The sequence below is a fragment of the Syntrophomonas palmitatica JCM 14374 genome, from assembly GCF_001311885.1.
Lineage (GTDB): Bacteria > Bacillota > Syntrophomonadia > Syntrophomonadales > Syntrophomonadaceae > Syntrophomonas_A > Syntrophomonas_A palmitatica.
Map to the genome: position 1 here is coordinate 1 of NZ_BBCE01000010.1, position 57,671 is coordinate 57,671.

The window sequence follows — 57,671 nt, forward strand, 5'->3', positions numbered from 1 at the left end:
TATACCCAGATCAGTCCCTTAACCTTAATATAAATTTTCCCAAATTAAAAAGAAAAGCCAAATCAATATGGGGTAAGATATAAGAAAAGGACAAAAGGGGGATAGTCAACGAGGCTGAAGTTGGGATATGATTCGGGAAATATTTATTTAAGGGGGCGGCTTTTATGAATTACCAACAGATAAAATATGAGGTTGAAGATCGGATATTAACTATCACGCTCAACCGACCTGAGAGATTGAATGCCTATACAGAAATATTGCGGGCAGAAATGATTGATGCTTTAGATCATGCGGATGCTGATGATAATATTAGGGCCATAATCGTCACCGGAGCAGGGCGCGCTTTTTGCGCAGGAATGGATTTGGGTGATGGCGGCGCAACTTTTGATTACTCCGCGGTTACTGAAGATGAACACCGGGATAGCGGAGGACTGCTTGCCCTGCGCATCTATCAACTAAAAAAGCCTATCATAGCGGCTATTAATGGACCGGCAGTTGGCATAGGGCTGACCATGACGTTTCCAATGGATATACGTATCGCCGCTGATAATGCCAAGATGGGTATCGTTTTTGTACGCCGGGGTGTTCTGTTGGATGCTTGCAGTTCATGGATTCTGCCTCGGATAGTGGGAATCAGTCAGGCCCTCGAATGGGCTATGACTGGCAGGGTATTTTCCGCCCAGGAAGCATTTGCCAAAGGATTATTAACTAAAGTGGCGGCGCCGGAAGAAGTACTGCCGGCTGCGCGGGATATTGCCCTGGAGATTGCTCAAAACAGCGCGCCTGTGTCGGTGGCTCTTACCCGGCAGCTGCTGTGGACTATGTTAGGAGCCGATCACCCTATGGCAGCCCACCGCATAGAATCAAAAGGGTTCCACTGGGCCGGTCAGCAGCCGGATGCTCAGGAAGGTATTACCGCTTTTCTGGAAAAAAGGCAGCCAAATTACACTATGAGTCCAAGCACAGGCATGCCCGATTTCTATCCCTGGATAACCGAACCACCTTTTAGAATTAAATAGATCTTGGCATATCCTGGCTATATTTGTGTGAAGAAAACGAGAAGCAAATAGAATTGCGTGATATAGACGCTGGAAATATAGTGATTCTACATAGTTCTGATATTTAGTACCCCGGGGCATACCTCTACCTTCCAGGGAAGAGGGGGCCCTTTTTCTCCGTCTAAATCGGTCCTAGCCTGAGGTTCCAGGCTGAGGTTAAATACCTTGCCCCGGCGGTGAATGACGTTTTTATCTTCCAGGAGCCCTCCGCGCTGGTAATTAATCAGTAAACGCGTTAAACCGGGCATAAGGCCTGGCTTAATGGCCATGAAATCGAGCATCCCATCGCTCATACACCCGCTGGGCAATAATCCCTGAAAACCGCCGGCTGTACCGCCGTTTAATATCAGGAACAGCAGGATTTCTTCTTCATATTTTTCATCATCAACTTCCAGTTTAAGCTGCAGAGGTTTGATTTTAGGCAGTTTCTCCATGGCTTTAATGTAATAAGCCAGGCGGCCCAGAGCATTTTTTAACCGGTAATCCACATCATGAGCGGTTTCGGTGATGAAACCGGCTGAAGCGACATTAATGAAATAATCCTGACCGTTTACCATTCCCAGATCTATGGGGGTAAGCTGACCTTCAGCGATTACGCGACAGGATTCTTCCAGTTTGGCAGGAAGATTAAGGTAGCTGGCCACATCATTGCTGGTACCCTGGGCTAGAATGCATAAAGGCACATTGAACCCGCAGCGCATCATTGCGGCGGCTACCCCGTTAATAGTACCGTCACCGCCTGCAGCTATCAGACTGTGATATTCATGGGCATTAAGTCTGCTCAGATAGTTAGGTATTTCTTCATTGCTGTTAAGACGTATGGGAACGAGCTGTAAACCGCGATTCTGCAGTTTGTGTATAACCGTGTCCAGCTTATATTTGAAACGACCTTGTCCTGCTACCGGGTTGTATAACAGGGCTACCTTGCTGCTCATTAAAATGCCCCCTGGAGAAATCGTTAATTATATTATCAACAAGTCAAATAGATAAAAGCAAATCAAAATTCCCAGGTGCGAAAGGGGTAATAGGTGGTAACAGGGCAACAAGGATATGTCCTTAATTAATATTGAAACTCGGCAGCTTGAGGTCATATTTTTTCAGTACGACACTGATAGATTCACGGGATAAGGCGGTCTTTATTTCAACCTGCCGGGCGCGTTGGGCCAGGTTGTTAAGTTTTTCTATAAAGCGTATGAGTACCTTTTCCGAAGCAAAGCTGACTTCTTCAATGTTAATCAGAAAATTTTGGTACATTCCCGGAACATTGTTATACAGGGTTTTAAAGGTTTCGCCCAGAGAGAAATCATTTAGATACCCCTTTAAATTAAGCACAAAGGTTTCTTCCTGTTGGGATATTTCTATATGAATTAATTTTTCAGTGGCAAAGTATTTCAGTTTTCGCAGCTGAAAGGTTTCAATGCTTTTAGATATGCGGCTTTTCCATCCCAGCGTCTGCACCGGGGCAGACAGTGAATTCAGATAGATATAAAACCACCGGTTATCCCTCAGCCATTTGCGAATCATCCAGAAACCCAATGCCCGGAAGGCCGCTGAACGTATTCCGGTCAGGAAAAGGTTGCCGAATATGTTCGGGAAGGAATAGAATTTTTTAAATGCCTCCATGCTCTTAACCTGCAGTTCATATGCTGACATCAAGCGGGGCTGAAATACTACGTGGTGAGCATCATACAGATTCCAATCCCTGGTTAAGATGCGCCCCTGTTCCTCCAATTCCTTGAAGGTGCGGCTGCCGGGCAAGGGGGTTAAAATCATGAACTGAACGCTGTCAATGCGGTTGCGCAGGGCGAATTCCAGGGTATCATCAATAGTTTCAGCGGTGTCGTCATCCGAGCCGAATACAAACATTCCATGCAGCATAATACCGTATTCATGAAAGCGTTTTATACAGTATTCGATATCTGCGACCCCTTGTTTCTTGTTATAAGTTTTGAGGGTTTGGGGATTAACAGATTCCATACCCACAAATACCGTGCCGCAATTGCTGTCACGCATTAGAGCCAGTAATTCGTCATCGCGGGCCGCATCAGTCCTGACCTGGGCGCACCACCAGGAGGGAAGGGTTTTTCTGGCTATCATTTCTTTTAACAATTCTTTAGTATGGCGGGGGTTAGCGGCAAAATTGTCATCTATAAAAAATACCTGTTTGCCTTTATACTGCTGCAGTTCTTCGAGAATGGATTCTGTTTCCCTGTAACGGTATTTGCGCCCGAACATTGAGGTTACACTGCAGAAAGTGCAATCAAAGGGGCAGCCGCGTGATGTCATAACGGGGTAGGTTGACATCTTCAGGCTGGAAAGCAAAGAAAAGTCCGGAAAAGGCACCTGATTAATATCTACCCAATCAGGACGGGGGTTATGTACTACCCCCTCGGCGGTTTTAAAAGATACTCCTGGTACTGCCCAAGGTAATTCGTCACGTTCAATGCAAGCAACCAGATCAGTAAAGGTCAGGTCAGCCTCACCCCGGCAAACATAATCGCAGTGCTCCAGGGCTTCCTCGGCCATGAAACTGACATGTGCTCCGCCCATGATCACTTTTTTCCCCTGACTGCGGGCAAAATCGGCCAGGTGGTAAGCTTCGATGACGGTTGAAGTGGTAGTGGATATGGCGATCAGATCAGAGCTGCTTATATGCGATAGTTTGATATCACTGCGGGAACCAAGTATAAGATTTACTTCATGTCCTTTTTGTTTTAACAGGGTTCCAGGATGGGAAGCCCCAAACGAGGCATTTTTACAGTACTAAAAACATGTTTTCCCGGAGCTTTGGGTTCAATTAAAGTGATCTTCATGCGGATAATCCCCCTTAAATTACATGGAATTCATTAACAAACTAAACATGTAGTTTTAAAAACTATGTATTATTAAAATAAATACTATTACATGAGTTATTTAATTGCAATACTTAATAATATTTGTTTTAATTTTGATTAGAAAATAGAGAACGAAATAGACCCTGACTTCAAAGACTACTACGATTTGGGGAGGTATTTGAATGTTCAATGAAAAGGAAATTGCCCGTTGTATTGACGAAATATCTTTGTTTGATGAGGTTAAATTGAATGATATACCTGATATAGAGCTTTACGTGGATCAGGTATATGCCTTTATTGATAAAAAACTATCCCATCTTAAAAGGAATGATAAGGATAAGCTGTTGACAAAAACTATGATCAATAATTACACCAAGCGGGTTTATTGATGCCTCCGCTTAAAAAGAAGTATTCCCGCCAGCATATTGCTTTATTGATCCTGGTTTACTACTCAAAACAAATTTTATCCATTAACGATATTTCTATACTTTGCAGTTTCCTTTTGCGTACCAACCCGGAAGAAAAAACGAAATTATGGGGATCGCGATGCTATCATCAATGATTTCTATAACCTGACTCAAGAGATTAATAACAACGATCTTTATGATTTGAAGGCTATTTGTGAAAACCAGGCCGGATTAATCAAGGCGAAAACGTCCGAACTGGATAATGAGGAAAAGGAATCGATGCAGTGGGCTTTACTGGTCATGTTTCTGGTATCACAGGCAGCTATGCAGAAAAGATTGGCCGAAAAGATCATCGACCAGTACCTCAAAAAGGATGCGCCTATTTATAAAGGCAAATAATGTTTATATTCTGTGTTTGAATAATCCTCGTTATCCGCGTCTTTTTTCTTACGAATAAGAAGGAAACTGAAACTCCACTGGCGTATTATTTAAACTAATTGCATCCTGTGGGGAAGAAGATGAGAATAATGGGGGGCTTATTACGAGCAGCAAGCACTGGACCGAATTTACCGAGGATGAAATTCTCCAGGCCAACATAGACAAATATAACCAGGAACATATTATTAATTTCTATCAGGATTTTGAAGAGCCTCGTTACTCATATATTGAATACGAGATCATTTTTAAGGCCGCATTGCGGTATCTACAAGGATTCAGGCCCAGGTTAAAGGCTGTGGATATGTGCGGCGGAGCCGGTAAAGCTGCTTTTGTAATCAAGAGCTGCGATCCTGATTGCCAGGTTACCCTGGTAGACTGTTCGGACAAAATGCTGGATATTGCCCGGCAAAAGGTTCGGAAACAGAATATTCAGGGGCTGGAGGTTGTGCTGGATGACGCCTTCAGTTTTTTGGCCAGGGATGAAAAGTTTGATTTAATTGTATTCTCATCGGCGGTGCATCATTTCAAAGACCCGTTGGCTTTGTTAGAGGCCGCGTCCAAACGACTGAACGATAATGGCTTGATTGTGACTATTGCTGACCCTACCACTCTCACCAAAACCCGTCGCTATAAATTTTTTGAGTTCATGTTGAGTGATAAGGAAACAAAGAAAACTAAGGTGAAGAGCTGGTTTGCTTTTAAAAATAACGGAGAAACTGCCGCCGGCCAGGATTTTGACCTGGCTGAATACCAGACCTATACGGGCATAGATGATAAAAAACTGGCCTATGAACTTACCAAACTAGGTTTGCACCCGATGGTGCATATGCGCTATCCGGCCGGTGAACCCTATTTAACCAAAATTATGCCCTGGTTAGGTTTATGTTGGGCTTTCAGTATGATAATCAGTCCCCATCAGGTTAATGACCATGCTCTCAAGGTTCAGGGGATAAAGGAACAGTTGAAAAGAGAAATGCCCTTCAGGTTCCAGTTTTGCTGAGCCAGGATGATTATTGCAGATTATTTTAATCTATAATTTGAATCATTAAAAAAGCCTTGACAGAAATAGTGGTTAGCATTTAGGCTTATTTTAAGGATATAACTTAATATGATGAGATGAGTTTAGATGAGCGTAGAGGAGAACATGACGAGATGAGCAGGTGCGAGTACAGATCGGCCGCACATTGAGACGTGCCGGTTTTTGTTTTTCTAATAATCCTGGTTTAAAACTTCCATCAGCTATGGCTGAGCTTGTGGCTGCTGTTCGGTGTGCTTATCGTATTACACTTTCAGCTAGTGATAATAACATAATGATTATCTTTTTCCGCAGCGCTTCACCTCATCTAACCGACCATCCCCAATATTTCAGACGATGGCGCTTCCAATAGCTGTTATCTGTAATCTGCCATTCCATACTAACCGCCGGACCAAACGTGAAAATCGCCATAAAGAATTAAACAGAAGAATCTATGAGAATCTGGGCTAATCTGTGGGTAATTTTGTCAAATTTAAAATCTGTGAAGTCTATGCCAATTTGTAATTCTGAGAGGAGAGATTATAATGTTTGACCGCTATTTAAAATGTGTTGTAGGCGGTGAATCTCTGAACCCCGAGGAGGCGTATCTCACAGCCAGGATGCTTCTGCATGATAATATCCCCGAGGTCAAAGCCGCGGCATTTCTGAGTGCTATGAGGACTCGTAAGGAACGAGCTGGTGAATTGGAAGGGTTCGTGCAGGCTTTATATGAGGAAGCTGTGAAAATTGACAGCGATTATGAATTGATCGATACCTGCGGCACCGGCGGCGATGGGCTGAGCACCTTCAATATTTCCACGGCTGCTGCTCTGGTTGTCGCCAGCTGCGGGGTGCGGGTAGCCAAACATGGCAATCGGGCTATGACCAGTAATGTAGGCAGCGCTGATGTTCTGGAAGCTCTGGGGGTTAATATTGAACTCAATCCGGATGAAGCCCGCAAAATGCTGGATGAAGTGGGAATTACCTTTTTATTTGCGCCCCATTATCATCCTATTTTAAAACAGGTCGGCCCTCTGCGCCGTTCATTAGGAGTAGCCACCATTTTTAATTTCCTTGGACCTATGTTGAATCCATGCACACTGACTTATCAAGTGGTAGGCATATATGATGTGAGCCTGCAGGAGGCGATTGGCGACACCCTGGCCAGGAGAGGCCGCAAACGTGCTCTGGTGGTTCATGGCGAAAACGGCATGGATGAGATTAACCCTGCCGGCAAGACTCTGGTTTATCAGGTGGATAACGGACAGGGGCATTTCTATGATTTAGACCCGGTGGATTTGGGTATGGAACACGTTCCTCTGGATAGTATCAGAGGCGCTGACCGGGAAACCAATGCCCGCATTGTGTACGAGGTTGTGGGAGGGAAACCGGGTCCGCATCGCCAAACAGTCTTGCTTAATGCCGCGGCGGCTTTAATGGTTGCGGGGCGCGCGGCTGATTATAAAGAAGGGATGCAGCTGGCTGCCGAGGCTGTAGATTCGGGAAAGTCCATGAGGACCCTGAAAGCATGATCAGCTTCAGCCGGGACAGGGTGGCAGTATGCTAGAAAAGATAGCCAGGGCTAAACGCGAGGAAATACGAATATTGAAAATGACTTATGATACCAGTTCAGTTAAACCCAAGGAAGTACCGGTTGAACCCGGACGGGCATTAAAGACATCTCAGGGGCGAGTGCAGGTAATTGCCGAAGTAAAAAAGGCTTCTCCGCTCAAAGGCCTGTTTATTTCCGAGCTGGATGTTGCGGGGATGGCCCGCGTCTATAAGGATAACGGGGCGGCGGCCATATCTGTAATTACTGATCAGCCTTTTTTCCAGGGCAGCAAAGAATATCTGCGGGAAGTGAAGCAGACAGTAGATGTACCGGTATTACGCAAAGATTTTATACTTGATGAAATTCAGCTTTATGAAAGCCTGGATATAAACGCCGATTTTGTTTTGTTGATAGCCGCTATGCTTAATTACCAGGAACTTTTAAAACTCAGTGAAAAAGCTCAGGAGCTTAAGCTTTGTCCCTTATTGGAGGTTCACGGAAAAGAGGATCTGGAAGCCGCTCTTGACCTGCCTGTGCAGCTGATTGGTATTAACAATCGCCGCCTGAAAACCTTTGAGGTTGATTTGGCTGCCAGTCTGAAATTGGCTGATTTAATCCCGGACAGATTTATTAAAATCAGCGAGAGCGGCATAAAAACGCCTGATGATATGAAGCTGTTAGAAAAAGCTGGGTTTCAGGGAGCCTGGTGGGAGAGTCCCTGGTTACCGCTCCTCATCCGGGTAAAAAACTTCGGGAACTGGTTTGCTATTACGGAGATGAATGAAATGACAAGGGTAAAATTCTGTGGCATAAAAACTCTGGAGGAGGCGCGCTGCGCCGAGCGCCTGCAGGCCTGGGCCATCGGCGAGGTGTTTGCTCCATCATCTCGCCGCCTGGAACCGGATAACGCCGCCAGGATTAACCGGCAGTTAAAAGGAACCGTCAAGAAAGTAGGGGTATTCGTGAACGAAAAATTTGCAGCCCTTTGTGATATCATTGCAGCCTGTCAGCTTGATATGGTGCAGCTGCACGGGGAGGAAAGCCCGGAATATCTGGCTGAATTGCCGGTTCCGGCCATTAAAAGCATATCAATGCGTTCGCCGTTTGACCTAGAGGAGGCAAAACGATGGCGACCCTGGGCTTATCTCTTTGATGCTTATCATCCCAGTTTGCGGGGCGGCAGCGGTCAGGTGTTTGATTGGACCTGGCTGGAGCCTTTGCGAGATCAGGCCCGTTTTATTGTAGCCGGGGGACTGAATCCGGATAATGTGGGAATACCAGTGGAAAAACTCAGGCCCTTCGCAGTAGATGTTTCCAGCGGAGTGGAGATGGCCGGCGGAGGAAAAGATTTTAATAAAATGGCGCGGTTTATGCAGAAGGTAAGGGAGGCAGATAGTAATGTATCCAGATAATAAAGGTTACTACGGCAGGTATGGAGGCAGGTTTGTGCCTGAGACCCTCATACCCGCCCTGGACAGTATAGAAAAAGCCTATAGGGAAATGCAGGCCGATCCGGCTTTTAATAGGGAACTGGACAATTACCTGAAAAACTATGTGGGGCGGGAATCTCCCCTTTATTATTGCCGAGGCCTAAGCAATAAAATAGGCGGCGCCCGGATATACCTTAAACGTGAAGATTTAAACCATACCGGTTCGCATAAAATCAATAACACCATAGGCCAGGCCCTGCTGGCCCGCTATATGGGAAAAAGACGGCTTATCGCTGAAACCGGTGCCGGACAGCATGGAGTAGCTACAGCCACGGCGGCTGCGGTTTTGGGAATGGAATGCACGGTCTACATGGGGGCCAAAGATGTGGAAAGGCAGAGTCTTAATGTCTTTCGCATGCAGATGCTGGGAGCTGAGGTTCGGGAAGTTAAGAAAGGCAGTGAAACCCTTAAGGATGCGACCAATGAGGCTTTCCGTGATTTTATCGCCAGTTTTGAATATTCGCATATGCTTATTGGTTCTGTGGTAGGACCGCACCCCTATCCCATGATCGTCAGGGATTTCCAATCTGTCATAGGCCGGGAATTAAGAGAACAGTTTTTAAGCCAGGAAGGCAGGCTGCCTGATATAGTGGTGGCTTGTGTGGGCGGGGGCAGCAACTCCATGGGGATATTCTATCCCCTGCTCAATGACGAAGTTGAATTAATAGGTGTAGAAGCGGGAGGAATTGAGATAAGGCCCGGTAGACACTGCGCCACCCTGTCAGAGGGCAGCGACGGCATCCTGCACGGCGCCTTCAGCCGTTTGCTCCAGGATGAACACGGGCAGATAGAGGATACCCATTCCATTTCGGCAGGTTTGGATTATCCGGGTGTGGGGCCTGAACATGCTTATCTGCGTGAAAACCAACGGGTGAACTATGTACATGTCAGTGACGAAGAAGCGTTACAGGCGTTTTTCAAGTTGTGTGAATATGAAGGAATAATTCCTGCCCTGGAAAGTGCACACGCTGTGGCCTATGCCTGAAAATAGCCCCGGAAATGTCGCGGGACAAAACCGTGGTGGTCAATCTATCCGGGCGCGGGGATAAGGATGTCCAACAGGTGGCGCGGTATATGCAAAAAAGCAACAGGCACGGATAAGGAGGTTTCATAATGCGGGATTTACGAGATAAATTCAGGACTCTTAAGGACAGAGATGAAATGGCCTTGATCGCTTTTATTATGGCAGCTTTGCCGGACGAGGATTTATGCTTGGATTGCATTAAGGCTTTGGAACAGAGGATGCGATATATTGGAACTGGGAGTGCCCTTTACCGATCCCCTGGCGGATGGTGAAATAATCGAGCGTTTTCATCACCGCGGGGTAGCGCGGGGATTAAATCTTCAGCGGGGTTTGGAATTCGCGGCCCGGGCTGCCAACATTACTGCTATGAACCTGGTGCTCTTTTGTTATTTTAATCCCATTTACCATATGGGGTTGGATGTTTTCGGGCAACAGGCAAGGGAGGCTGGGGTTCAGGGCTTAATTGTACCCGATGTGCCGCTGGATGAGATGGCTGTTTTACGTGAAAGCCGTCTGGACGTTATTCCTATGGTGGCGCCCAGCAGCACTCCGGAACGAATGAAAAAAGCCGGAGAATACGAGCCCAGCTTCATTTACTGCGTGTCAGTGCGTGGAGTCACCGGGGTGCGAGTTTTGCCGGAACAGGAAATTAAGGATTATTTAACCAAGGTTAAAAGCTGCGCCCAGACTCCGCTGGCTCTGGGTTTTGGCATATCCAGCCCCGAACAGGTCAGAACTTTCCACGGTTATGCTGATGGAATTGTAACCGGAAGCTACCTGGCCCGTTTGCTGGAGGAATACGAATCCAAACCCCAACTGCTGCCTGGAGTAATGGAAAAAGCCATGGCTGAATTAAAAAAGGCCGCGGTTAAGGAGTGATAAAATGCCGGGTTATAGACTGGCCGCTCGTTCGGAAGATCATATAGACACGGTAGTAAAAATCCCCATGGCCACAGGGACGCTCTCCATCGGAGAAGGCTGCTGCACTATTATTGCGGGACCCTGTGCTATAGAATCCCGGGATGCTTATCTGGAGATTGCCTTGATGCTTAAAGATATGGGCGTGCATATTTTGCGGGGAGGGGCTTATAAACCCCGTACGTCCCCTTATTCTTTTACCGGATTGGGCGCAGAGGGCCTCGGTATATTGGCCCAAGCCCGTAAAATAACAGGATTGCCGGTTGTCACAGAGGTTCTTGATACCCGCGATGTGGAAAAGGTCGCCGATTACTGCGACATATTGCAGATTGGCAGCCGCAATATGCAGAATTTTTCCTTGCTAAAAGAAGCCGGGCATGCTGATAAGCCAGTTATTCTTAAACGCGGTCTGGCAGCAACCATTCAGGAATGGCTCCTGGCTGCGGAATATATTCTGGATGCCGGTAATGAACAGGTAATACTATGTGAACGCGGCATCCGTACTTTTGAAGATATGACCCGTAATACTGTGGACATCGGGGCGGTAGCCTGGTTAAAGAACTGTCGCATTTGCCGGTTCTGGTAGATCCCAGCCATGCTACGGGGCGCCGTTCGCTGGTTGCCCCGGTAGCAAGGGCAGCCATAGCGGCAGGAGCTGACGGCCTTATGATTGAGGTGCACCAGGAACCTGACAAAGCTTTGTCAGACGGGCCCCAGTCTCTCACCCCGGCAGGCTTTGCGGCTTTGAAACGGGATATAGATATGCTGGCCTCTTTTCAGGGTAAACAATGCGTATAACAGGAGATGAATACATGAGTGCAGATATTAACGCGGTTGATCATTTTTCCTGCTGCAATTATTGCAGCCTGGGTGGTATTGAAATACAACGCAAAGTGGAAGACATCAGTATAAACGGTGCGGTTGACAAGATATTGCAGGATATCGACTACCGTAAAGGCGCTCTGTTTTCCAGCAGCTACGAATATCCCGGGCGTTATACCCAGTGGGACATCGGTTTTGTAGATCCCTGTCTGGAACTAAGAGCTGCAGGGCGGGATTTTAGTATCAAAGCCCTGAATGCTAATGGCGCCAGGCTCTTGCCTCCTATACTGACCAAGCTTCAGGAACTGGCTGAAATTAATAGTATGCAGATTGTCCAATCAGGTATTAACGGTAACATAATGCTGCCGGCTGGTTTTTTCCCGGAAGAGCAGCGCAGCAGGCAGCCTACTATTTTTACGGTTATAAGAGCCATAAAAGATATACTGGCTTGGCCTGATGATCGTTTTCTCGGATTATACGGGGCATTTGGCTATGACCTGGTTTTTCAGTTTGAACCCATTAAACTGCAGCTGCAACGAGACCCCTGGCAGGAAGACCTGGTTTTGTACCTGCCTGATGATTTTGTGGTGGTTGATCACCGCATGGCCAAGGCTTACCATTTCAACTACAGTTTTGCCGGAAATGGACAGGATGGCAGAGAATTTATTTTTGCCGCACCCGCCCCTCAAACTGGTGCGGCCGGAGAGGAAAACGCGCCATTGCCCGCATACCAGGAGGGGCGATATGCCGGGATCGTGAAAGAGGCGCTGGATTACTTCCGGCGCGGGGACCTTTTTGAAGTGGTGCCTTCACAAACCCTTTATAATAAATGCGAATTGGCGCCGTCAGGGTTATTTAACCGATTGCGTGCTATTAATCCCAGTCCTTACGGGTTTGTCATCAATCTGGGCCATGATTTTCTGGTAGGAGCATCACCGGAAATGTACGTAAGAGTAGAAGGGAAAAGGGTAGAGACTTGTCCGATTTCCGGGACCATTAAACGAGGCCGGGATGCGGTGGAAGACGCCAGCCAGATAAGGACCCTGCTTAATTCATATAAAGATGAAGCTGAGCTTACCATGTGCACCGATGTGATCGTAATGACAAATCCCGCATTTGTGAACCAGGGTCGGTAAAGGTTATCGGTCGGCGTCAGATAGAACTCTATTCCCACCTGATTCATACCGTTGACCATGTGGAAGGGGTATTAAGGGAGGAATTTGATTCCCTGGATGCCTTCCTGAGTCATATGTGGGCGGTTACCGTAACCGGCGCACCCAAGCGGGCGGCTATACAATGGCTTGAAAATCACGAAGATTCACCGCGGGGCTGGTACGGCGGAGCAGTAGGTTTTCTCAGCTTCAACGGAGATCTTAATACCGGCTTAACTCTGCGGACTATCCATATCAAAAACGGAATCGCCAGGGTGCGGGTTGGCGCTACCCTCTTATATGATTCGGTACCTGAGCATGAGGAAGAAGAAACCCTGGTTAAAGCGGCCGCCCTGTTAAAATCCCTGAACCCGCGAAACCAGGCGGACAAAGGGGTTGAAAGCATAAACCGCCAGTCTGGCAAAGGCAAAAAGGTGCTGTTAGTGGATCATGAAGATTCTTTTGTGCATACCCTGGCCAATTATATCAGACAAACCGGAGCATCAGTAGAAGTTTTGCGAGCGCCGTTCGCGCGTGAAATACTGCGTGAGGGCTCCAATTATGACCTGGTGGTGCTCTCACCGGGTCCGGGTTCACCGTCTGAATTCGCTTTAAATGCTACGATTGATCTGGCTTTGTCCAGAGGCCTGCCGCTTTTCGGGGTGTGCCTGGGTTTACAGGGTATTGTAGAATACTTTGGCGGTGAACTGGGCCAGCTTGATTATCCCTGGCATGGCAAATCAAGCTTGGTTAATGTCTGTAATGATAATCCGGTTTGGCGGTATCTGCCGCAGCAATTCGCGGTAGGAAGGTATCATTCCTTATTCGCGCAAAAACTTCCGGACTGCCTCCGCAGCACAGCGGTTTCCGAGGATAAAGTGGTAATGGCTGTCGAACATTGTGAATTGCCGGTGGCTGCAGTACAGTTCCACCCGGAATCAATAATGACCGCGCGCAATGATATAGGAATGCAATTAGTGGACAATGTGCTGAGTTATTTGATACGGGAATAGCCACAGATTATAACAGACTCGTTATTTGCTGTACCTAATCCGCCGGTGTTTTTGCCCGTGGTTGCTTGTGCCCCGTGGATGTATCCTCGGGCATATTTGATTAAATTTGCTTTTAAATAGCGGGGTCAGACAATCTCCAGTCTCAAGTGTATATATTCCGGAACAGAAGAATCTTTAATAAATTAGTTTCATAAGTTAATATTAATAAACAGAAGACACCTGGTTTACCAGGTGTTAGTTTTGTGTAAATATAAACGAGGTATTGAAATGTTAGTTGCGACAGGATTTTCTTTTCAATTGTTAACGCCCATGGATAACGCTATTAATAATCTGATTAAGGGATGGCATACTCCCTGGTTGGATAAATTTTTCCAATTTGTAACCAGTCTGGCTGATCCTATGGCTTTTTATATTATCGCACCGTTAGCGGTTTTGGTTTTGTTATGGCGGAAGAAACAAATAGAAGCCATTTTTATAACCGCTTGCCTGCTTACCAGCTGGGGAGTAATGAACCTGTTAAAGCTGATATTTGTCCGTCCCCGCCCGATAGGACCTGCCCTGACAGTAGCTGCAGGTTACAGTTTCCCCAGTGGACATGCTCTGGTTTCAATGGCTTTTTACGGATTTACAGCCTATTTGCTCTTAAAATCATGGAATAATATCCGAGGACGGATGATGGCGTTTATGATTGGTATACTGGTATTGCTGGTGGGAATCAGCAGAGTATACCTTAATGTTCACTATGCCAGTGATGTTATTGCTGGATACCTTATAGGAGCAGTTATTTTAGGAGGATTTATATGGGGATTTAAAGGTCTTAAAGAATAATCTCACGATTAAGGGAGTTAATGCAGCCGTAAGGGGTTTAACTTAACCGCGTGTAATCACAAATAATTCAGCTTATCCGTATCTATTTTTGTACTAGATTTTATAACGCTTGTTTTTGTGTGCATAAGCAGCCTTTTGGGTTTTCCTTTGTTTACGTGCTTCATCTGAATATATCGCCTGGTTTTTGACTTTTTTGTTTGCTGTCACCAATATAATCGGATTCTATTCCCCGAATCAGCACCAATGTTTGCCCGCCGTTATAGGTCAAGGCCACGGGTAAATCTGATTCTCCATAAATAACCCGGTAACCGTGTTCACGCAGCCATGCTGATTCCTGTTTCAACATTTTCCTGACTTCTGTTTTCAGTACGGAAAAATTTCGTTCACTATGATGACCTTTACCGTGATTAATGACTACCAGATCTACTCCATGTTCTATGGCCCATTGTAAATTGCTGTAGGTTTTATGCAGAGCTTCTTGTACATTTAATCCGTGCAGTTCAATTATTTCAGTTTTCACTTTAGGGCAATCCTCACATTTAAACCTGATATTAAATCATACTTTACCATATATTTATAGTAACATTATCAACTAAATAGTCACAACCAAGACCCGAAAAACATAGGACTATAATATGGACCATATGTCATATTTTATTGTAATAAAGCAGGAATAAAGAACAGATTAAGAGAATATCACCTTAAAATGTATTGCATACCATTAGTTACTGTTGGGGAAAGCAGGTGGATAAGTGCCGGATAATAGCGGAATCGGTAGTCATGATTTTTCGCCGTTTGCCAATATGAATGAGCTGCTGAATAATATGAACGAAATGTTTTATACCATTGATACAACAGGACGTTTAACCTATGTCAATCAAAAGTCTCTGGATATGATGGGATATAAACCTGAAGAGGTCATAGGGCATTATTTATGGGATCTGGTTCCGGAAAAAACCCGTGAAAACACTAAAAACGCTGTAATGGATCAGCTGCTAAACGGTAAACGTGAAACTTTCCGGGTTGCGGCCGTGCACAGGGACGGTACCCGGAAGATATTACGTTTGAATATCTCTCCGCTCATAACGGAAGGGGTTGTGTACGGGCAAATGGGCCTGGCTGAAGATGTAACCGACCTGCACTACAGTGAAAAGGCTCTGAAAGAATATAATCGGGAATTGCGAATAATTAAAGATGAACTGATGGCTTCCAACCAGCAGTTGCAGGCTGTGGAGGAGGAACTGCGCCAGCAATTGGATGAGGCCGAAAACAATAAATTGGCTTTGGCAGAAGCCCATCAACAAATTGAAGCCATTTTCAATTTCCTTCCTGATCCTACCTTTGTGCTGGATGCTGAAGGGCGTGTCACCATGTGGAACCAGGCTATTGAAGAATTAACCGGGGTACGGGCGCGGGAAATATTAGGCCGGGGCAACCGTGAATATTCAAGGGTTTTTTACGGATACCGCCGTCCTATGTCTATAGACCAGTCTTTGGGGGGGAGAGAACCCGATGAAGAGGAGGTAATCGTTTTTTCCCACAGCCGGGTAGAACCCGGTCAAAACCAAAAGCACCCGCTTAATAATGAAATCTACCTTTCCGGCAAAAGCTCACCGCTCTACGACAACAACGGCCGCTTGTTAGGGGCGATAGAATCGCTGCGGGACATTACTGAGAATCGCAGAGCTCAGCAGGCCTTGATTGACAGTGAAGAAAAATATCGCAATATTATCGAAAGCATAGAAGACGGTTATTTTGAAGTGGATTATGCGGGCAATTTTACCTTTGTGAATCCGTGGCTATATAAGGTTATCGGCTATGATGAGAAAGACTTGCTGGGCCACAGCTACCGGGCTGTTATGGATGAGGAAAATATTGCCAAAGTATACGAGGCCTTTAACCATGTATATAAAACCGGTCAATCAGTTAAGGAATTCGCTTGGCAGGTTATACGCAAAGACGGGCGGACGCTGTTTGTAGAGACTACTATATTGCCAATCAAAGAAGGAGATGCGGTTATTGGTTTCAGAGGCATAGTACATGACATCAGTGAACGCCAGGCTGCTGAGGAAGCGCTGCGCAAATCCGAGAACCTGTATAGAACGATATTTGAAACTACCGGTACAGCTATGGCTATACTTGAAGAAGATATGACTATGTCGCTGGTTAATCATGAAATGACTAATATTACAGGCATTTCTAAAGAAGATTTTGAAGGAAAGCTGAAATGGACTGAAATAGTGGCGCCGGAGCACCGGGATATGATGCGAAGCTATCACCAGCTTAGAAGAAAAGATCAAACCCAGCTCCGCGCAATTATGAATTTGAACTGCTGGCCAGGGATGGGACAAAACGCGATATATGGTTGACCATAGCCATGATACCCGAAACCAATCAGAGCGTTACTTCCCTGATCGATATAACCGACCGCAAAAAGGCCGAGGAAGCGCTGCAAATAAGTGAAGCCCGTTATCGTGCTATAGTGGAAGATCAAACCGAATTGATCTGCCGCTTTAAACCGGACGGAACCTTAACATTTGTTAATGAAACCTATGCTCGTTACTTTAGCAAAAAACGCGGGGAATTATTAGGGAAGGATTTTACCTTTGCCTTTTACGCTGAAGACCGGGAATCGATTAAGCAGCAGGTGATGGAACTTAATATAGCCAATCCTGTGATTACCATAGAGACTCGGGTTAATGCTCCCGGGGGGGTGGTGCGCTGGCAGCAATGGACGCACCGGGCTGTTTTCAATGACCAGGGGGTTTTGCTGGATTATCAGTCGGTGGGTCGTGATGTAACCGCCCGCCGCGCCGCAGAGGAAAAGCTGCGTTACCTGAGCATTCATGACGCTTTGACCGGGTTATATAACCGCCTGTATTTTGAAGAACAGATGCAGTTGATGGAAACCGGTTCATATGATCCGGTAGGTTTAATAATGTGCGACCTGGATGGCCTGAAAATTGTCAACGATACCCTGGGACACGAAAAGGGAGACCAATATCTCAAAGCCGTCGCAGAAGTACTGGCAGATTCATTCCGGGGAAGCGACATAGTCGCCCGCGTGGGAGGGGATGAATTTTCCATATTAATGCCTTCATCCAGCCGGGAATATGTAGATCAAGCCGTCCAGCGCATTAAAAACAAGATACAAAAATACAACCAGGATAATCCCGAGATGCTGCTGAGCGTATCCATGGGATATGCCGTAAAATATGACGGAAATACCAGTATAGGCAGTGCGTTTGAAGAAGCTGACAATAATATGTACCGCGATAAATTAAACCGAAAGCTCAATACCCGCAGTTCCATAATACAAAATCTTATGAAAGCATTGGAAACACGGGATTTTATCACTGAAGGCCATGGGGATCGCATGCGTGATTATATGCTCAAAATGGCTGACGCTGTGGGTTATCCCCAGGCAATGCGGCATGAGTTAGAGCTGTTCGCGCAGTTCCATGATATTGGCAAGGTGGGGGTGGCTGATTCGGTACTGTTTAAAAACGGGCCGCTTAATGAACAAGAACGCGCTTATATGCAGCGGCATTGTGAAATAGGCAATCGCATCGCTTTTTCCGCCCCTGAACTGGTAGTAATAGCTGATTGGATCCTAAAACATCATGAGTGGTGGAATGGTCAGGGATACCCGCTGGGGATCAAGGGAGAGGAGATTCCTTTGGAATGCAGGATGCTGAATATTGCCGCCGCTTATGACGCCATGACCAGTGAGCGCCCTTATCGCAGGCCTTGTTCGCGGACGCATGCCCTGCAAGAACTGAAGCGCTGTGCCGGCACCCAGTTCGATCCCGTCCTGGTAGAAAAATTTATTAATCAAATAGACGCGGATTTGTCTAAGCCGGGAAGTTAGGACGGGGTCAACGGTTAATAACACCTGTCACGATTCACTTCTGACGTTTCATTTCTGCCGCAGAGATTCTGCGGTATTTTTATTTGTATCATACTTATCATTATTGTGCTGCAACGTTATGATATTATGAGGAGTATAATTGCAAGGCATTTGGTTTTGCAGTTATAAAAAGATGTAATAACAAAGGCAGGTATATATGGATATTATAGAGGGGCTAAATGAACAACAAAGAGAAGCCGTTTTGCATCGGGACGGGCCATGCCTGGTTCTGGCCGGTGCAGGCAGCGGAAAAACCAGGGTATTAACGGGTCGGATCGGACAACTTATTCAAGGCGGAGTTGCTCCCCACCAGATTCTGGCTATTACCTTCACCAATAAAGCAGCCGGGGAAATGCGGGAAAGGGTGCAAAATCTTATACCCGCCTGCAGCGGATACTGGATTCAGACCTTCCATGCCGCGTGTTACCGCATATTGCGTATGGATATAGAAAAACTTGATTATCCCACGAATTTTACCATTATGGATGATGGTGATTCCCGGGCCTTATTAAAATCTATTCTTAAAGAAGAACGCGATTACCATAGCAAGCCCGAAGCGGTATTGTATGGCATTAAACAGGCTAAAAACAGCCTGCAGGATCCGGAAAAATACTTTTCCAGCCAGGCCGGGTCTTATGAGTCAAAGGAAAAGGCCCTGCGGGTATATAAATTGTACAACGCCCGTATGAAGGAATTCAACGCATTGGATTTTGAAGATCTGATTGTGTTGTGCATTAAACTTTTCCGTTCCTGTCCCGAGGTTCTCGACAAGTATCAGCAATGGTTTCGCTACATATCTATTGATGAATACCAGGACACTAATTATGCCCAGTATATCTGGGCACGCCTCTTGGCTTCGGGTCATAACAATATATTTGTGGTGGGCGATCCTGACCAGTCGATATATAGCTGGCGCGGGGCTGAACCTTATAATATCACGCGTTTCCTAAAAGATTACCCGCAGGCCAAAATAGTTAAACTGGAACAGAATTACCGTTCTTCTCAACCGATACTTGATGCGGCCAACGCGCTTATAAATAATAATTTAGAACGTCAGGACAAGAGGCTCTATTCCCAGCGCAGGGAAGGCAAAAAGATTGTGGTATTCTGCGCCTTGAACGGCTGGCAGGAAGGACGCTTTGTGGCTGAACAGATTTCTGAACTGGTTCGCCGGGAAGGCAAACGCTACAGCGACTTTGCGGTGTTTTACCGCACCCATGCTCAATCCAGAGCCCTGGAGGAAGCATTATTGGAAAAGTATATTCCCTATCGTATTATCGGCGCCAGGCGCTTTTTTGAACGCAAGGAAATTAAAGATATTCTGGCCTACCTAAGATTGTCGCGCAACCCCAGTGATTATTTAAGCTTTCGCCGTATTATTAATATTCCCAAACGGGGTATCGGAGAAAAAACCCTGGAGAAAATAGAAGCAAAGGCCAGGGAGAAAGGGATGCCGGTATTAGAGGTCCTGGCTGATCCTGCGGCCGTAGAAGGGGTAAATAAGAAAACTGCTCAGTCTTTGCAGGAGTTCTATGGCATGCTGCAGTATTTTAGTTCTTTGGATGATGGGGGATTGTCTCTGGCAGATATATTGGAGGAGATAATTAATGTTGCCGCTTACCTGCCGGAAATAAAGGAATCAGACCCGGCCAGTTTTGAGGCTCGCCTGGAAAACCTGGAAGAATTAAAATCCCTGGCTGTGGAATTTGAGAAGAACGGAGGCCAGGGAGCAGATGAGTTCCTGGCTCAATTAGCTCTGGTGCAGGAAAATGATGAGACTGAAGATGCTGACGCTGTAACTCTTATGACGTTTCATGGAGCCAAAGGCCTGGAATATCCGGTAGTATTTATGACCGGCCTGGAAGAGGGAGTTTTCCCGTCTTACCGTTGTGAAACCGCGGAGCAGATGGAAGAAGAGAGACGCCTTTGCTATGTTGGCATAACCCGGGCTATGGAAAGCCTTTATCTGAGTCACGCGGTTTTACGGATAATCAATGGTTATGAGCGCAGCAACCCGCCCTCGCGTTTTCTGCAGGAAATTCCCCGGGAACTGATAATAATGCCCGGACAGGAAACCCATGCGGGAAATGATGTGCAGCCGGGGGACCGGGTACGTCATCGTAAATTCGGACCGGGAACGGTAGTGCGGCTAATCGAAGAAGAACAGGTAGCGGTAATTGATTTTGACCAGGCAGGTACCCGCATGCTGCGCACTGACCTGGCTCCGCTGGAGAAAATCGGGTGATTGAAATAGCCGCTTTTGGTATTGGTCACAAATTTGCCTGGCAGCAAAATGTACTGTGCGGTTTTCATTGGAGGGCGCCGATATGGTTTTGGAACGTATAAACGAATTGAGAGAGTTGATCAGAAAACACGAGTATCAATATTACGTACTTGATGAACCTCTTATCAGTGATGCCGAATATGACGTTTTAATGCAGGAATTGATTAAGCTGGAGAATGAACATCCCGAGTTCATTACCCCTGATTCCCCAACCCAGAGGGTAGGCGGCAAAGCATCGGAGAGGTTTGGCGCAATTGTCCACCGTTACCCCCTGTTAAGCCTGGATAACGCCTTTTCACCCGGAGACTTGCTGGATTTTGACCGCCGTGTGTCAAGGGTTGTCAGCCAGCCTTCCTATGTTGCGGAGATGAAAATTGATGGCGTGTCTATCGCTATCGTATATGAGAACGGTCTGCTGCGAACTGCTGCCACCCGCGGCGATGGGCTGGTAGGCGAAGATGTAACCGCCAATATAAAGACAGTTAAGAACGTGCCTTTAAAACTGCAGAGAAATCTGCCCCGCCTGGAGGTGCGCGGTGAAATATATATGCCCAAGTCTGAGTTCCTGCGCCTGAATCAGGAAAAGGAGGAGAGAGGGGAGAAGATCTTTGCCAATCCCCGCAATGCCGCCGCCGGTTCCCTGCGTCAGCTCGACCCCGGTATAACCGCCAGCAGGGCTCTCGCTGCATTTATTTATGATATTACTTACATTGAAGGGGAAGAGATTTCAAGCCAGCAAGAGATGCTGGAGTTTTTACGGGAAACGGGCTTGCCGGTAAACAACGAAGCGCGTTTTTGTAATGATATAGAACAGATAATAGATTATTGTGATGAGTATGTGAAAAAACGACATGAACTTCCTTACGAGATAGATGGAGTGGTGGTTAAGCTTAATCCGATAGCTCCTCGTGCACAACTGGGTCAAACCGCCAAAAGTCCCCGCTGGGCTGTCGCGTATAAATTTCCGCCCGAAGAAAAAGAAACGAGACTATTGGATGTGGAAATAAACGTAGGACGTACTGGAATTATAGCGCCTACAGCTATTATGGAACCGGTTTTTCTGGCTGGGACCACGGTCAGCCGCGCCAGCCTGCATAACTTTGATCTGGTTAGAGAAAAGGACATACGTAAAGGCGACCTGGTTTTGCTGCACAAGGCCGGCGATATAATTCCGGAAATTATAAAGCCTATTGCAGAGAAGCGCACTGGTGAGGAAGAGATAATCAATCCCCCGCAAAATTGTCCTGCTTGCGGCAGCGAAGCGGTGCGCCTTGATTCCGAAGTTGCCTACCGCTGCGAGAACATCAATTGCCCGGCGCGTTTAAAGGAAAGCCTGATATTTTTTGCTTCGCGTGAAGCTATGGACATAGACGGGATGGGACCCGCGGTAATTGAGCAGCTGGTAGAACGGGGCCTGGTTCATGAAATTGATGACTTGTATACGCTTTCCGTTGAACAATTGCAAACCTTGGAACGTATGGGGGCTAAATCAGCGGCAAATCTTATAGAGAGCATAGAAAGAAGCAAAAAACAACCTTTATACCGTCTCATTACTGCACTCGGAATTCGCTATATCGGCAGTAAAACCGCCCGAAGCCTGACCCAATATTATCATGATATAGATGACTTTCTCAATTTGCAGCGGGAAGACTTGCTGCGAGTACCGGATGTGGGTTTGCGCATGGCGGAAAGCATTGTGCGTTTCTTTGCCGAACCGCGCAACCAGGAGACGATTGAAAGGCTTAAAGCTGCTGGTGTCAACACTCGCGATGAAGACTTGAACACAATTCCGCCAACTCTGAGCGGGAAAACATTTGTGCTTACCGGAACTCTGCCTAACCTTACGCGTGACGAAGCGTCGGAGATGATCATAGCCCGGGGGGGCAAGGTCAGTTCCAGTGTCAGTAAAAAAACCAGCTATGTGGTGGTGGGTGAGGACCCGGGCAGCAAATACGGCAGAGCTGTGCAGCTGGGCATTGAAATACTAGATGAAGCATCCTTTTTACAGATAATAAATCAGTAACAAAATATAGTATACGCGGTAAAGTGATGCTATATAAAGGCAATCATAACGCTTTATCCCGCCGTCAGCCGGTCTCAAGCAAACCATGAGACCATAACAATATTAAAACCAAATTGCAGCGTATTAATAACATTACGGGTTGAGCCCGCCTTACCTTCCTGGCTTGGACAAAGCGTCATGCTTGCCTCAAGTTTAATCAGCAACACAGCTTTGCCGTTGACAGTTAAATAAAATTGGCGATAAGGCCTTTTTTTTTGTTATAATACTAAGATAGTGTTCAGGAAAACCGGAGGGAGGCATATAAATGGCTCTTAGTATAAAAGAGGTGGAACATGTGGCCATCTTGCTAGGTTGAGCCTTAATGAAGAGGAAAAGCAGCTCTTTGCCGGGCAGTTGAGTTCCATTCTGGAGTATGCGCAGATATTAAACCAGCTTGATACCAGCGAGGTGGAGCCGCTTGATCATATTCTGCCCGTATACAACGTTTTTCGCGATGATGAGGCCAAGACCGGCACTCCTCGGGATGAAATTCTTGCCAACGGTCCGCTGGTTGAAGATGGCCAGTATAAAGTACCGAAAATTATATAGAAAGGCGGGCAGGGTATGGAGTTATACGAACTGACCCTGCATGAGCTGCAGGACTTGTTAGCCAGCGGTGAGACTTCACCGGCAGAGATTATGGCATCAGTTCTGGGCCGTATCGAAGCGGTAGAGGACCGGGTAAAGGCGTATATCACTTTGAACCTTGATGAGGCCAGAAAAAAGGCGGACAATTTCAAAACTTATAGCAAAAGCCTGGATGGCATCCCCTTTGCTTTAAAGGATATCATCTGCACGCGGGGGACCAGGACCACTTGCGCTTCAAAAATACTGGAGAATTTTGTCCCGGTTTATGATGCTACCGTAACCCGGCGGCTGAATGATGCCGGGGGCATACTTATCGGCAAACTGAATATGGACGAATTTGCGATGGGTTCATCAACTGAACATTCAGCATTTTTCCCTACCCGCAATCCCTGGGATTTGGAACGGGTGCCGGGCGGATCATCCGGCGGTTCGGCGGCGGCAGTGGCGGCTGGTGAAGCTCCTTTTGCCCTGGGAACCGACACCGGCGGTTCCATCAGGCAGCCGGCCTCTTTTTGCGGAGTAGTGGGCTTAAGACCGACTTACGGGCGGGTTTCCCGCTGGGGTGTAATAGCCTACGCTTCGTCCCTGGATCAGGTGGGGGTTTTAAGCAAAGATGTGGAAGACTGCGCTCTGGTGATGAACCAGATAGCCGGGTATGACCCGCTGGATTCGACCAGTGTTAATATTGAAGTGCCTGATTATACATCCTTTTTAAACCAGGATATCAAAGGCATGAAAATAGCCTACCCTCGGGAGTATTTCGGGAAAGGTGTGGACCCGCAAATTACTGAAAGGGTTAAAACCGCCCTGAAAAAATTCGAAGAATTGGGAGCCGTAGTTGAGGAGGTATCCCTGCCCCACAGCGAATACGCCCTGCCGGCCTATTATCTGGTGGCCACCGCTGAAGCCAGTGCCAACCTGGCCCGCTTTGACGGGGTAAGATACGGTTTGCGCGATTTTGAAGCTGATAATGTGGTGGATATGTTTTCCCTTTCAAGGGCCAGGGGATTTGGCTCTGAAGTAAAACGCCGCATTATGCTGGGTACTTACGCTTTAAGTTCCGGTTATTATGATGCTTACTACCTGAAGGCTTTAAAGGTCAGACGCTTGATAAACAACGATTTCCAAAAGGTATTTGAAAATTATGATATTATAGTATGTCCCATCACTCCGACCACCGCCTTTAAAATAGGGGAGCAAAGCGGTGATCCTTTAACTCTGTATATGAATGATATATTGACTGTGCCTGTTAACATGGCTGGTTTGCCTGGTATTTCCGTTCCCTGCGGGCTGGCAGATGGCCTGCCCGTGGGTATGCAGATTATAGGCCGTCCCTTTGACGAAGGGACCATGCTGCGGGCCGCTCACGTTTATGAACAAAACAGTGGATATCATTGCATGAAACCAGCGGGGGTGAGATAGATGAGCCAGGAATATGAAGTTATTATTGGCCTCGAAGTTCACGCTGAATTAAAAACAGACAGCAAAATATTCTGTTCCTGTTCCAATACCTTCGGAGCAGAGCCGAATACCAATGTTTGTCCGGTATGCTCAGGGTTTCCCGGCATGCTGCCGGTCTTAAACCGCAAGGTAGTAGAACTGGCGGTAAAAACTGGGCTGGCCCTGAATTGCGAGATTGCTGATTATTGCAAATTTGACCGTAAAAACTACTTTTATCCCGATTTGCCCAAAGCCTATCAGATTTCACAATTTGATCTGCCCATTTGTAAGAGGGGTTATTTAGACATAGATATAAACGGAGAGAAAAAACGTATCGGCATTACCCGCGCGCATATGGAGGAGGATGCAGGTAAACTGGTGCACCAGGGCAGCATCACCAGTACTCCTTTTTCCCTGGTTGATCTCAATCGTTCCGGGGTGCCCTTGCTGGAAATAGTTTCGGAGCCCGATATGCGCAGTGCCGGCGAAGCCAGGGCTTATATGGAAAAATTGCGGTCTATTCTGCTTTTTGCCGGTGTATCTGATTGCAAGATGCAGGAAGGATCGCTGCGCTGTGATGCCAATGTTTCCATACGTCCCTGGGGTCAACAGGAACTGGGCACGCGTGCGGAAATTAAGAACCTGAATTCCTTCCGCGCTCTGGAGCGGGCCATAGAATATGAGGCCCGACGACAAATGGAGGCTCTGGAAGATGGCGAGGAAATCATTCAGGAAACCCGCACCTGGGATGAAGAGAAACAGGTTACGCGTTCTATGCGTTCCAAGGAAGAAGCTCATGATTATCGCTATTTTCCAGAGCCTGATTTGCCGCCTTTACGTATCAGCCGGGAGTATGTGGAAGAGATGCGTAAGCTTTGCCCGAACTGCCTGATGAGGCGCAAAAACGGTTGCAGGATCTTTACGGCCTGCCTGCTTATGATGCCGCTTTGCTGACATTAACTCCTGAGAGTCTGCGGTTTTTTGACAGTTGCGTATCGTTGTACGCACAGCCTAAAACAGTATCCAACTGGATGATGAGTGAACTGAGCCGCTTGCTGAACCTTAATAATATGGAAATAGGTGAATGCAGATTTGGCCCGGAGGAATTGGCCAGATGCTGAAACTCATAGATGACGGCACGATCAGCGGCAAAATGGCCAAGAGCATATTTGAGGAGATGTTTAATACTGGTAAAAAGCCGGGTGACATCATCAAAGAAAAAGGAATGACCCAGATATCAGATGAAGGCGCTCTGGTAAAAATGATCGATGAAGCCGTGCGAAACAATCCCAAAGTCGTGGAAGATTATAAGAATGGCAAAGAAAAAGCTTTTGGTTTCTTTATCGGGCAAATCATGAAGCCAGTAAAGGCCAGGCTAATCCAGCCATAGTCAACCGCTTGTTGAAAGAACGTTTAAGCAGAGAGTGAGGAGATTTTTATGAGGATAACAGGAAGAGCTAATAAAGACTGGTTTTTGGAAGATGATGCCCGTATCTATATTGTTGATACCACTTTGCGGGATGGTGAACAAACCGCCGGGGTGGTTTTTACCAATGAAGAAAAGATACAGATTGCTCGTTATCTGGATCAAATAGGGGTGGACCAAATTGAAGCCGGGATACCCGTAATGGGCGGTTTTGAGAAGGATTGTATTAAAAGCATTGTAAATCTGGGATTAAAAGCCAGTATTATGGCCTGGAACCGGGCAGTTATAGCTGACATCAAAGAATCTTTGGAATGCGGCGTAGACGCGGTAGCTATATCCATATCCACTTCGGATATTCATATTGAACACAAGCTGCAGACTACACGCGAAGATGTTCTGAAACGCATGTCGGACGCGGTTAAATTCGCCAAGGACAACAGCCTTTACGTGTCGGTAAATGCCGAAGACGCATCGCGAACCGATATTGAGTACCTGACCGAGTTTGCGTTGGTGGCCAAACATGCCGGAGCTGACCGTTTGCGTTTCTGTGATACCGTAGGCACTCTGGATCCATTAACCACTTTCCGCTATATCCGCACGCTTACCGATGCGGTAGGAATTGATATAGAAATGCACACCCACAATGATTTTGGCATGGCTACCGCTAATTCCTGGCGGGTGTTTATGCCGGGGCCAATCATGTAGGGGTAACGGTAAATGCTTTGGGGGAAAGGGCTGGAAATTCATGTTTGCAGGAAGTTATTATGGGTTTGAAATATCTGATGAAAATAAACGTACCCTATAATACCACCCTGTTCCGTGAGGTGGCGGAATACGTGGCTGAGGCTTCGGGTCGTCCTGTTCCGGTCAGCAAGCCCATTGTAGGTACTAATATATTTGCACATGAATCTGGTATCCATGGTGACGGGGTGTTAAAGAATCCCTTGACCTATGAGGTTTTCTCGCCTGAAGAGGTGGGCTTGCAGCGTCAGATCGTGCTGGGAAAGCATTCGGGCTCGGCTGCGGTGAAAGCTAAGTTTAGTGAGTACCTGATTGAGCTGACCGAGGATGAAGCCAGGGATATGCTGGCCCGGGTGCGTCAGGCTTCAATTGATTTGAAAAGGTCGCTTTTTGACAAAGAGCTTATTCTATTATATGAAGAATACCAAAAAGAGAGAAGGTAAGGGCGCCTGGCACGGGGAGTCATTTTTGACAGGAAGTCTACAGATTTACAGCGATATAATTTAGTTTAAGTTTGTACTCAATAAACGGACGGCCCTTGTATCAGTCTGCCAGACAGCAAAAGGGACCGTCCTTTATTAAGGGGAAATAGATTTTTGAAATTGTGTCCGGGTTAATAATTGCATCTGGGTTAATCTGTGTTTGGTTAATTTCTAGGAAATAGCCAGGCCGATTGTGCCCGGGCCGACATGGGAGCCGATTACCGGTCCGGCTTCACTCATAATGATGGGGAAATCAAAACGTGCCTCCAATTCTGCTTTAAAAGCCTGGGCTGAATCAAGAGCCTGGACATGAATCACCCCCAGCTTATCTATCCGGTTTCTATTTTTTTCTACTTCATCAATCATCAGCCGTAAGGCCTTATGCGAACTTCTGACCTTGGTATACAGTTCAACTTTTCCTTCCTTTACATGCAGAATGGGCTTAACTTGCAAGAGATTGCCCAGTAAACCGCTTGTCTTGCTTAAACGCCCGCCTTTAACCAGATACTCCAAATCATCGACAATAAAATGAATCGCCTGCCGGTTCTGCATATTTTGCAGTTCGGCAATTATTTCCGGGCTTGAGCGAGCATCATTAATCATTTCTGCGGCCCTAATTACCTGAAATGCCAAAGCGGCCGCAGAGAACCTGGAATCTATAATATGGACCTTTTCCTGCACCGGCGGGGGAAGCATAATCCGGGCCGCGGATGCTGATTGCACCGTTCCTGAAAGGTCCGAAGATATCAATATAACAAAGGCTTCATCCTGGCTGCTCATTTCAGAGAGCACCTGATAGAATTCTCCGCTGGAGGGTTGTGAAGTGCGGGGAAACTGCTGGCAGTTCTGAAAAATACGGTAGTAATCATCATTCGAAATATCCAGACCTTCTCTATATGTGTTATTTTCGAGGTGTACATTTAAAGGAACTACTTTTATATTATATTGATTAATAATATCCTGGGTTAAATAGGAAGTACTATCTGTTATAAGCAAACGGGCCATGGCCAGACTCCCTTGTATTTCAAAATATTTTGAAAATTAAAGTTATTTTATCAGGGCATAAGGGGGGTGTCAATCGGCCTGTACACCGGCTTAAATAAAGCGTTATGCTTAAGGTATAATCGCTGAAGCTGAGAATCTTCTTTGAAGGGGAAGTGCAAAGATGCAGGCAGTAAAAGTAATAAGGGTTCCTTTGCGTTTGGCTAACAGCTATTTGGTTCAAGGAGAAAAAACAGTAATTGTAGATGCGGGTGATCCTGGCTTCAGCCGCGATATACTAAAAGCCATGCGCAAAAACGGAATTAGAAAATCCCAAATAAGCCTGATATTTATTACCCACGGTCATATCGATCATTATGGAAGCGTATTTGAACTCAAACGTCATATAGATGCTCCGGTGGCCATCCAGGCGATAGATCAAACATATCTGGAAAGCGGAACCCAGGCTCCGCTTTTTCCGCTTAACCGGGCGGCAGCTTTTTTAAAAGCGGTGGGGCAGGACATGAAGGTCAGAAAACGCTATGGTTTAAAAGCAGATGTGGTTATTAATGAAAGACTAAATTTAGAATCTTTTGGGGTTGCCGGTGAAATTATTCATACCCCAGGTCACACCATGGGTTCATCATCGTTGTGTTTGATAAATGACACGGCCATAACCGGTGATTTAATAATAAGACGCTATTTATTTAGGGGACCGGCGGAAAGGGTGGCTTTTTTACACAATCAAGAAGCGTTCCTGCAAAGCGTACGTACTCTGCGGGAACGCAATATAAAACTCCTATATCCCGGACATGGATCCCCCATCAGAATGGACCGGGTCAGAATCCCCAATAGACCACAGACCACAACCGCCGATAGAAAATAATCTTCATGGGGCAAATAATAATTTCTATAAATGTGTGTGGATAAATCACAGTTTATATGGCGTTTATCTGCGTTAAAACAATCAATGGCAGCCAAGGGGCATTGATTGTTTTATCCTATTTGCCCTGGAAAACCGGCGTCCGTTTTTCTATGAAAGCGCTTATTCCCTCCCGGAAATCCTGAGAATTCCAGCACATAACCTGGCTCCGGATTCCATCGCTGCGATAGTATCCAGGCCATTATCAGTACAGGCCCTCAATATCTGTTTCATATATTTCAGGGTGATTGGGGGACCAGCAGCTATCTGCGCCGCCAGCGCGTAGACTTCTTCGTACAAGGCATCATGCGGTACCACCCGGTTGAAAACACCTGCCTGCAAGCATTCGGCCGCACTGAGTATTTTGCCGGTGTAGAGGATTTCTGCGGCATAATGCGGCCCTAGCTTTTTGAACAGGAACCAGGAACTTCCCCCATCGGGAACAAAAGCGATATTTACAAAATTAGCCGCCAGTTTGGCTTTTTCCGAGGCTATCAGTATATCGCAGCCCAGAGCCAATCCGGTAGCGGCCCCTGCAGCTACCCCGTTAACAGCAGCTATGGATGGTTTGGGGAATTCATACATTGTTTTTAGAAGCAGCGCGGAACGTTCAAAAATGTAGCGGGCGTCAAAACTGGTTTGCATTCCAGCCAGCATAGCTGCGTCACCACCAGCCGAAAAAGCTTTGCCTGCTCCGGTTAAAACCAGAGCTTTGACCTGGTCATTACGGGCGGCTAAATCTAGAGCGGCCAGTACATCGCTGATGTGAGGGTCGTTAAAAGAATTGAATGAGTTCGGACGGTTCAAAGTTATGGTGCTACTCCGTTTTCTTTTTCCTCATAGAGAATGTTTGCAAAATCCATCAACTATTACCCCCATTTACTAAATAACGTATTATCTATATATAAAATAATTATACTGAAAAGGTCCGCTCTTGTAAAATGGCTTGGTTAAGGAGATATAAACGGATTATAATGCTATCTCAGCATCATCGAAGTCTTTTATTAATCTCTCAATAAGTGCTGGCAGGTCAGTATATGCTTCGGATCTAGCGAGTTCTTCTATCAAAGATGCGGTTTTGGAAAGTTCCATAAAACCATAAATACCTGCGCTGCCCTTAAGGTCATGACTAATACTCTTTATTCTTTCAAAGTTGCGGAATTCAACAGCTGCTGCCAAATCACTTATCAATTCTAACAGATTAGACTTCAACTCCGGAAGCAATTGGCTGATAAGCTGTTGAGAAGACTGTGATGGTTTGGATAATGATGAGGACGTTTCAAGATGTTTTCTGATTTCTTCTACTAGTTCATCAGCTTTAAATGGCTTGGCTAAATATGAGGTACAACCGCAGGCCAGGCATTTTTCGCGATCGCCGGACATGGCGTGCGCGGTCATCGCTATTACGGGAATATTTTTCAGTTCCGGATCCTGGCGAATAAGTGCGGTGGTTTCATATCCATCCATGATCGGCATCTGCATATCCATTAAAACCAAATCAAAGTGATAATCTTGCAGTATCCGCAAACATTCCAGACCGTTGGCGCAGGCTTGGACTTCAAATCCGAAGTTCTCAAGAATTTGCGCTACAATTTTTTGGTTAAGTTCATTATCTTCAACAATTAATATCTGTACGGGTTTGAAATCAATAACATTGTTGCTATAGTTTTTACTTGAATTCTGTGAAACTTCGTCTCTGCATTCTTGCTTATTTGAATCTAGCCCGACCGGAATATAAAAACTGAAAACCGCCCCTTCTTTTTGCTCATTGCTATTATGCCATATTCGGCCGCCCATAGATTCCACCAGTTTTTTGCATAGATATAAACCCAGGCCTGTCCCCCCGAATTTGCGGGAAAAAGTATTATCAACCTGATTAAAGGGTTCAAAGATCCTTTCAATTTGATCCGGAGGAATTCCCATGCCCGTATCGCTGACTGATACTTGTAAGCAAGGGGAGGTTGTATCGTTGTCGAAATCAACCAACACCTGTATTTTTCCATAGCGTGTAAATTTAATGGCATTATGCAGCAGATTGAGCAGAACTTGACGCATGCGAATGGAATCCAGCAGCAATCGATTAGGGACACAGCCTGTAATGTTTAATTTCAATTCCAGGCCCTTAATTTTTGCCAGGGGTTCGATTATGTTAAGGGTGTGACAAATTAATTCCGGTATATTGCAGGGTTCAGGGTTTAGTGATATCATACCCAATTCGATTTTTGACACATCAAGTATTTCATTGATTATTTTCAATAACTGTTCAGCACAATCCTTAATAATATTTATTTTTTGACTCTGTTCGAGTTCCAGACGACTCTGTTCCAAGAGTTCCACCGCTCCAAGTATTCCGATCATGGGGGTTCTTAATTCATGCTCATATTGGCCAGGAATTGATTTTTGGCCATATTGCAATCTCGGCTTTTTCCTGGGCATTTAATAATTCGGTTATATCATCGGATATTATCAAAAACAAATTAAATGTTTCGCCATCCTGGCGAGGATATATACGATGCCGGAAATAACGCTGCTGTCCATCGACTTGTATCGGCAGGTCTCCCTGCCAAATCTGCCCGGATCGAATGTGGTTAATCGCTTCAGAATACTTGTTTTTTTCCAAAGGGAGCCATTCTTTGAATAAAGGAATTACTGCGCCCGGAAGGGTATTTATGGGGAGAAGGGGTTCAGCTTGTTTATTGGCCAAAACCAGTTTGAATTCAGAATCCAGCATAATTATGCTTTCTTGAATATCATCCAGCAACTCAGGTTCTATGTAGAGTTTGTGGTTCTGGGAATCATGTTTGTTTAATTTGCCGAACCGTGATGACCTGCCTGTTTGGTTGGTTATACTTTTCTCCTTCATTTCTCACTCCCCCCTAAAATCAACCATAAATTGACTAATAACCAGGTAACAACAGGATACACCATTGCATATAAAAACTTTGTCTGCTTCTGTTTGCGGCTGCCAAAAAAATTTTGAATTATACTGCCGAAATAACCGTTATTCATGGGTTTATTTTTTTTAAATGTTGGAATATCATGGGTTGGTAAGAACTTTTCGCAAAATATAGTCATATAATAGAGGAATTGCCCGGTAAGACAGGGAATATTTAATATTGAAATGGCTGCGGATTTATACGGATTATTAAATCTGGGGCAGGATACAATTTTCAAGCTTATAACCAGATATCCTGCATCTAAAAATACTCAGAACATTTTCATAAGCAGCTGCGGCCTATAGGTATTGAGGGTTCGAATAATAAAATGCTTTCAGTTAATGGGGATTGCTGCATTGAGGGATTCAAAGGATTTACTGTGCAGTCACAGGAGATGAGGAGGTTCGTTTATGAAACGCACGTGGTTTTTTACCGTAACGGCAAGCTTGATTATGTGGATGATATTAGTGCCTGTGCAATCGGGTGCGGCTGCCGCACCTGTACAGATAATTATTAATGGCGCCAGGGTTGCGTCAGATGTTGAACCTATAATAGTAAAGGAAAGAACTATGGTGCCGGTCAGGGTTGTTGCCGAGTACCTGGAAAAACGAGTCGACTGGGATGTAAAAACGCAAACGGTAATAATCAATTCTGACCCGGCGGCTTCGAACATAATACCTGTCAGACCAGAGCCGTTTACATACATAGCTCTGCTTGTGGATGGCCGGTTGGTGGAATCTGAACCGCATCCCTATATAAAAAATAACCGCACTATGGTGCCGCTGGCAATAATCAGCGCAGAGTTCGGCATGGATGTCAATTGGGACGAACAGCAGCGTTTGGTAACTATCAACGAAAAAAAGGCGCTTCCAGTTGACACGACTCCGGCGCAAAACCCCGTATCCGATTATCCATCGACGGTCGTCAACGAATCAACTCCGCTGGCCTTGGTTGATCCGGAAACAATGATATTAGGTGAATCCAAGGTAAATGCTGAATCCTTAAAGAAATTGCTGCGGCAGAATAATCCCCTGGCAGATCCTGAACTGGTCGATTTATATCTGGAAATAGGAAAACAATATGGTATCAGGGGAGATATTGCTTTTTGTCAGGCGGCCAAAGAAACAGGATGGTGGAAGTTCGGAGGACTGGTAAAACCTTATCAGAATAATTTCTGCGGACTATCGGCTACAGGGGCGGCAGCAACCGGAGAAGAGGATTTAAACGGTGCTGATCCCGGCCGGGTAAAGTATGAAAAAGATGTACATGGCGCTGTATTTGATACTCCGGCAACAGGAGTGGAAGCGCATATTCAACATCTTTATGCCTATGCATGTAAAGACCCGCTGCCTGCAGGCAGGACCTGCTCGATCCTCGTTTCATTAAACCGGCCCGCGGTTGTGCCCCGCGATGGGTCGATTTGGGAGGTAAATGGGCAGTTCCTGGCTATAGCAAAACTGAATTCCCGGGAGGTTTTGCAGAAGCGTTCAAGGCCGGAAAGACATACGGTCATAGTATTTTAAACGATTACTATGCAAAAGCTTTGGATTTATAAAATATATTGCTTTGCTGCACTGGCGATGACATATAAGATAGCTTGATATTTTCGTCAATATAGAATTTAAAACGGCTATTATTATGGTTTTTTCTTTATGGGCCATAATTTTGGTTAGAAAAATCAAACCAAGTTTATTAGCAGCCTTTGGAAAGATGTGTAAATACATACAATCCAAAGGCTGCTTATTGCATACATATTCCTAATATAATATATTTATTTCATAGATATATTATCTACAAGCAAATAATATTGCCACACCTGTTCGGATTATGAGTTCGTCAGGATATAGAAATTAGAGATAATATGTGGTGATATTAAATGGTTTTTGGGGGGTGGTGGTCCGTTATTGCCCTAATTTAATTGTAGACGCACTATATAATAAGGAGGCCAGGTTAAATGGGATATCAATATATAACGGACGAGCAATTTAAGCGGCTCGTAGACTTCCAAGGCGCCCGCGAATTTCACCTGCATAAAGACCGGGCCAAGCGTGATAAAAGGATGTCCTTAACTGAGGCTGTAGGGCAATTTGTTCAGGACGGTGATATTTTTGCCGAAACTGGTTTCTCCTATGTGCGAGCCCCCCTGCAAGCCTATTTTGAAATGATACGCCAGGGTAAGAAAAACCTGGTTAGTATAGGTTCTCCCATGTCAAACACCTCATATTTGATGGCTCTTGGTTTGGTTAAAGCCATCCATCTCTCCTATATCGGAGTGGAGATGCGCGGCAATGACAAGAACTTCGCTCGGGTAATAAAAACCGGGCAGGCGGAAATAGTATCCATTTGGAGCCATGGAGCAATGGCCCTCGGTTTTAAGGCTGCTCAATTGGGAGCGCCCTTCATAGCTTCAAAACAACTGCTGGGATCTGACATGCTCAAACAGAATCCATATGTTAAGGTTATCGACAGTCCGGTAGGAGCAAACAGTGAACCGGTTTGCCTGATTCCCGCCCTTTTCCCTGACGTTTGTATCGTTCATGTTCAAAAAGCGGATCGTTATGGGAACGCGGTAATTGAAGGACCGGCTGTCAATGATATAGCTCTGGCGGCTGCCAGCCGGAAAGTCATCATAACCGCCGAACGTATCGTACCGGAAATGACAATCCGCGATGCGAGTGACGCCGCTATTCCTTTCTGGTATGTTGACGCGGTAGTTGACATGCCTTACGGCGCTTTGCCCGGATGCTGTCCCGGTCATTATTACTGGGCCCGCGAATGGTGGGAATGGCTGGTGCGCATATGTACGCCCACAGCAGAAGGAACTAAAGGCTTTTTTGAATATTGGGTAAATGATACTAAAGACCAGTATGACTTTATAGAGAAGTTGGGCGGTATTCGCTTTATGGATGAAGCCCGCAGGCTGATGGAGGCTGCCCAGGCAACTATCGACGATTCGCTGGTAAGCTTTGCTTATCAGGAAGTAATTCCCAAACGGGATTAAAAGGAGGGATAGTATGAGCAGCGTAGCACCGGCCAATCCTCTGGAAATGTTGGCCTATAATATATCCTTGCTGATCAATAATGACCAAATAGTATATGTCGGAACCGGGCTGCCGATGGTGGGAGCGTTACTGGCTAAAAAAACACATGCGCCTGATATTACTATGGTATATGAAAGCGGAGGGCAGGACCCGCTGGAAGGAGATATGCCCTGGTCAGTCGGCTGTCCGTTTACTTTCCGCAAGTCACCCATGAGCATGGAAATGGCGGTATCGTTTGGTCAGTGTGCCCTAGGTTATGTAGATATCGCTTTTCAAGGCGGGGCGCAAATTGACATGTACGGCAATGTTAATACTTCAGTTATCGGGGCTTATGGGGAAGCTTAAAGGCCATATTACCAGGCAGCGGCGGAGGAAATGATATTGGTTCCTTAACGGAAAAATCAGTTTTAGTTGGACTGATGACCCCGGACCGTTTTCCAGAAAAGGTAGATTTTATAACTACTCCGGGTTATTTAGAAGGTGGCGATTCCCGCCAAAAAGCAGGACTAATAGGGGGTCCGATCGCGGTTGTGACTCAAGTGGGGGTATTCGATTTTGATCCCGTTAGCAAGAGGATGCGTATAAAGGGGTTAAACCCGGGTATGACTGTAGAGATTGCGCAGATGTGTGCGGGATTTGAATTACTGGTGCCGGAACAGATAGAGAGTATTCCAGCTCCCAGTGATGAAGTTTTGACTGTACTGCGTGAAGAGGTTGATCCGCGCAGGGTATTTACCAAGATGCCCGGGATGTAATCAGCAGAAACGGTATATTTTACAAAACGAGCAGACACAGAGTCTGCTCGTTTTGTATGACTGATTAAATTTAGTACTAAATAAAAGAAAGCAGGATTTGCAAAACCTGCTTTCTTTATTTTATGACGGTTTTGTTAGTCTACCCAGGGGCCAAAAGGAGCTCCCACAGGAAGAACCGTTTTGCCGTAATGAGTATTTAGTACTGTTGCGGCGGAACCATAAAAAGCCATGATGGAAATAGCCATTTCAGACCACCCAGCCAGTTCATGCCATGCTTCTCCGCCCCATCCCAGGGTGTTCATGAATAAGCCCAGGAAAAGCAGGTCAATCAAGAAGAAAATAATGAAAAGAACTTTATTAGCACCCATGGAGCCAAGGGTCATATACATTGTGAATATAAAATAACCCAGGAAAGCAAATCCCAACTGGCGAACATCTACAGCCTGCAGGTTGGCGATTTCGATCATGCCGACCTTAACCGCCCAGGTCATAGCTACACCAAACCAGAAGAAGCCATATCCGCAAAATGCAGTAGCGCCAAAAGTATTGTTGTGCTTGAAGTCGTAAATTCCCGCCAGCAGCTGAGCCGCTGCGCCGAGGAATATAGCCCAGGGAATAACGTAGCTAACATCTGCGCCAGTGATACCCAGTTTATTGGTTGAGGCCACCAGGGTAATAATTGCCAGACCCAGCAGACCGATAGGCGACGGATTAGCTACCACCGCTTGTACATGTCCCGTTACTTTCATTTCGTTTGCACTTGCTTCACTTGCTTTTGCCATAATACCCTCCTATAATAAGTATTTTTGGGAGAACAAGTAGGTGTGGTATCTCCTCCTTCCCTGTTGCCTGAGTTATATTTCTAGTACGCAATTTATATTCAACACGATTTAAGAAAATCCTTTATCCTTGTGATTTTTTTCTTAATTTCTATCAATTTGTGAGGAAAGATTCAACTCTTTAAATATCAGATTTAATCACATATAATAAATTTATCAATGTAATATCAGTAAACGAAATAAAATGGTTAAAGATTCTGACAATGACAGGAGGTGAAATATAAACGGAATGGTTCCTTTTTAAAGAGATAGATTAAGGGACCAGGTTTTTGTCTTTTGGTTTCTACAGAATATTAAGGGGGTATATTGTTTTGGCAGCAAATTTTCTGTATTCAAACCGGGATCATAAGTTTATTCTTAATGAATGGTTAGACACCTCAAAAGTTCTCTCCTTCGATGCTTACAAAGATTATTTCAGCCTGGAGGATATAGATAATATCCTCGACCAGGCCTTAAAGGTTGCCAGGGAAGTGGCTGCGCCCACCCGCGATGACAGCGAGAAAATTCAGGCGCAATTCAACGAAGGCAAGGTAACCGTTCCCCCCTCCTACAAGAATCTCTACTGGTTTTTGAATGAAAACGGCTGGGGAGCCAGCAATGATGATGAAGAATTGGAAGGACACATGCCGCAAATCCTGTTCCGTGCTTGTCTTGAGTACATTATTGGCGCTAATGCTTCATTTGTACCCTATATTATGGCGACCGGCGGAGCGGCAGGATTAGTAGCCAGTTTTGGCGATGAACGGGTAAGAGGTATTTTCAAGGAAAAGATGTTCAGCGGTCAATGGGCAGGAACCATGTGCTTGACTGAACCTAATGCCGGTTCAGATGTTGGTGATCTGCTGACGCGGGCTTATCCTACGGAACAACCGGGAATATACCGGATCAAGGGTACTAAGTGCTTTATTACCGGCGGTGAACAGGATATCACTGAGAATATCGTACATCTGGTATTAGCCCGAGTGGAAGGGGCTAAACCGGGAACCAAAGGCATATCATTATTTGTAGTGCCGAAAATGAGAGTGGATGATGCGGGCAATATTATCGGGGGTAATGATGTAGCCTGTATAGGGATCGAGCATAAAATGGGCATAAAGGGTTCAGCTACCTGTGTATTATCATTTGGGGAGAACAACGATTGTCTGGGATACATTCTGGGAAGCCCGCCTGATGCCGAGGGTAACGGCGAAGGCATGGCGCAGATGTTCCAGATGATGAACGGCGCGCGTATGGAAACGGGACATGCCGCTTTGGGAGAGACTGCAGTAGCTTATCATAACGCTGTTGCCTATGCCATGGAAAGAATCCAGGGGCGTCCCATTACTAATCCCCGCTCGGAAAGGGTGCCTATTATTAAACATGAAGATGTACGCAGGATGCTGCTGGATCTGAAGGCTTACACGGAAGCGATGCGCGCGCTTATTTTCAAGACCTACTGGTATTTTGATGTTTCTCACCATACGGCCGATCCTGACGAATTGAAGAGAGTCAAATCCCGGATTGAGGTCAACACACCTTTAGTCAAGGCTTATTGTTCCGACAAGGCCTGGGAACTGTGTGCCGAGGCTATGCAATGCTTTGGCGGCAACGGTTATTCAGAAGAATATCCCATTGCTGAGCTGTGCCGGGATGTAAAAATATATTCTATCTGGGAAGGAACCAACTTTATTCAATCCATGGACCTGGTAGGAAGAAAGTGGATGATGGGTAAAGGCAAGGTTTTTGCAGATTGGCTGGCGGAAATTGAATCTTTTGCCGTAGAAAACGCTGCGGCTGAGGGCTTTGAGAAGGAAATGGCTATCCTCAAAAGAGCCGTTGATGCTTATAAGGAAATTCAAACAACCATAGCCGGTTATGTTATGGGGGGGAAGGTCCCTATGCTCCCCCTTTATGCTACTCGCATATTACATGCCACAGCCGAATTAGCCTGCGGACAGTTGATTCTGGACCAGGCCCTGCTGGCAGCAAGAAGGATGGCTGAGTTGGGAAGCGATCATTATGATTACGCTTTTTATCAAGGCAAGGTAATGGCAGCCAAATATTTTATTCACAATATTGTGCCTAATATATTCCGTACCCTGGAAGTTATAAAAGAAGGAGATACTTCAGTATTAGAAATCGAAGAGGCTGCTTTTAAAATCTAAGCAATTAATTGGGAGGAAACCATGTTTCCTCCCAATTGGCCAGGTTTAGCGGACAAATATTCTGGTTTTAAAAAACCGCAGTTCAGTCCCGATTAATGCGAATATTTAAACTTCTTCAGCAAAAAAGGAATTAGCCTTGTCATATGAGAATATTTACTGTTAAATTAAAAGATTATTTCTGGTCGTAAAATTTATGGTTCTGCCAGCAAAGAAAAAATGGAATCTTACTTCTGTTGAATGGATTTTTTGCCGGGGAACTTATCTGTCTAAGGAGGTGGTTTCAACAATATATTAAGTATATCGGGACCCTGAAAAATTTTTATTAAAATCCTAAGGGGAAGTTAGAAAGATTAATTGAGATTAAGGGGGAGCTTCCTCGAATTATAAAGAGAGATATAATTAAAACATTTGGGGGGTCTCCCGGAAAACGAAGGGAGAATAGAAAAAATGTCAGCAAATTTTGCATATAAAAACATCAGAGATTTTGAATTTATACTCCAGGAATGGCTGCCCACCGAGCAGATTTTTTAACTATCCGGCTTTTTCTGACTATTATTCCAAAGAAGAGATTAAGTCCGTTCTGCAGCCCATATTAAAAATGTCCAAAGAAGTAATTGAACCCACCAACGAAGACGGGGATAAGAACCCGGTTAAGTTTGCCGATGGCAAAGCTACTCTGCCGCCTCTTTTGGTCCTCTGTTCCATCAGCTGCAGGAAGAGGGCTGGGGCACCAGCAATATCGATGAATCCGAAGGCGCCATGGTATTGCCGCATATCCTGCACTCAATGGTATGGGAAATGATAGCTGCCGCCAACCCCACCTTCGGACCCTATATTATACTCACCAGCGGAGCTGCCGGTCTTATTCAGAGCTTCGGCGATGAAAAACTGAAACAGATGTTCCTGCCCAAGATGATGGACGGCACCTGGTCCGGAACTATGTGCCTGACTGAGCCTACTGCCGGTTCTGACGTAGGCGACATCCTGTCCAAGGCTTATCCGACCGATGACCCGCGCATTTTCAAAATCAAGGGCAGCAAGATATTCATTACCGGTGGCGACAATGACTTCACCGAAAATATCATCCACCTCTACCTGGCCCGCATCGAGGGCGCACAGCCTGGCACCAAAGGGATTTCACTCTTCGTAGTTCCCAAGTACTGGGTCAACGAAGACGGCAGCCTGGGCGAATTCAATGATGCCGCAACCGCCGGCTGTGAACACAAACTGGGTCAGCATGGTTCCTTTACAGCTGCGCTTACCTTCGGCGAAGAGAACAACTGCCGCGGCTGGCTCCTGGGCAAAGACCCCAGAGAGAACGATGGCATAGGCGAAGGAATGGCTCAGATGTTCCAGATGATGAACGGCGCTCGTATGGAAACTGGACATGCTGCCTTATCCTGTATCGCCAATGCTTACTACAATGCTCGTGATTACTGTAAAGACAGAGTCCAGGGCCGCCCGATCACCAATCCTAAAGGCGACCGCGTAACTATCATCAACCATGAAGATATCAAGCGGGCACTGCTTTGCGGCAAGGCTCATGTTGAAGCCATGCGCGCCATGATGTACAAGACCTATTTCGCTTTTGATCAGCGTCATCATGATCCCGATCCGGAAGTCAGGGCTAAAGCCAATGATCTGATTGAAATTACTACCCCGCTCTGCAAAGCGTATCCTTCCGATGAAGCCTGGTGGCTGATCGGTGAAGCTATCCAGTGCTATGGCGGCTACGGCTACTGCGAAGAATATCCGGTGGCTCAGATTGCCCGCGATGTGAAGATTTATTCCATCTGGGAAGGCACCAACTTCATCCAGTCTATGGACCTGGTTGGACGTAAGTGGATGCTGAAGAAAGGCGCTGCTTTTGCTGCTTTCTTACAGGAGATGAGAGATTTCTATGAAGCCAACAAAGCTACAGAAGGCTTCGAAAGAGAATTCGAAATCCTGGGTCAGGCCCTGGATGCCTATACCCAGATCCAGATGGCGATCGGCGGTTTCTTTGGCCAGAAGAAATACGGCTTCCTGCCGCTGTATTCCCGCCGCATCCTGACTGCTACTTCTCAGCTTTATTGCGGCCGCCTGATCCTTGACCAGGCTCTGCTGGCTGACAAGAAAGCCAAGGAAGTTGGACCGGATCACTTTGATTATCCCTTCTATTTTGGTAAAGTACAGGCTGCTCGCTACTACCTGAAGAACGTAGTACCGAATGTTATGGCTATTGCCGGTATTGTTAAGGAAGCCGACAGTTCCGCACTGGATATTCCTGTCGAAGCTTTCGAATACTAAAAACTTCTTAAGACTTGTTAAAAACCTCCGCCCTTCGGGGCGGAGGTTTTTTCATATTATCCCTCCTATGGCTGCAAAGCCGCAGCCACTTATTAAAATGTTTGTTGAGATGCTATAGATGTATGAAATATAGTTTTATCCTTCCGCATTTTGTCTTACCCTACAGTTGAAAATCTGTGATAATCTGTAACTATTTCTTGGAAAATAAAAAAGGAGCCGTCCTATGTGGACGGCTTTGCTCATATATATTTCGAAAGAGGCTGTTTATGAGCAACAGGGTTTTGGGAAGGGAAAGTAGAGGCTGACAATAAAGTTCACTGAGAGCTTTGCTATTAACTTGATTAAATCGAGCTCTGCCGGAACACTTACCACATTTTTGTGAAGTTGAAGATAGAGATTTTGCCGGGATTTGACTTTATTGACTTGCCTGATAACAATTTATGAAGTCAGGGGTGTAAATGTGCATGGTTGAGGAAAGATTTTATAAAATTAGTGAAGCGGCAGAAATATTAAACCTGGAACAGCATACATTACGGTACCTCGAAAACAGTCTTAAGTTAAGAATCAAGCGCAATGATCGTGGAGATAGGCTTTACAGTGAATCGGATTTGGATACCTTAAAACTGGTTCTCAAATTGAAGGATAAGGGGCTTAACACCACAGCTATCCGCCTGGCGCTGGAAAACAGTGAAGAAGTGAATGGAAACGATCTGGCTCCGGCCGCCAAATCAAGCGGCGCAGAACTTATAGAAGTCATTTCGGTAGCTCGCAAGATAGTAGAACAAAATGAAGAACTCCTGGAGCAAAACCGCCGCCTGGAAGAGAGAATGCAGCGGTTGGAGAAAAAGGTGGAAAGCCGTAACCTGGAACGGGAAAAAAAGATCGACGAATTCCTGGAGTTGTGGCGCAATGAACAGCAGGACGGCCGCAAATCCTGGTTCTCCCGCCTGCGGGGCAAGTGAGCGTATACGGGGGAACGGGAGAACAATTGAATTAAATCATGTTGGCCTTTAAAGACCCGCAAAATCGCAGGGGGTGAGGCAGCCTTTGCATTTGCGTTTATTGATTTTAAGCGGGGGGATGCGGTTGGCTTCACGCACCAAAGCCATTATTGCTTGAATTTGTTCTTCATTTTCATATTCAACCGCCAGCATGGTAGAACCTTCCATGCCTCCCACGCCTCCGGCGGCTATGGCGTACGCTTTTACGCCGAAGAGCAGTCTGAGGGCTTCTGTTTCCGTTATCAGAGTAACGTTGGCTACCACAATATAACCGGTTTTATACCCCATGCTGTGCTGAACGCGGTGTACTCCTAAAAGCCGTTCAGCCGCCTGACAGGAAGGAATCATTTTTTCTAATCCTACCGGACAGATAATTTCATTGCCTCTGGCTTTCAGGATGCCGATTGCCTGGCCAATAGTTCCGCCCATGGGATCTCCGACCAGTATGCCTACCATACCGGAAGGATCAAGGGCATTGGCGCCCTTTATAAATATATCACCGGGTGCAAAGGCATGCAGAAATTCCAGCCAGTTTACATCAACCATTTTTCCCTTATCTATACACCAGGCCCCCAGCCTGCCTTCCGGTGCGGTCCCGCAAGCAACGTTTTGGCAAATGAGCCCGGCAACCCGGGTATCAGGTTTTGGTGTTTGTATGCCGAGTAATTGCTGGACTACCGCAATATTAGTCGTGCCGGCGCCGATAATGATCTTGTTGTTTTTTAAGGCATGCTGAACTTGGGGCAGCATGGCTGTACCTTTGGCGATAATGAATTTTGCCGCCGAGGGGTGCAGGGGAAAGGTAGCAATCATACAAACATCTCCTTCATTGATTCGGGTAATGGACCTGCCGGCCCGCGGAATGTCTCCGGCTTATTTTCCGCTCAAGAATTGCAGCAGGCAGAGTATTTTATAAAAAAGCGTATCTGCGTAGCCTTTATAGAATCTGGTTTCACGTTTATTCTCCAGATGAAGAGTGAAGTCCTCTTTTAGTTGGCGGTTTATAAAAGGGTATTCCTGCAGGAGTTTGCAGCCGATATTTGCCTGGCTTGCAGGGTGCGCCACCAGGCAAGTTGTTCTTCGGGCAAGGAAAAGTCGGCAGGCCCGGTTTCCAGTTCCAGGCCTGCATGAGCCAAATCCAGAACAATATTCACCACTTCTCCATATCCAATAGCTTCAGACCCTGTGCTTAGAACGATTTCCTGTCCCATGAATTTCTCAATGGTGACGAGCGGTTCTTCCTCAGCTATTTCATAAACGCGGCAATAAAAACCCTGATTATCGACTGCCAGGTTAAAGGAGGAATTGACCGGAAACGAAAATATCCGGTATTTGCCCCCGGTGTCAAGTTCCAGGTTAGCCAGGTCGAAAGGAATTTTGAATAACGTGCTGCCCGTATCCGGAGAATAGTTTTCAATGTAGAAATCGAACGGGTATATGGTTTTTATAAGAGGCTTTTCAGCCTTATCCAGTTCCATCCACGCACAAAGACCTTGTACCACATGGAATTCGCCGCCTTCCCAGGGGGTAATTACCTTGACCCCGGGACACAAGTTGGATACCATTTCTTTTACACCATGCGTCTGCGAAGCACCGCCCAGCAAGAAGACATTATCCAGTTTCCAGCCATGTTCATCAAAAAGGCCCAGCGATTCAGCCCGTGCTGTGACAGATTGCTTAAAATAATGTTCCAGCCTGTGGTAAATATTTTGCAGCTGGCGTTCAAAAACCTCGTGATCGATTTCCAGAGCCAGGGAATGACCATTATAGAAATCTGCTATATTCTGGTAAGAAAACCCCTTTTGGCTGACTTCTATTTTTATTTGCTCTGATATCTGCAAAAGGTGATTAAGATGAAATCTTTCTCTGGCCTCTAGGTTATTTTCGGTGTAATACGAAGGGGCTATTATTTGTCCGCTCTGAATTTGCAGAGCTGGAAACAGAATATAGTGCAAAACCGCCCTGTCAATTTCTGAACCGGAAAAGGCATCGCTGCCCACCTGAAATTGAGTCTCCAAAAGCAGTTGCTGTCCATCCTGGGACAGACTTATAAAACTAAAGTCGGTAGTTCCTCCCCCGATGTCGATACTGAGCAGGTCGCCCGACAAAGGGCTGTGGAAATGCATATGATTATAACCGAGCAAAGCCGCCACCGGTTCGGGTATCAGATAAACCTTTTCTGCCCCCAGGCCGCTTTGGGCCGCCTCCTGCAGAATCCTGCGGGCTGTAAGGCCGAAATAGTTCGGAACTGATAAGGCTAATTCCGCAGGATGCCATCCTTTAGGTTCCAGATATTCACGTCTTATATATGTGAAAAAGTGTGTCATAATATCCTGCAAGGAATATGGACCTAGATTCAGACGGGGGTTTCTTTTGAGCTGCAGTTTGAAAAATGGCAGGGTGATTGCGCCGGGTTCATTGATCCGCAGGGCGAGGTTTCCGAAATACAGTCTATTATTGCTGGGGAGATAGCTGACCACGCTGGGGATGCGCGTGTTCTTACCAGCCGGGTTTATCAATTCGCGGTCCTGCAAAAAACCTATTTTGGTAAAAGAAGTGCCGAAATCAATACCCAGTCGCATATGCTTCAACCTTTCTCTGCGATTACCAGGAAAGGCATTTCTTCTATAACCTGATCTTCTACCCGGATTATGAACAGGTCGCCTTCTTCCTGCAATATCATGTGGTTTTTCTTGATATTAGGCGCGATGCGGGTCTCGATGCGGTAACGATCCAGCAGCTGCAGATGTTCGGGGGGGAATTCCTGCCCCACTTGCAGGGGGATGCGGTCAACCTCAATATGGATATCCTTGTAGGCCCGCGCAAGGTTACGCGGAGCCAGGAGCCGCTCCAAATCTGATCTGATTGTTCCCAATAAGCCCAGATAGTTGTCCAGCATATTGATAAGCTGCAGCAATTTTTCCCGCACCCGTTTGGCATGCCGGTCCTTCTCGTTGAGGAGGCGAAGCTGATCCTGGGCAAAGAGCAATTCCAGCTCAACCCTTTGCAAACGTGATGCCAGGGGGGATATGGACTCCAGGGAAGGGTTGGCTATGGCCGCGGAAATTACAGGCAGGGCTTTATCCAGCAAAGACTGGGTTGTAGTGCTGAAGTAAGCAAAATCAGGCTCGCTGGCTTCAGAAAGCTGTAATAATGTCTTATCCATAATCTCAACACGTTCTTTTACCTGTTGGTGGAGGTTATTCAATTCTCCCGCCTTGATTTTTGGCAGCATGGAAACATAGAAGAATATGCAGCCTTGCTGCCCGGGGACATAGAGGAGAATGCGATCGATTAAGCTCAGGCTGTGCTCCAGCCATATGGAAAATTCACGGGCGCCTTTTTCCGCCTCGTCATATTGACCATTTTTGATTTGCAGGGCCAGTAATTGGGTGTACAAAGATATACTGCGATGAATATTCCGTTCATAGTTGTCAATAACCGAACGCAGGCTGCGGTCAGTAAACACCTGTTTCTGTTTTTCCTGTATTTCCGCCAGGTTGCTTTCAGCCAGAGCGGCAAAATCCTGTTCCTTGGTTTCCATGCGGGTTAGAAGCCTGCGCTGGTATTCCAGATTCAAAAGCAGCCGGTTGCATGCGGAAGCTATTTCCGGGTCTTCAAGATTGATACTGGTTATAAAATTAATTACCGCCGGATCGATTGGTTCCGGGCCTGATAACAGGCTGCGCAGTTTGTCATCCCGCTCCAGTTCACTCAGATATTGAGTTATAGCATAGAGCGAACTCAGGCTGTCCCGCATTCTCTTCAAAGTATACAGGAGTTCTGTCGCGTAATGATCCTGGTCACGCATAACCGCCAAAAGTTCTTTATTGGTGTCTTCGCGGCTTTGCTGCAAATGGCTGGTGATATTCTTTACCTGGTTATATAACTGAGTGTAACGCTTTAAACTGGCCAGTATATCACGGTAAAGTATTTCTTCCTGATGACTTATTTTCATTAATCGTGTAAAAATATCTTGGATTTCCGTTTTGTATTGGGGAAAGAATTTTTGGTGAAAGCTGCGGTAATAATAACTGTTGATTTCCAGCAAGTAATGATCCAGGTCTGCGATAGACTCACTATTGCTATGCTGTTTTTGACTTATGCTGCTTATTTCCAGGTAAAGATGTTCTAGCATTGCCTCAAGTTGTTCATTTATTTTTTCCAGGTTGATTTCCGCTTTCATAACTAAACCCCCATATATTTGGCCTTAACAAGGCTGCGCCTGATTTCTTCTCCCTTTTTACGGAATAATTCAGGTCGTTTAGCTAATTCATCCTGCAGCTTGTCTTCAGAATAGACCTGCATCATCTCTATAATTCGATGGGCTTCCTGGCGGCAGGCGTCATCTGCCATAGGGCCAAGTTGTTTAACAATACCTTCATTAATGAAAAGCGGCGATGGTATCCATTTCCACAGCTGCAGATATCCGGCCAGGAGTTCTTTTGCGGTTTCCGAATTTAATGGTGTGAGTCGGAGCAGATTGAGCGACCGGATGGTTTCCATAATTACAAAGGCTTCGTGCGGCAGGGAGCTGATCTTCTGGTGATATAAATCGCTTAACTCCTTTAACCGGTCTTGATTTAATCCCTGGCTGGCTTCCGCAGCGGTCAGCAGCAGTGGTTCAGCCGGGCGATATTTATTGATACGCTGGCTTTTTGCGGATAGTTCATAGGCGGCTTTGTCAGTGGGATGGTTCTGACATAACGCAGTACTGGCATATAAGTCCAGATAACCTAGTGAGGCAACATCAGGACTCAAACGATCAAAATCGCGCAGGTAAATATCCCTGGCTCTGGCGGCGGCTTCCCAGGGGTAATACAATAAAGCGTAAAGGGGAATGGCAGCACGCAGAATACGCTGAAAATGCTTATATATCTTAATATCTTCCATAATATCTGCCAGGCGGGTTTTTTCCCGGTAGTCTTCATAACTATCCAGAAGAAATGCCAGACAGTCTTCTATCAACCCCGCTCTGAAGGTTATTTCGGCTGTTCCCAGCAAAAGTTCAAAACGGCGGGCATTATACGCATCGTGAAAGTTAATGGCGGAACTCTTTTCCAGTAATACTATAGCCTGCCGCAATAACAATGCTTTATCGCCAAAAATACCGCTGTCGGCCAGACTCCTGGACTGACCAAAGTCACCGTAGCGTTTGCTGGCTTGTAATGATTGGAGGTTTTGCTGCCGCGATTTAAGCAGTTTTCTTAAGGCAGGGTTAGCGGTTTTGGGCAGTAGATATTCGCAGCTATCTATCTTAAGTATATTTACTATATGGGAGAAATCTTCATAAAATTCTTCGCGGTACAGGGCAATCAAATACTGCAATTGTCTGGGGGCGGCCTCTACCCTATCAATATGCCAAGCAAAAAGGCCAGGAATTCACGATTTACCCATGCCGGGGCCTGGCTGAGCCAGTTTAGAACCGGGGAGAGATGAAGGTGATTGAACAACAGGGTGAAAAAATCATTTTTCTGGGTCCAGAAATAGGAACGAAAAAGAAAGTTTATATCGTCATCGCCGTTAAGGGATAATGATGCTGCTGGCCATTCTCTCATAGAATGGCGCAGGTCGAGTTCCTGTTTCCACATCAGGAAAAGATCATCCTGTTTTTCTAATGCCTTAACCTGCTCAAGAATCTCCTGCACGATTGTCCCAACCTTCGATGATTAATCTTTCAAATAATTAATTATTCCTGTGTAACCCCCCAGGCCATAAGCGACCACCATTTGCAAAAAGAAAGCAACTGCAAAAACAACCTGAAAACCTGTGATAATGTGTGTTAATTTGTGGCACTAACTAATAATATCGTAAAACGCCAGGTTTAACAAACGGCAGGCATTATGTGCCCGGTCTGAATTCGATTCACTGAGATATATATAGTAATAAATAGATTTTTCTTTATTAGAGAAAATGCCCTGCAAACGATCGGGGGCCGAATATTCTATTCTATCGGCTTTGGCCTTGCCTCGAGCCAGGTAACGGAAAGTTTGCAGGCGGGTAACAAATTCGTAACGTGCCAGGCGGTCAAAATGGGCTTTTAAACCGATTTCCTTATAGGGATTCCCGTCCTCGAATATATAAACCGGTGGGTTTTGCCGGGCTTGAGGTAAGGCGGCGGTCTGGTCCGCCCCAAAAGGCAATGATGACAGGAGGTTTTTCCACAGCGAAAATTCCCGAGGGTCCTGGCTTAAATAAAATAAATATGGATGATAGGGGGCCGGAAACCTCTCTACAGCAAAAGGCTTTTGCATTAAAACCGGTATTAAGTCGGGCTGAGCAAGCAGCAGATTGATCAGCTCGTCCCAGCCGTATAAAAAACGAGGCAAATAAGTGCTGTACTCTTCCCAAATAGTCTGCGCATAACGCTGCTGGAAAATAACATAGGATTCAAATGATTCCATACGCAGTTTATCAATATATGACATCAATTGCTGGTATTGGTGCTCATTTAGTTCTTCATGTCGGTCGAGTTTCTTTAAAATCGAGCGCATCTCGATCCCACCACTGTTTTTACTATATTGTAACTCAAAAACCGGGCTCTAAGAAGCCAGGATTAAGAACCGTCAGGTGTTTTAATATCAAAAATTATTTCATCTTCCAGATGAACAAAATCAACGATAACACCATCTTCTAATAAAATGCTGATGCTGTTTTCTGTACAACTTAAAATGCGTTTTACGGTTTTACCTTCGAGGTAGTTCTTCAGCATATGGAAATCATCCTTTAGCCAGGAAGAAACGTGAGTTGACAACATGACTGTTTCACCTCTTGACATAGTATATAGATTTTTGGCTGTTCAGGTTACACATATATAAATTAAAGCCTTTATGATACAGCCATGGCAGATATGTTAAAATTACTTAAAAGGGGGGAGAGAGGCTTGCAGGTCAAGGATATTATGATTACCAGAGTTATTACTGTAAATAATCGTAAATCCATTGCTGATGCTTTGGCTATTATGAACGATATGAACATTCGCAGGCTGCCGGTTATGGAAGGAAACCGCCTGGTGGGAATGATAGTGCAGCATGATATAGAAAAAGCCATGCATCGTCCGGGTATTATTCCTGAAACGCCAGTGGAGTGGATTATGAGCAAGAGGCCTGTGGCTGTCGCGCCTGAAGACGACATAATTAGAGCTGCCGAACTATTGATAACGCATAAAATCAGCGGTCTGCCGGTGTTGGATAACGGGGAACTGGTGGGAATTATTAGCGAAATTGATATTTTAAAATTATTTATAGAGACCTTTGCGCATAAAAACTGATTTATATTCCGTATAATAGGAATTGGGAATCACAGGGAACATAGATATCCCTGTGATTTTTGCTAATCGCTTAAGCAGGGGATCTTGTTAATGAAGGAAAAAAATCAGGATATTATATGCATATGGATTTTCCCGGTTTTAAGCCTCTTGTTAACTGTGGGAATTATCTGGTCTAATCCGCAATCATTCTGTGAAGGCAGTGCGGGAAGACTATATATGCAAAATGCAATACAGGGCAAAATCGGGTACGGATGTGCAGGTTATTACGGCAACCCGATTAACTTCAGCGGTCTTGAGCCGGGAGATCTGATACTGGGATCATATCCGGATTGTGCTTACGGGGAATATTCTCATGCTGGCCTGTACCTGGGCAATGGAAAAGTCTTGGAAGGCTTTGTGGATTTAGGGGTAAATATTCAAGACATTGAGCATTACCGTCAATACCAGAAAATATGCCTGCTGCATATAAAAGCAGATAAAAAAATCAAAAATCAAGCCGTAGAATCCGCCCAAAAATATGAGGGAGCTCTCTTTTATCCTCTGGCCTTTAAACCCGGTGATCGCATATTTAACTGCACTAAAATTATGTGGCTGGCTTATATGCAGCAGGGCATCGACCTTGCGCCTGATGCAAAGTTATGGATAAGTCCGGATGATTTTAAACGCAGCCCGTATGCGAGTGTTATTGGTGAGGGGGAAATATGAAGGCAAAAAGATTAATTATTCGCTTGTATTTCATTCATCTGTTTGCAGGCCTTGCCATTGCCTTGAGTATGTATTTTGCAGGTTTTGATATAGTCCTAAGCCTGGTATATGTGATAATTACCGTCAGAGAGGTTTTAACAAAACTAAAATTTGCCGCAAAGGTTAAAGCAATTATATTATGGCAGCTGCCGGGAATTATATCCAGTATAGCTAGTGTGGCTGCTGTGGGGGGATGGGGACAGGCAAATTACGCCTTTTTCATTTTGGAGTTCTTTTATACTCCGCTCTTACCTTTATTAACAGTCCTTACAAATTATTCTTTTGCCAGCCTGCCTCTATATTATTATTTGCTTCTGAGCATGCCATTTTTGCTGAGCGCGTTTTATTGGACAGTAATTAAACTTCAGCACTTGATATATTGTATGCGGCAAAATGCTGCTGACGCTTTGTCCAAACCAGGGAGGTAAGTCGGGTTCAATCCCCAAAAAAAAGCCAGCGAAGCGGCTTGTTACGGAAGTATTATCGTTGCCGTATTATATACGACGGTCAATTTCCGTAGACTAACCAGGATTTATTCTCGTTTGAGAGACCTGGTTTTGGCTCGTCTCGCTGACTCTAAGCATATTATTGCCCGAACATAATTTAGTATACTGGAAAATTATGCCTAACAGTTTTTTAAATACCATGCTAAAATCTTTGCCAGTAGGAACAAACTAAAAAAGAATCAAAAATATTAGGAAACTTATATTTATGACTAATAAAATTAAGAGCTTTATAATTAAAATCCTAGTTATCGTGGTTCTTTTAATTTTTATATCACCGGTACTTATGCCTGAAATCGGGCTTTCATACAGTGGCATAGATCGTGATATTCAGGTTAGCGAGAAAGTAGTGGCGTTGACCTTTGATGATGGTCCTTATCCGCAGGTTACTCCGCAAATACTGGATGTATTGGATCAGTATCATGCCAGGGCCACTTTCTTTATGATCGGTGAACGCATGGAACAATACCCGGAAATGGTTAAGCAGGTTGCAAATAGAGGGCATGTAATTGCCAATCACACCTATAACCATCCCGATGATTTAAAGAAATTGAACAACAAACAGATGGAAAATGAACTTGATAAGACCGAAAGCGTAATATTGAGTCTTACCGGACAAAGTTTCTATCTGTTTCGGCCTCCGCGAGGAATATTGAATGAACGTCTGATAAAAGTGATAAATAATAAAAATTATCAAATTGTCTTATGGGGAATATCTGCTGACCATCATGATGCCCCGACACCGGAAATGATGGCGGCGCGGGTTGTAAAACACGTCCATCCCGGCGAAGTCGTACTGCTTCATGACGGGCGTTTTCCGGGACGTATAAAGGATATTGAAGCTACACGTTTGATATTGCAGGAGCTTTCGGGTCAAGGTTATCGTTTTGTAACTCTGCCGGAACTAATTCTAATGAATGAAAAAAACAAGGTCAAAGATAACAATAAAAATCCCCTGGAGAAACAGAAGCCTTTGTGGCACAATCTTCGCTATGCCATGGCGCCCAGGTATGAATAAAGTTCAATGAGGGGCAATCTGAATAAATAATAAGGGAGAGGATGTAAATATGCTGAAGATTTCTTTACCGGGCAGAGGGCAGACCCTCGAATTGGAAAATCTGCTGCTGGATCAAAACGGAACTATTACCTGTGACGGGGTATTATTGCCCGGGGTCAGCCAGCGGGTTAAAGCTTTAAGTGAAAAACTTAAAATATACTTGCTGACAGCCGATACGTTCGGATCAGCAGCCAAGATTGCGGAAGAATTGGAGATAGAATTGTTCAGGGTCAGTCCGGAACAAGGGGGAGAGGACAAGAGGGATTTTGTGCAGACCTTGGAACCAGCTAAGACGGCAGCTATAGGTAACGGCTATAATGATCATATGATGCTGGGTGAAGCCGCTTTGGGAATAGCTGTGCTTGGCAGAGAGGGATGTTCTACTCTGGCACTGAAGCGATCCGATATTGTGGTCAGCAATATTGAGGATGCCCTGGATCTATTATTAAACCCGCTGCGGATTGTAGCTACCTTGCGAGCTTAGGTCATTAAGAATCGCTTCTATAAGAGCGTCGACTATTTTGGCATCGAGTTTGCCATCTCTGGCTTCCTGCTTTAAGATGTTAAAGGCGTGTTCCTGGTTCATAGCAGGCCGGTAAGGACGGTCGGTAGTTAAGGCATCATAAATATCAGCCACGGTAATGATTTTAATTTGCAGACTTAAATCGTTTTCGACCAGACCATCGGGATATCCCGATCCATCAATTTTTTCGTGATGATTCCTTATTAATGGCATTACACTAGCAAAACTCTTTAAGGGAGAGCAGATGTTTTCTCCGGTCACCGGATGGCTTTCAATAATCTTTCTTTCTTCATCATCAAGCCGCCCCGGCTTATTGAGAATCTGCTGGTCTATGCCTATTTTGCCGATATCATGAACCAATCCTCCGATACGTAATTCCTCCAGCAAATCATTTGCCAGACCGAGTTTTTTGCCCAGCATGACTGCATATTGGCTCACCCGTTCACTATGACCTTCCGTATAGCGATCCTTCGCTTCAAGGGTACGCGCCAATGATATAACCACATTTTCCGTATTTTCCACGGCGGCGGCATATTCTTCTTCGACAGCCGCAATTCTGCGGGTCAGATCGCTGGTGGCGTTGTGGTAAGCCTGGTCCATCACGTATACCCCCAGAGACATGATGAAAAACAGCCCCCCTCCCAGGAAAATTAAATGGGTATTAATCTGCCAGAGGAGACCGGAAAGATTATCCAGGCCGTTGAGGAGAGTAAACCCTGCCATCAAAATGCTGAGAAATTTATAGAAGGTATTCATTTCCAGCCGGGATATCTGGTAAGCAACTACAGCGTTATAACTTAAAACCAGGAATATACATACGGAGCTTACGATAATCCAGTTATGATTGTGATATCCAGCTAATTTTATGCCGATAAACGCAAGGCCCAGCGTGGTCAGAATAACCATGAGGTTTGGATAAAGGCTGTAAGATGGTTCGATTCGCTTTCTCAGGCTGAGAAAATATACACTGAAACTCCAACCCATAAAGAATAGACTTAACCATTCCAAATTATTATTCATTGTGCCTTTGCGGGTCAGATTTGTCGCCAGAGCAGAGGGATGTAGAAAGGGACAGCAGGATAAAGAGGGCGAATTGGCGTTTGTTTTCTATTAGCCAGTAGCGTGTAAACATGCGAATAATCGAAATAATAGTCAGGCTTAAAGACACCCCGAATATTGCCAGTGATATTAAATCCTCTATTTTGGTAACACTTGACACAAAATTATACCCTCCCCGGCAGCATGAAAGTAAAATTTGAGACGGTGGTCAATAAAAACTCCCGCTGAAAATATTGCAACGGGAGGTTTATAATTTCTTTGTGATAAATAAATTTACCGGCCTTTGAAGTTGGCTTCGCGGCGTTCGATAAAGGCCTTAACCCCTTCGGCTGAATCTTCACTTTTCATTATAGGTATGATGTCGGGTAAAAGCCGTTCCAGGGCTTTCCTGGTTCCGTCCACTCTGGCCAGCCGGGCTGAACGCAGAGCTGCCTGAACTCCAAGGGGGGCCTGCTTGGAGATTTTGGTGGCCAATTCTAAAGCCCGCTCGAATTCCTGGCCCGGTTCAGTTACTTCCTGCACCAGCCCTAAACGATAGGCTTCCTGGGCGGTAATCTCATCGCCGGTCAAAAGATAACGCATGGCATTAGCCCAGCCGATTTCCTGGAACATACGCACGGTTGCGCCTCCTACCGGGTAGATGCCGCGTTTAACTTCAATTTGTGCCAGGCGCAGGTTGGAAGCGGCCACTCTTACGTCAGTGGTTAAAAGCATCTCAAAACCGATGGTGTAGCATATTCCTTGGGCGGCCATAACCAGCGGCTTGCTGAGCCTGCGGTCCTCATCCAGGCCAAAGGGGTCAATCATGCCTTCAGGGATATCAGGAGACTTGCCTTCAGCAAAAACGGGAGCCCATTGCACCAGGTCCAAACCCGCGGTGAAATGATCGCCGTGCGCAAAGAGCAGCCCGCAGCGCAGATCAGGGTTATTATGTAATTCACCATAAGCGGCTGCCAGTTGCCAGTACATATCCAGGTCCAGAGCATTACGTTTATCGGCACGATCCAAGCCAATTAATAGAACATAACCGTCTTTCTCGACAGATATCTTTTTAGCTTCCATTTAGTATAACCCCCATCTATATTCCTTTCTTTTAATGTTTATATATAAAATATCAATAGTCAAGGTAAATAACTCAACTTTCACATTAAATAAACCAGGCAATCAATGCTTCAGCCACCGCTTTTTTAAGCCAACGATGGCTGTTTAACAGGGACTCATATTTATTCAGGGTACCGGCTTCAAGGTTCGATCTTCCCAAAAGATCATACATCTCATCCAGAAGGGGTTGAAATTCCTGGACCTGGCCGGGTGCTTTAACCCTCACCAGTGCCTGCAGGTAATTCATATGATCATCGCCGGGAGTTGCTTGCTCGAATATGGTCTGATGAGAGATCATGCTCGGTTTTTTCACTTGTTTCCCCGGAAATCTTTTGAGGGCTTTTTTCCCATTCCTCTTTAGTGAGATAGTATGCTCGTCCCTGAAATGTCTCACTATCGCATATTTCAATCTCTTTATTCTCAATATAAAATTCATCTCCAGAGGTTACTGCCCGCAGCCAATCGCCTTCGCGAAGGTCAATATGAGGATAAACCGCTATGTAACGACGTTCACTATATTGATCCTTATTGCGCATCCCATCTATCTCTTCAATTTCAGTATCATCGCGGATAATTATGAATTTTTCGCCAGCCATGTCCATGATGGCTTTTAGCACCGGATGAACCTGCATAAAAACATCTTCCTTTCTTAAACGTGCTTTCATTATTTTATCAAGCCAAACGCACATGCTCAAGTAATGAACCTGGCCGATAAAAGAACAAGATTGCCTCGCTGTGCCTGCATAACACTATAGATATCGCTGCCCACGCCCCCCAGGCTCTTATCCGCAGCCTTTTATGAAAAGCTACTTATACATAAAACAAAACCCGCCGCCAGCTTATACAGCTTGCAGCGGGTTCCTGCCAGAGCCACTTACACTTTGTCTTAGACCCGGACTCCGTAAAGGTAGCCCAAATAAAATAATAAACCGATGGCGACTACATGCCAAACCCACCATCCAGCCCTTAGAAATTCAAAGGTGCCCAGATCGTAGTCTTTTGTTTTTACTTCATTGTTTTCATGTTCGTCCACTGTTAAATAGCCTCCTTTTGATTTTAATCTATGTTTTTATACCTGTAATTACTATTGCCCGCACTTAATCGATTTATGCAGAAAAATTTTCCTAATTAGGATTTGACAAGCCTCCAATATTAAATACAATGGTCTTTATAATTATGGAAAAGTTTGCACAATAATGTGCACACTACATAAGGAGGCTCATATATGAATCAGATACGCAGAGATTTGCTTAATCCCAGCCTGCAAAAAATATTGAAATCATTCCGTTTGGATAAAAATTATATAAGCGGTCAGGGCAGCTATTTACAGGATGAAGAAGGCACAAGCTACCTCGATTTTATATCTCAATACGGGGCTGTGCCTTTTGGTTATAATCCGGAATTTATTTGGCAAAAGCTGGACGAGGTTCATCGCCGGCTGTTACCAAGCCTGGTGCAGCCTTCGCTGCCGGGCGAAGCTTTGAAACTTGCCAACATGCTGGCCCAAATTACACCGGGTGATTTATGCTGCTGCACTTTCTGCCAGAGCGGCGCCGAAGCGGTGGAAGCATCCATAAAACTAGCCCGTTCCGCCACAGGCAAATTATATATAGTTTCCGCCAGCAACAGTTTTCATGGCAAAACCTTGGGAGCACTATCAGCAACAGGCAAGGATTCTTATCAGGAACCATTTTTTGCTCCGGCGCCAGGCTTCATTAGGGTACCCTATAACAACCTGGATTCTCTCAGGGAATTATTTGAGGCTCGAGCTGATGAGATTGCGGCGGTTATTCTGGAACCTATTCAAGGCGAAGGCGGCATTATCGTAGCCGCTGACGATTATCTCCGAGGGGTGCGCCGCCTGTGTACCGAGTATGGAGTGCTTCTGATTATGGATGAGATTCAGACTGGGCTAGGAAGAACCGGAAGACTTTTCGCCTGCCAGTATGCAGATATTGAACCGGATATCATGCTTCTGGCCAAAGCATTAGGCGGAGGTATGTTTCCCCTGGGGGTTTGTATAAGTTCTCCGCGGGTATGGAATGACGACTTCGGCATGCTGCATAGTTCAACATTTGCCAATAATAATATTACCTGTGCAGTCGGTATCGCCGTATTGGAAAAGCTGCTGGAAAACGAAAAAGAGATAATTGAACAGGCAGCCCATAAGGGTGATTACTTACTGGACAGGGTCAGACAGCTGGCCATGGACTACCCGGATGTGATTAAGGAAGTCCGGGGACGCGGCCTGATGGTAGGGGTGGAGATTCATGATTTAAGCAATAACGGCTCATATGATATAAGCTTTATTATGGACCAGGGCGGATTTACGGCTTTATTGGCCGGTTTCCTGTTGAATGTTTACCAGATTCGCCTGGCGCCGTTTTTAAATGATTCTATGACGCTAAGGTTAGAACCGCCGCTAACCATAACCTATGCAGAGATCGACCGGGTTTGTGACGCCCTGGGGGACCTTTGTCAAATACTGCATTACCATGATTACCAGTCTCTGTATCGCTATCTTATCGGTGATTGCCGCCGCATAAGCAAACCTGTGGATTATCGCGGTTTTTGCCGTAAAGTTCAAGCCTCACGTTTGGAGGAGAACGAAAACCCCCAGGAATGTTTTGCTTTTGTCATTCATTATCCTGCCCCTGAGGATGTAAGTATTAACAATCCCTCGTTTAATAGTTTCAACCGCCAGGAACTGCTAAATTTTTTGAGTTGGCAGAGCACTATGAGTAATCCAGGTGTGGCCTGTTATATGCCCGCGATTAAATCTAAAAACGGTAAAATCGCTCATGGTTGGCTGATAGGGGTCCCTCTCGGCGGACGAGAAATCATGCGTCTGCCGCGGGAACATTGTGTAGAAGTTATTACCAAAGCCGTAGATATGGGACGTGATCTTGGCGCAGGAATCGTAGGTTTGGGAGCTTTGACATCCGTAGTGACCGCTGGCGGCCGTGCTGTGCAGGGGCGTGGGGTAGGCATAACCAGCGGCAATAGTTTTACTACCTTGATGG

At 45.6% G+C, this 57,671-nt stretch carries 51 protein-coding genes and 7 pseudogenes (1 of these 58 running past the window's edge); 36 read left to right on the forward strand and 22 right to left on the reverse strand.

From position 1 onward, the window contains the following. Positions 1–164 precede the first annotated feature (164 nt). Positions 165–1,019, forward strand: a complete 855-nt coding sequence (locus JCM14374_RS06910) for a crotonase/enoyl-CoA hydratase family protein (protein WP_054695285.1) — start codon at positions 165–167, stop codon at positions 1,017–1,019. An 86-nt stretch (positions 1,020–1,105) separates the two neighbouring features. On the opposite strand, the gene JCM14374_RS06915 is transcribed toward JCM14374_RS06910, so the two are convergent. Both JCM14374_RS06915 and JCM14374_RS06920 read right to left on the reverse strand, forming a co-directional pair. Beyond that, the gene (locus JCM14374_RS06915; protein WP_054695288.1) at positions 1,106–1,993 is read right to left on the reverse strand and encodes a diacylglycerol/lipid kinase family protein; all 888 of its coding nucleotides are present in this window, start codon (positions 1,991–1,993) and stop codon (positions 1,106–1,108) included. 121 nt (positions 1,994–2,114) lie between these two features. Continuing rightward, positions 2,115–3,779 carry a B12-binding domain-containing radical SAM protein gene (locus JCM14374_RS06920; RefSeq protein WP_369397316.1) on the reverse strand — a complete coding sequence of 555 codons (1,665 nt, stop codon included), beginning with the start codon at positions 3,777–3,779 and terminating at the stop codon, positions 2,115–2,117. 295 nt (positions 3,780–4,074) lie between these two features. Here JCM14374_RS06920 and JCM14374_RS15730 point away from each other — a divergent pair. From JCM14374_RS15730 to JCM14374_RS06975, 12 genes and pseudogenes are all read left to right on the forward strand, one after another. After that, a pseudogene (locus JCM14374_RS15730) lies at positions 4,075–4,454 on the forward strand (DUF1836 domain-containing protein). Positions 4,455–4,500: 46 nt separating this feature from the next. Beyond that, on the forward strand, positions 4,501–4,698 hold the full coding sequence (locus JCM14374_RS06930) for a hypothetical protein (RefSeq protein ID WP_054695296.1): 198 nt from the start codon (positions 4,501–4,503) through the stop codon (positions 4,696–4,698). A 280-nt stretch (positions 4,699–4,978) separates the two neighbouring features. Continuing rightward, positions 4,979–5,737, forward strand: coding sequence for a class I SAM-dependent methyltransferase (locus JCM14374_RS06935; RefSeq protein WP_278279249.1), 759 nt, complete (start codon positions 4,979–4,981; stop codon positions 5,735–5,737). A 560-nt stretch (positions 5,738–6,297) separates the two neighbouring features. After that, positions 6,298–7,284 carry an anthranilate phosphoribosyltransferase gene (trpD, locus tag JCM14374_RS06940; protein WP_242848872.1) on the forward strand — a complete coding sequence of 329 codons (987 nt, stop codon included), beginning with the start codon at positions 6,298–6,300 and terminating at the stop codon, positions 7,282–7,284. Positions 7,285–7,312: 28 nt separating this feature from the next. Further along, complete coding sequence (gene trpF, locus JCM14374_RS06945) at positions 7,313–8,716, forward strand: phosphoribosylanthranilate isomerase (protein ID WP_054695302.1); 1,404 nt, start codon at positions 7,313–7,315, stop codon at positions 8,714–8,716. Next, positions 8,703–9,895: pseudogene (gene trpB, locus JCM14374_RS06950) on the forward strand (tryptophan synthase subunit beta). Before trpF ends, trpB begins: the two are co-directional and overlap by 14 nt. Positions 9,896–9,907: 12 nt before the next feature. After that, entirely contained in the window at positions 9,908–10,090 is a 183-nt protein-coding gene (locus tag JCM14374_RS13765) for a hypothetical protein (protein ID WP_172674180.1), read from the forward strand. Continuing rightward, positions 10,047–10,697 (forward strand): tryptophan synthase subunit alpha, encoded by a 651-nt coding sequence (gene trpA, locus JCM14374_RS06955; RefSeq protein ID WP_054695305.1) that lies wholly within the window; start codon positions 10,047–10,049, stop codon positions 10,695–10,697. The genes JCM14374_RS13765 and trpA overlap by 44 nt, the downstream gene beginning before the upstream one ends. A 67-nt stretch (positions 10,698–10,764) precedes the next feature. After that, positions 10,765–11,534: pseudogene (gene aroF, locus JCM14374_RS06960) on the forward strand (3-deoxy-7-phosphoheptulonate synthase). Between the two features lie 383 nt (positions 11,535–11,917). After that, a pseudogene (locus JCM14374_RS16070) lies at positions 11,918–13,017 on the forward strand (chorismate-binding protein); the annotation flags it as partial. Positions 13,018–13,044: 27 nt separating this feature from the next. Next, positions 13,045–13,722, forward strand: a complete 678-nt coding sequence (locus tag JCM14374_RS16075; protein ID WP_500797391.1) for a glutamine amidotransferase-related protein — start codon at positions 13,045–13,047, stop codon at positions 13,720–13,722. A 267-nt stretch (positions 13,723–13,989) separates the two neighbouring features. Continuing rightward, on the forward strand, positions 13,990–14,550 hold the full coding sequence (locus JCM14374_RS06975; RefSeq protein ID WP_054695313.1) for a phosphatase PAP2 family protein: 561 nt from the start codon (positions 13,990–13,992) through the stop codon (positions 14,548–14,550). A gap of 160 nt (positions 14,551–14,710) precedes the next feature. Here JCM14374_RS06975 and JCM14374_RS06980 read toward each other — a convergent pair whose 3' ends face one another. Continuing rightward, positions 14,711–15,070, reverse strand: a complete 360-nt coding sequence (locus JCM14374_RS06980) for a Smr/MutS family protein (protein ID WP_054695316.1) — start codon at positions 15,068–15,070, stop codon at positions 14,711–14,713. Between the two features lie 232 nt (positions 15,071–15,302). Here JCM14374_RS06980 and JCM14374_RS06985 point away from each other — a divergent pair, with 232 nt between their 5' ends. The 9 genes and pseudogenes from JCM14374_RS06985 to nifV all read left to right on the forward strand — a co-directional run bounded on the left by JCM14374_RS06985 (position 15,303) and on the right by nifV (position 27,444). Next, a complete protein-coding gene (locus JCM14374_RS06985; protein WP_054695319.1) occupies positions 15,303–16,919 on the forward strand; it encodes a PAS domain S-box protein in 1,617 nt (538 codons plus the stop codon). Further along, entirely contained in the window at positions 16,916–18,421 is a 1,506-nt protein-coding gene (locus JCM14374_RS06990; protein WP_054695322.1) for a sensor domain-containing diguanylate cyclase/phosphohydrolase, read from the forward strand. The genes JCM14374_RS06985 and JCM14374_RS06990 overlap by 4 nt, the downstream gene beginning before the upstream one ends. 196 nt (positions 18,422–18,617) lie before the next feature. After that, a complete protein-coding gene (locus JCM14374_RS06995; protein WP_054695325.1) occupies positions 18,618–20,705 on the forward strand; it encodes an ATP-dependent helicase in 2,088 nt (695 codons plus the stop codon). An 82-nt stretch (positions 20,706–20,787) separates the two neighbouring features. Beyond that, on the forward strand, positions 20,788–22,767 hold the full coding sequence (gene ligA, locus JCM14374_RS07000; protein WP_054695328.1) for an NAD-dependent DNA ligase LigA: 1,980 nt from the start codon (positions 20,788–20,790) through the stop codon (positions 22,765–22,767). A 351-nt stretch (positions 22,768–23,118) separates the two neighbouring features. Next, the gene (gene gatC, locus JCM14374_RS07005) at positions 23,119–23,355 is read left to right on the forward strand and encodes an Asp-tRNA(Asn)/Glu-tRNA(Gln) amidotransferase subunit GatC (protein ID WP_369397315.1); all 237 of its coding nucleotides are present in this window, start codon (positions 23,119–23,121) and stop codon (positions 23,353–23,355) included. 15 nt (positions 23,356–23,370) lie between these two features. Further along, positions 23,371–24,816, forward strand: coding sequence for an Asp-tRNA(Asn)/Glu-tRNA(Gln) amidotransferase subunit GatA (gene gatA / locus JCM14374_RS07010; RefSeq protein ID WP_054695331.1), 1,446 nt, complete (start codon positions 23,371–23,373; stop codon positions 24,814–24,816). Beyond that, positions 24,817–25,788, forward strand: coding sequence for an Asp-tRNA(Asn)/Glu-tRNA(Gln) amidotransferase subunit GatB (gatB, locus tag JCM14374_RS07015; RefSeq protein WP_278279247.1), 972 nt, complete (start codon positions 24,817–24,819; stop codon positions 25,786–25,788). It begins immediately after the preceding gene. Between the two features lie 80 nt (positions 25,789–25,868). Then, a pseudogene (locus JCM14374_RS15230) lies at positions 25,869–26,224 on the forward strand (hypothetical protein). 48 nt (positions 26,225–26,272) lie between these two features. Beyond that, positions 26,273–27,444, forward strand: a pseudogene (gene nifV, locus JCM14374_RS07020) (homocitrate synthase). A 210-nt stretch (positions 27,445–27,654) separates the two neighbouring features. On the opposite strand, the gene JCM14374_RS07025 reads toward nifV, so the two are convergent. Next, positions 27,655–28,488 carry a DegV family protein gene (locus tag JCM14374_RS07025; protein WP_054695334.1) on the reverse strand — a complete coding sequence of 278 codons (834 nt, stop codon included), beginning with the start codon at positions 28,486–28,488 and terminating at the stop codon, positions 27,655–27,657. A gap of 160 nt (positions 28,489–28,648) precedes the next feature. On the opposite strand from JCM14374_RS07025, the gene JCM14374_RS07030 reads away from it, so the two are divergent. Next, positions 28,649–29,350: an MBL fold metallo-hydrolase gene (locus JCM14374_RS07030; protein WP_054695337.1), complete on the forward strand. Its 702-nt coding sequence runs from the start codon at positions 28,649–28,651 to the stop codon at positions 29,348–29,350. 159 nt (positions 29,351–29,509) lie between these two features. On the opposite strand, the gene JCM14374_RS07035 is transcribed toward JCM14374_RS07030, so the two are convergent. From JCM14374_RS07035 to JCM14374_RS14055, 4 genes are all read right to left on the reverse strand, one after another. Further along, on the reverse strand, positions 29,510–30,193 hold the full coding sequence (locus tag JCM14374_RS07035) for an enoyl-CoA hydratase/isomerase family protein (protein WP_054695340.1): 684 nt from the start codon (positions 30,191–30,193) through the stop codon (positions 29,510–29,512). 162 nt (positions 30,194–30,355) lie between these two features. Continuing rightward, complete coding sequence (locus JCM14374_RS07040) at positions 30,356–31,822, reverse strand: response regulator (RefSeq protein ID WP_083453937.1); 1,467 nt, start codon at positions 31,820–31,822, stop codon at positions 30,356–30,358. After that, positions 31,764–32,249 carry a hypothetical protein gene (locus JCM14374_RS07045; RefSeq protein ID WP_054695346.1) on the reverse strand — a complete coding sequence of 162 codons (486 nt, stop codon included), beginning with the start codon at positions 32,247–32,249 and terminating at the stop codon, positions 31,764–31,766. Before JCM14374_RS07045 ends, JCM14374_RS07040 begins: the two co-directional genes overlap by 59 nt. Then, a complete protein-coding gene (locus JCM14374_RS14055) occupies positions 32,246–32,560 on the reverse strand; it encodes a hypothetical protein (RefSeq protein WP_054695349.1) in 315 nt (104 codons plus the stop codon). Before JCM14374_RS14055 ends, JCM14374_RS07045 begins: the two co-directional genes overlap by 4 nt. Positions 32,561–32,732: 172 nt before the next feature. On the opposite strand from JCM14374_RS14055, the gene JCM14374_RS14060 reads away from it, so the two are divergent. The 4 genes from JCM14374_RS14060 (at position 32,733) to JCM14374_RS07070 (ending at position 36,118) form a co-directional block, all read left to right on the forward strand. Beyond that, on the forward strand, positions 32,733–33,845 hold the full coding sequence (locus JCM14374_RS14060) for a stalk domain-containing protein (RefSeq protein WP_054695352.1): 1,113 nt from the start codon (positions 32,733–32,735) through the stop codon (positions 33,843–33,845). Between the two features lie 431 nt (positions 33,846–34,276). Beyond that, complete coding sequence (locus tag JCM14374_RS07060; RefSeq protein ID WP_054695355.1) at positions 34,277–35,323, forward strand: CoA transferase subunit A; 1,047 nt, start codon at positions 34,277–34,279, stop codon at positions 35,321–35,323. 13 nt (positions 35,324–35,336) lie between these two features. Next, positions 35,337–35,708: a CoA-transferase gene (locus JCM14374_RS07065; RefSeq protein WP_054695358.1), complete on the forward strand. Its 372-nt coding sequence runs from the start codon at positions 35,337–35,339 to the stop codon at positions 35,706–35,708. A gap of 74 nt (positions 35,709–35,782) precedes the next feature. Continuing rightward, complete coding sequence (locus JCM14374_RS07070) at positions 35,783–36,118, forward strand: hypothetical protein (RefSeq protein ID WP_054695361.1); 336 nt, start codon at positions 35,783–35,785, stop codon at positions 36,116–36,118. A 134-nt stretch (positions 36,119–36,252) separates the two neighbouring features. Here the strand turns inward: JCM14374_RS07070 and JCM14374_RS07075 are convergent, their stop codons facing one another. Further along, entirely contained in the window at positions 36,253–36,900 is a 648-nt protein-coding gene (locus JCM14374_RS07075; RefSeq protein WP_242848873.1) for an acetate uptake transporter, read from the reverse strand. A gap of 368 nt (positions 36,901–37,268) precedes the next feature. On the opposite strand from JCM14374_RS07075, the gene JCM14374_RS07080 reads away from it, so the two are divergent. The 3 genes and pseudogenes from JCM14374_RS07080 to JCM14374_RS07090 all read left to right on the forward strand — a co-directional run bounded on the left by JCM14374_RS07080 (position 37,269) and on the right by JCM14374_RS07090 (position 42,352). Next, positions 37,269–39,101, forward strand: coding sequence for an acyl-CoA dehydrogenase family protein (locus JCM14374_RS07080; protein WP_054695363.1), 1,833 nt, complete (start codon positions 37,269–37,271; stop codon positions 39,099–39,101). Between the two features lie 447 nt (positions 39,102–39,548). Then, positions 39,549–41,390, forward strand: a pseudogene (locus JCM14374_RS07085) (acyl-CoA dehydrogenase). A 464-nt stretch (positions 41,391–41,854) separates the two neighbouring features. Continuing rightward, positions 41,855–42,352 carry a MerR family transcriptional regulator gene (locus JCM14374_RS07090; RefSeq protein WP_054695366.1) on the forward strand — a complete coding sequence of 166 codons (498 nt, stop codon included), beginning with the start codon at positions 41,855–41,857 and terminating at the stop codon, positions 42,350–42,352. 48 nt (positions 42,353–42,400) lie between these two features. On the opposite strand, the gene JCM14374_RS07095 is transcribed toward JCM14374_RS07090, so the two are convergent. The 7 genes from JCM14374_RS07095 to JCM14374_RS07125 all read right to left on the reverse strand — a co-directional run bounded on the left by JCM14374_RS07095 (position 42,401) and on the right by JCM14374_RS07125 (position 49,103). Next, positions 42,401–43,204, reverse strand: a complete 804-nt coding sequence (locus tag JCM14374_RS07095; protein ID WP_054695368.1) for a hypothetical protein — start codon at positions 43,202–43,204, stop codon at positions 42,401–42,403. Between the two features lie 188 nt (positions 43,205–43,392). Then, entirely contained in the window at positions 43,393–44,973 is a 1,581-nt protein-coding gene (locus tag JCM14374_RS07100) for an Hsp70 family protein (RefSeq protein ID WP_157049011.1), read from the reverse strand. 5 nt (positions 44,974–44,978) lie between these two features. Then, positions 44,979–46,577, reverse strand: coding sequence for a hypothetical protein (locus JCM14374_RS07105; protein ID WP_054695372.1), 1,599 nt, complete (start codon positions 46,575–46,577; stop codon positions 44,979–44,981). A 2-nt stretch (positions 46,578–46,579) separates the two neighbouring features. Beyond that, positions 46,580–47,719: a hypothetical protein gene (locus JCM14374_RS07110; protein WP_054695374.1), complete on the reverse strand. Its 1,140-nt coding sequence runs from the start codon at positions 47,717–47,719 to the stop codon at positions 46,580–46,582. A 17-nt stretch (positions 47,720–47,736) separates the two neighbouring features. After that, positions 47,737–48,039 carry a hypothetical protein gene (locus JCM14374_RS07115; protein WP_054695376.1) on the reverse strand — a complete coding sequence of 101 codons (303 nt, stop codon included), beginning with the start codon at positions 48,037–48,039 and terminating at the stop codon, positions 47,737–47,739. Between the two features lie 147 nt (positions 48,040–48,186). Next, a complete protein-coding gene (locus JCM14374_RS07120; protein ID WP_054695379.1) occupies positions 48,187–48,885 on the reverse strand; it encodes a hypothetical protein in 699 nt (232 codons plus the stop codon). 62 nt (positions 48,886–48,947) lie between these two features. Further along, a complete protein-coding gene (locus tag JCM14374_RS07125; protein ID WP_157049012.1) occupies positions 48,948–49,103 on the reverse strand; it encodes a hypothetical protein in 156 nt (51 codons plus the stop codon). A gap of 171 nt (positions 49,104–49,274) precedes the next feature. Here JCM14374_RS07125 and JCM14374_RS07130 point away from each other — a divergent pair, with 171 nt between their 5' ends. From JCM14374_RS07130 to JCM14374_RS07150, 5 genes are all read left to right on the forward strand, one after another. After that, positions 49,275–49,661 carry a CBS domain-containing protein gene (locus JCM14374_RS07130; protein WP_054695384.1) on the forward strand — a complete coding sequence of 129 codons (387 nt, stop codon included), beginning with the start codon at positions 49,275–49,277 and terminating at the stop codon, positions 49,659–49,661. Between the two features lie 90 nt (positions 49,662–49,751). After that, complete coding sequence (locus JCM14374_RS07135; RefSeq protein ID WP_157049013.1) at positions 49,752–50,366, forward strand: NlpC/P60 family protein; 615 nt, start codon at positions 49,752–49,754, stop codon at positions 50,364–50,366. Then, complete coding sequence (locus JCM14374_RS07140; RefSeq protein ID WP_054695390.1) at positions 50,363–50,833, forward strand: hypothetical protein; 471 nt, start codon at positions 50,363–50,365, stop codon at positions 50,831–50,833. The genes JCM14374_RS07135 and JCM14374_RS07140 overlap by 4 nt, the downstream gene beginning before the upstream one ends. A 283-nt stretch (positions 50,834–51,116) precedes the next feature. After that, positions 51,117–51,926 (forward strand): polysaccharide deacetylase family protein, encoded by an 810-nt coding sequence (locus JCM14374_RS07145; RefSeq protein ID WP_054695394.1) that lies wholly within the window; start codon positions 51,117–51,119, stop codon positions 51,924–51,926. 49 nt (positions 51,927–51,975) lie between these two features. Then, positions 51,976–52,449, forward strand: a complete 474-nt coding sequence (locus JCM14374_RS07150; protein ID WP_054695396.1) for an HAD family hydrolase — start codon at positions 51,976–51,978, stop codon at positions 52,447–52,449. Here JCM14374_RS07150 and JCM14374_RS07155 read toward each other — a convergent pair. From JCM14374_RS07155 to JCM14374_RS13485, 6 genes are all read right to left on the reverse strand, one after another. Next, positions 52,411–53,508, reverse strand: coding sequence for an HD-GYP domain-containing protein (locus tag JCM14374_RS07155; RefSeq protein ID WP_054695398.1), 1,098 nt, complete (start codon positions 53,506–53,508; stop codon positions 52,411–52,413). The two genes, JCM14374_RS07150 and JCM14374_RS07155, sit on opposite strands and share 39 nt — an antisense overlap. Next, positions 53,501–53,707, reverse strand: a complete 207-nt coding sequence (locus tag JCM14374_RS07160; protein WP_054695404.1) for a hypothetical protein — start codon at positions 53,705–53,707, stop codon at positions 53,501–53,503. Before JCM14374_RS07160 ends, JCM14374_RS07155 begins: the two co-directional genes overlap by 8 nt. A gap of 113 nt (positions 53,708–53,820) precedes the next feature. Continuing rightward, complete coding sequence (locus tag JCM14374_RS07165) at positions 53,821–54,609, reverse strand: crotonase/enoyl-CoA hydratase family protein (protein ID WP_054695406.1); 789 nt, start codon at positions 54,607–54,609, stop codon at positions 53,821–53,823. An 85-nt stretch (positions 54,610–54,694) separates the two neighbouring features. Next, on the reverse strand, positions 54,695–54,895 hold the full coding sequence (locus JCM14374_RS07170; RefSeq protein ID WP_054695408.1) for a hypothetical protein: 201 nt from the start codon (positions 54,893–54,895) through the stop codon (positions 54,695–54,697). Positions 54,896–54,899: 4 nt separating this feature from the next. Beyond that, positions 54,900–55,343, reverse strand: coding sequence for a hypothetical protein (locus JCM14374_RS07175; RefSeq protein ID WP_157049014.1), 444 nt, complete (start codon positions 55,341–55,343; stop codon positions 54,900–54,902). Positions 55,344–55,534: 191 nt separating this feature from the next. After that, a complete protein-coding gene (locus JCM14374_RS13485; RefSeq protein WP_157049015.1) occupies positions 55,535–55,681 on the reverse strand; it encodes a hypothetical protein in 147 nt (48 codons plus the stop codon). Positions 55,682–55,873: 192 nt separating this feature from the next. Here JCM14374_RS13485 and JCM14374_RS07180 point away from each other — a divergent pair, with 192 nt between their 5' ends. Beyond that, positions 55,874–57,671 carry the 5' portion of an aminotransferase class III-fold pyridoxal phosphate-dependent enzyme gene (locus JCM14374_RS07180; protein WP_054695412.1) on the forward strand. 914 nt of this gene lie beyond the right edge of the window, so the window shows 1,798 of its 2,712 coding nt (coding positions 1–1,798); its start codon is at positions 55,874–55,876; its stop codon lies off the right edge, out of view.

Excerpts from the sequence above, each read along its gene's own strand:
- JCM14374_RS06910 (WP_054695285.1), top strand. The coding sequence starts at position 165 with ATGAATTACCAACAGATAAAATATGAGGTTGAAGATCGGATATTAACT.
- JCM14374_RS06915 (WP_054695288.1), bottom strand. The coding sequence starts at position 1,993 with ATGAGCAGCAAGGTAGCCCTGTTATACAACCCGGTAGCAGGACAAGGT.
- trpD (WP_242848872.1), top strand. The coding sequence starts at position 6,298 with ATGTTTGACCGCTATTTAAAATGTGTTGTAGGCGGTGAATCTCTGAAC.
- trpF (WP_054695302.1), top strand. The coding sequence starts at position 7,313 with ATGCTAGAAAAGATAGCCAGGGCTAAACGCGAGGAAATACGAATATTG.
- JCM14374_RS13765 (WP_172674180.1), top strand. The coding sequence starts at position 9,908 with ATGCGGGATTTACGAGATAAATTCAGGACTCTTAAGGACAGAGATGAA.
- JCM14374_RS06975 (WP_054695313.1), top strand. The coding sequence starts at position 13,990 with ATGTTAGTTGCGACAGGATTTTCTTTTCAATTGTTAACGCCCATGGAT.
- JCM14374_RS06995 (WP_054695325.1), top strand. The coding sequence starts at position 18,618 with ATGGATATTATAGAGGGGCTAAATGAACAACAAAGAGAAGCCGTTTTG.
- ligA (WP_054695328.1), top strand. The coding sequence starts at position 20,788 with ATGGTTTTGGAACGTATAAACGAATTGAGAGAGTTGATCAGAAAACAC.
- gatA (WP_054695331.1), top strand. The coding sequence starts at position 23,371 with ATGGAGTTATACGAACTGACCCTGCATGAGCTGCAGGACTTGTTAGCC.
- gatB (WP_278279247.1), top strand. The coding sequence starts at position 24,817 with ATGAGCCAGGAATATGAAGTTATTATTGGCCTCGAAGTTCACGCTGAA.
- JCM14374_RS07025 (WP_054695334.1), bottom strand. The coding sequence starts at position 28,488 with ATGGCCCGTTTGCTTATAACAGATAGTACTTCCTATTTAACCCAGGAT.
- JCM14374_RS07030 (WP_054695337.1), top strand. The coding sequence starts at position 28,649 with ATGCAGGCAGTAAAAGTAATAAGGGTTCCTTTGCGTTTGGCTAACAGC.
- JCM14374_RS07040 (WP_083453937.1), bottom strand. The coding sequence starts at position 31,822 with ATGCCCAGGAAAAAGCCGAGATTGCAATATGGCCAAAAATCAATTCCT.
- JCM14374_RS07045 (WP_054695346.1), bottom strand. The coding sequence starts at position 32,249 with ATGAAGGAGAAAAGTATAACCAACCAAACAGGCAGGTCATCACGGTTC.
- JCM14374_RS14060 (WP_054695352.1), top strand. The coding sequence starts at position 32,733 with ATGAAACGCACGTGGTTTTTTACCGTAACGGCAAGCTTGATTATGTGG.
- JCM14374_RS07060 (WP_054695355.1), top strand. The coding sequence starts at position 34,277 with ATGGGATATCAATATATAACGGACGAGCAATTTAAGCGGCTCGTAGAC.
- JCM14374_RS07065 (WP_054695358.1), top strand. The coding sequence starts at position 35,337 with ATGAGCAGCGTAGCACCGGCCAATCCTCTGGAAATGTTGGCCTATAAT.
- JCM14374_RS07070 (WP_054695361.1), top strand. The coding sequence starts at position 35,783 with ATGACCCCGGACCGTTTTCCAGAAAAGGTAGATTTTATAACTACTCCG.
- JCM14374_RS07075 (WP_242848873.1), bottom strand. The coding sequence starts at position 36,900 with ATGGCAAAAGCAAGTGAAGCAAGTGCAAACGAAATGAAAGTAACGGGA.
- JCM14374_RS07090 (WP_054695366.1), top strand. The coding sequence starts at position 41,855 with ATGGTTGAGGAAAGATTTTATAAAATTAGTGAAGCGGCAGAAATATTA.
- JCM14374_RS07095 (WP_054695368.1), bottom strand. The coding sequence starts at position 43,204 with ATGATTGCTACCTTTCCCCTGCACCCCTCGGCGGCAAAATTCATTATC.
- JCM14374_RS07100 (WP_157049011.1), bottom strand. The coding sequence starts at position 44,973 with ATGCGACTGGGTATTGATTTCGGCACTTCTTTTACCAAAATAGGTTTT.
- JCM14374_RS07105 (WP_054695372.1), bottom strand. The coding sequence starts at position 46,577 with ATGAAAGCGGAAATCAACCTGGAAAAAATAAATGAACAACTTGAGGCA.
- JCM14374_RS07120 (WP_054695379.1), bottom strand. The coding sequence starts at position 48,885 with ATGCGCTCGATTTTAAAGAAACTCGACCGACATGAAGAACTAAATGAG.
- JCM14374_RS07125 (WP_157049012.1), bottom strand. The coding sequence starts at position 49,103 with ATGCTGAAGAACTACCTCGAAGGTAAAACCGTAAAACGCATTTTAAGT.
- JCM14374_RS07135 (WP_157049013.1), top strand. The coding sequence starts at position 49,752 with ATGAAGGAAAAAAATCAGGATATTATATGCATATGGATTTTCCCGGTT.
- JCM14374_RS07140 (WP_054695390.1), top strand. The coding sequence starts at position 50,363 with ATGAAGGCAAAAAGATTAATTATTCGCTTGTATTTCATTCATCTGTTT.
- JCM14374_RS07145 (WP_054695394.1), top strand. The coding sequence starts at position 51,117 with ATGACTAATAAAATTAAGAGCTTTATAATTAAAATCCTAGTTATCGTG.
- JCM14374_RS07150 (WP_054695396.1), top strand. The coding sequence starts at position 51,976 with ATGCTGAAGATTTCTTTACCGGGCAGAGGGCAGACCCTCGAATTGGAA.
- JCM14374_RS07155 (WP_054695398.1), bottom strand. The coding sequence starts at position 53,508 with ATGAATAATAATTTGGAATGGTTAAGTCTATTCTTTATGGGTTGGAGT.
- JCM14374_RS07165 (WP_054695406.1), bottom strand. The coding sequence starts at position 54,609 with ATGGAAGCTAAAAAGATATCTGTCGAGAAAGACGGTTATGTTCTATTA.
- JCM14374_RS07170 (WP_054695408.1), bottom strand. The coding sequence starts at position 54,895 with ATGAATTACCTGCAGGCACTGGTGAGGGTTAAAGCACCCGGCCAGGTC.